46 protein-coding genes and 1 pseudogene (2 of these 47 cut by a window edge) are annotated in these 57,671 nt (G+C 45.3%); 29 read left to right on the top strand and 18 right to left on the bottom strand.

All coding sequences use genetic code 11. The annotated features are described in order from the left end of the window. Positions 1 to 483, top strand: the 3' portion of a protein-coding gene (locus L865_RS22765; protein ID WP_084632429.1) for a MarR family winged helix-turn-helix transcriptional regulator. 45 nt of this gene lie to the left of the window's left edge; only the last 483 of its 528 coding nucleotides appear in the window; the start codon falls outside the window, past its left edge; its stop codon occupies positions 481 to 483. Positions 484 to 570: 87 nt separating this feature from the next. Here L865_RS22765 and L865_RS0100515 read toward each other — a convergent pair whose 3' ends face one another. Beyond that, positions 571 to 1,425: a universal stress protein gene (locus L865_RS0100515; protein WP_028771430.1), complete on the bottom strand. Its 855-nt coding sequence runs from the start codon at positions 1,423 to 1,425 to the stop codon at positions 571 to 573. Positions 1,426 to 1,542: 117 nt separating this feature from the next. On the opposite strand from L865_RS0100515, the gene L865_RS0100510 reads away from it, so the two are divergent. Continuing rightward, a complete protein-coding gene (locus L865_RS0100510; RefSeq protein ID WP_028771429.1) occupies positions 1,543 to 2,769 on the top strand; it encodes a cation:proton antiporter in 1,227 nt (408 codons plus the stop codon). Between the two features lie 127 nt (positions 2,770 to 2,896). On the opposite strand, the gene L865_RS0100505 is transcribed toward L865_RS0100510, so the two are convergent. Next, the gene (locus L865_RS0100505; RefSeq protein ID WP_028771428.1) at positions 2,897 to 4,039 is read right to left on the bottom strand and encodes a carcinine hydrolase/isopenicillin-N N-acyltransferase family protein; all 1,143 of its coding nucleotides are present in this window, start codon (positions 4,037 to 4,039) and stop codon (positions 2,897 to 2,899) included. A 122-nt stretch (positions 4,040 to 4,161) separates the two neighbouring features. Between L865_RS0100505 and L865_RS0100500 the strand changes: the two genes are divergently transcribed. The 3 genes from L865_RS0100500 to L865_RS0100490 all read left to right on the top strand — a co-directional run bounded on the left by L865_RS0100500 (position 4,162) and on the right by L865_RS0100490 (position 7,896). Beyond that, positions 4,162 to 5,031 carry a LysR family transcriptional regulator gene (locus L865_RS0100500; protein ID WP_028771427.1) on the top strand — a complete coding sequence of 290 codons (870 nt, stop codon included), beginning with the start codon at positions 4,162 to 4,164 and terminating at the stop codon, positions 5,029 to 5,031. A gap of 110 nt (positions 5,032 to 5,141) precedes the next feature. Then, positions 5,142 to 6,632 carry a hypothetical protein gene (locus L865_RS0100495; RefSeq protein WP_028771426.1) on the top strand — a complete coding sequence of 497 codons (1,491 nt, stop codon included), beginning with the start codon at positions 5,142 to 5,144 and terminating at the stop codon, positions 6,630 to 6,632. Between the two features lie 190 nt (positions 6,633 to 6,822). Further along, positions 6,823 to 7,896 (top strand): DUF3083 family protein, encoded by a 1,074-nt coding sequence (locus tag L865_RS0100490; protein ID WP_028771425.1) that lies wholly within the window; start codon positions 6,823 to 6,825, stop codon positions 7,894 to 7,896. A gap of 62 nt (positions 7,897 to 7,958) precedes the next feature. On the opposite strand, the gene L865_RS0100485 is transcribed toward L865_RS0100490, so the two are convergent. After that, complete coding sequence (locus L865_RS0100485; RefSeq protein ID WP_028771424.1) at positions 7,959 to 9,023, bottom strand: linear amide C-N hydrolase; 1,065 nt, start codon at positions 9,021 to 9,023, stop codon at positions 7,959 to 7,961. Positions 9,024 to 9,243: 220 nt separating this feature from the next. On the opposite strand from L865_RS0100485, the gene L865_RS0100480 reads away from it, so the two are divergent. The 4 genes from L865_RS0100480 (at position 9,244) to L865_RS0100465 (ending at position 17,764) form a co-directional block, all read left to right on the top strand. Then, entirely contained in the window at positions 9,244 to 10,119 is an 876-nt protein-coding gene (locus tag L865_RS0100480) for a LysR family transcriptional regulator (RefSeq protein WP_028771423.1), read from the top strand. A 40-nt stretch (positions 10,120 to 10,159) separates the two neighbouring features. After that, positions 10,160 to 10,552, top strand: coding sequence for a ribosome recycling factor family protein (locus L865_RS0100475; protein WP_028771422.1), 393 nt, complete (start codon positions 10,160 to 10,162; stop codon positions 10,550 to 10,552). Positions 10,553 to 10,756: 204 nt separating this feature from the next. After that, positions 10,757 to 16,630: a response regulator gene (locus tag L865_RS24435; protein ID WP_051484347.1), complete on the top strand. Its 5,874-nt coding sequence runs from the start codon at positions 10,757 to 10,759 to the stop codon at positions 16,628 to 16,630. Positions 16,631 to 16,675: 45 nt separating this feature from the next. Then, a complete protein-coding gene (locus L865_RS0100465) occupies positions 16,676 to 17,764 on the top strand; it encodes a response regulator (protein ID WP_028771421.1) in 1,089 nt (362 codons plus the stop codon). Between the two features lie 3 nt (positions 17,765 to 17,767). Here L865_RS0100465 and L865_RS0100460 read toward each other — a convergent pair whose 3' ends face one another. Further along, a complete protein-coding gene (locus L865_RS0100460; protein WP_028771420.1) occupies positions 17,768 to 19,300 on the bottom strand; it encodes a response regulator in 1,533 nt (510 codons plus the stop codon). Positions 19,301 to 19,491: 191 nt separating this feature from the next. After that, positions 19,492 to 19,665: a hypothetical protein gene (locus L865_RS25370; protein WP_157577368.1), complete on the bottom strand. Its 174-nt coding sequence runs from the start codon at positions 19,663 to 19,665 to the stop codon at positions 19,492 to 19,494. 537 nt (positions 19,666 to 20,202) lie between these two features. Here L865_RS25370 and L865_RS0100445 point away from each other — a divergent pair. From L865_RS0100445 to L865_RS22750, 3 genes are all read left to right on the top strand, one after another. Next, a complete protein-coding gene (locus tag L865_RS0100445; RefSeq protein ID WP_028771419.1) occupies positions 20,203 to 22,479 on the top strand; it encodes a carboxypeptidase-like regulatory domain-containing protein in 2,277 nt (758 codons plus the stop codon). Between the two features lie 766 nt (positions 22,480 to 23,245). After that, a complete protein-coding gene (locus L865_RS0100440) occupies positions 23,246 to 24,802 on the top strand; it encodes an ammonia-forming cytochrome c nitrite reductase subunit c552 (protein ID WP_028771418.1) in 1,557 nt (518 codons plus the stop codon). A gap of 233 nt (positions 24,803 to 25,035) precedes the next feature. Then, positions 25,036 to 26,151 carry a DUF1254 domain-containing protein gene (locus L865_RS22750; protein ID WP_051484345.1) on the top strand — a complete coding sequence of 372 codons (1,116 nt, stop codon included), beginning with the start codon at positions 25,036 to 25,038 and terminating at the stop codon, positions 26,149 to 26,151. Between the two features lie 32 nt (positions 26,152 to 26,183). Here the strand turns inward: L865_RS22750 and L865_RS0100430 are convergent, their stop codons facing one another. Further along, positions 26,184 to 27,095 (bottom strand): LysR family transcriptional regulator, encoded by a 912-nt coding sequence (locus L865_RS0100430; protein WP_028771417.1) that lies wholly within the window; start codon positions 27,093 to 27,095, stop codon positions 26,184 to 26,186. Between the two features lie 182 nt (positions 27,096 to 27,277). Between L865_RS0100430 and L865_RS24720 the strand changes: the two genes are divergently transcribed. The 3 genes from L865_RS24720 to L865_RS0100420 all read left to right on the top strand — a co-directional run bounded on the left by L865_RS24720 (position 27,278) and on the right by L865_RS0100420 (position 28,506). After that, complete coding sequence (locus L865_RS24720) at positions 27,278 to 27,460, top strand: DUF2256 domain-containing protein (protein WP_084632426.1); 183 nt, start codon at positions 27,278 to 27,280, stop codon at positions 27,458 to 27,460. Between the two features lie 21 nt (positions 27,461 to 27,481). Further along, positions 27,482 to 28,150 (top strand): flavin reductase family protein, encoded by a 669-nt coding sequence (locus tag L865_RS0100425; RefSeq protein ID WP_028771416.1) that lies wholly within the window; start codon positions 27,482 to 27,484, stop codon positions 28,148 to 28,150. Between the two features lie 116 nt (positions 28,151 to 28,266). Further along, entirely contained in the window at positions 28,267 to 28,506 is a 240-nt protein-coding gene (locus L865_RS0100420; protein ID WP_028771415.1) for a hypothetical protein, read from the top strand. A 28-nt stretch (positions 28,507 to 28,534) separates the two neighbouring features. On the opposite strand, the gene L865_RS0100415 is transcribed toward L865_RS0100420, so the two are convergent. Continuing rightward, positions 28,535 to 29,710: a M20 aminoacylase family protein gene (locus L865_RS0100415; RefSeq protein ID WP_028771414.1), complete on the bottom strand. Its 1,176-nt coding sequence runs from the start codon at positions 29,708 to 29,710 to the stop codon at positions 28,535 to 28,537. 316 nt (positions 29,711 to 30,026) lie between these two features. Between L865_RS0100415 and L865_RS22745 the strand changes: the two genes are divergently transcribed. The 4 genes from L865_RS22745 to L865_RS0100395 all read left to right on the top strand — a co-directional run bounded on the left by L865_RS22745 (position 30,027) and on the right by L865_RS0100395 (position 34,623). Then, complete coding sequence (locus tag L865_RS22745; RefSeq protein ID WP_051484341.1) at positions 30,027 to 31,733, top strand: sensor domain-containing diguanylate cyclase; 1,707 nt, start codon at positions 30,027 to 30,029, stop codon at positions 31,731 to 31,733. A 339-nt stretch (positions 31,734 to 32,072) separates the two neighbouring features. After that, positions 32,073 to 32,456 (top strand): lactoylglutathione lyase, encoded by a 384-nt coding sequence (gene gloA, locus L865_RS0100405; protein ID WP_028771413.1) that lies wholly within the window; start codon positions 32,073 to 32,075, stop codon positions 32,454 to 32,456. 58 nt (positions 32,457 to 32,514) lie between these two features. After that, entirely contained in the window at positions 32,515 to 33,612 is a 1,098-nt protein-coding gene (locus L865_RS0100400) for an alkene reductase (RefSeq protein ID WP_028771412.1), read from the top strand. 123 nt (positions 33,613 to 33,735) lie between these two features. Beyond that, positions 33,736 to 34,623 carry a DMT family transporter gene (locus L865_RS0100395; RefSeq protein WP_028771411.1) on the top strand — a complete coding sequence of 296 codons (888 nt, stop codon included), beginning with the start codon at positions 33,736 to 33,738 and terminating at the stop codon, positions 34,621 to 34,623. A 20-nt stretch (positions 34,624 to 34,643) separates the two neighbouring features. On the opposite strand, the gene L865_RS22740 is transcribed toward L865_RS0100395, so the two are convergent. Together L865_RS22740 and L865_RS25980 are read right to left on the bottom strand one after the other, a co-directional pair. Then, a complete protein-coding gene (locus L865_RS22740; RefSeq protein WP_281171095.1) occupies positions 34,644 to 35,237 on the bottom strand; it encodes a sporulation protein in 594 nt (197 codons plus the stop codon). A 19-nt stretch (positions 35,238 to 35,256) separates the two neighbouring features. Further along, on the bottom strand, positions 35,257 to 35,397 hold the full coding sequence (locus L865_RS25980) for a sporulation protein (RefSeq protein ID WP_281171094.1): 141 nt from the start codon (positions 35,395 to 35,397) through the stop codon (positions 35,257 to 35,259). A gap of 214 nt (positions 35,398 to 35,611) precedes the next feature. Here L865_RS25980 and L865_RS0100385 point away from each other — a divergent pair, with 214 nt between their 5' ends. Both L865_RS0100385 and L865_RS0100380 read left to right on the top strand, forming a co-directional pair. Continuing rightward, positions 35,612 to 36,610, top strand: a complete 999-nt coding sequence (locus L865_RS0100385; RefSeq protein WP_028771410.1) for a substrate-binding domain-containing protein — start codon at positions 35,612 to 35,614, stop codon at positions 36,608 to 36,610. Between the two features lie 166 nt (positions 36,611 to 36,776). Continuing rightward, the gene (locus L865_RS0100380) at positions 36,777 to 37,436 is read left to right on the top strand and encodes an NAD(P)H-dependent oxidoreductase (RefSeq protein ID WP_028771409.1); all 660 of its coding nucleotides are present in this window, start codon (positions 36,777 to 36,779) and stop codon (positions 37,434 to 37,436) included. A gap of 58 nt (positions 37,437 to 37,494) precedes the next feature. Here the strand turns inward: L865_RS0100380 and L865_RS0100375 are convergent, their stop codons facing one another. Beyond that, positions 37,495 to 37,830, bottom strand: a complete 336-nt coding sequence (locus L865_RS0100375) for a hypothetical protein (RefSeq protein ID WP_028771408.1) — start codon at positions 37,828 to 37,830, stop codon at positions 37,495 to 37,497. Between the two features lie 441 nt (positions 37,831 to 38,271). Here L865_RS0100375 and L865_RS0100365 point away from each other — a divergent pair, with 441 nt between their 5' ends. Both L865_RS0100365 and L865_RS0100360 read left to right on the top strand, forming a co-directional pair. Continuing rightward, the gene (locus L865_RS0100365; protein WP_028771407.1) at positions 38,272 to 38,520 is read left to right on the top strand and encodes a hypothetical protein; all 249 of its coding nucleotides are present in this window, start codon (positions 38,272 to 38,274) and stop codon (positions 38,518 to 38,520) included. A 105-nt stretch (positions 38,521 to 38,625) separates the two neighbouring features. Continuing rightward, positions 38,626 to 39,588 (top strand): class I SAM-dependent methyltransferase, encoded by a 963-nt coding sequence (locus L865_RS0100360; protein ID WP_028771406.1) that lies wholly within the window; start codon positions 38,626 to 38,628, stop codon positions 39,586 to 39,588. Between the two features lie 19 nt (positions 39,589 to 39,607). Here the strand turns inward: L865_RS0100360 and L865_RS25975 are convergent, their stop codons facing one another. The 4 genes and pseudogenes from L865_RS25975 to L865_RS26105 form a co-directional block, all read right to left on the bottom strand. Then, positions 39,608 to 40,102, bottom strand: a complete 495-nt coding sequence (locus L865_RS25975) for a type II secretion system protein (RefSeq protein WP_028771405.1) — start codon at positions 40,100 to 40,102, stop codon at positions 39,608 to 39,610. A gap of 304 nt (positions 40,103 to 40,406) precedes the next feature. Further along, positions 40,407 to 42,470, bottom strand: a complete 2,064-nt coding sequence (locus tag L865_RS0100350) for a M13 family metallopeptidase (protein ID WP_028771404.1) — start codon at positions 42,468 to 42,470, stop codon at positions 40,407 to 40,409. A 518-nt stretch (positions 42,471 to 42,988) separates the two neighbouring features. Then, complete coding sequence (locus L865_RS26110) at positions 42,989 to 43,369, bottom strand: CZB domain-containing protein (protein WP_245608371.1); 381 nt, start codon at positions 43,367 to 43,369, stop codon at positions 42,989 to 42,991. Between the two features lie 30 nt (positions 43,370 to 43,399). Next, positions 43,400 to 43,801, bottom strand: a pseudogene (locus L865_RS26105) (methyl-accepting chemotaxis protein); the annotation flags it as partial. Positions 43,802 to 44,445: 644 nt separating this feature from the next. On the opposite strand from L865_RS26105, the gene L865_RS0100335 reads away from it, so the two are divergent. The 5 genes from L865_RS0100335 (at position 44,446) to L865_RS0100310 (ending at position 51,817) form a co-directional block, all read left to right on the top strand. Continuing rightward, positions 44,446 to 46,548: an ATP-dependent helicase gene (locus L865_RS0100335; RefSeq protein ID WP_028771402.1), complete on the top strand. Its 2,103-nt coding sequence runs from the start codon at positions 44,446 to 44,448 to the stop codon at positions 46,546 to 46,548. A 96-nt stretch (positions 46,549 to 46,644) separates the two neighbouring features. Beyond that, positions 46,645 to 47,331: a response regulator transcription factor gene (locus L865_RS0100330; protein ID WP_028771401.1), complete on the top strand. Its 687-nt coding sequence runs from the start codon at positions 46,645 to 46,647 to the stop codon at positions 47,329 to 47,331. Further along, positions 47,328 to 48,668: a sensor histidine kinase gene (locus L865_RS0100325; RefSeq protein ID WP_028771400.1), complete on the top strand. Its 1,341-nt coding sequence runs from the start codon at positions 47,328 to 47,330 to the stop codon at positions 48,666 to 48,668. The genes L865_RS0100330 and L865_RS0100325 overlap by 4 nt, the downstream gene beginning before the upstream one ends. Positions 48,669 to 48,789: 121 nt before the next feature. Then, positions 48,790 to 50,844 carry a TonB-dependent receptor gene (locus L865_RS0100320; protein ID WP_028771399.1) on the top strand — a complete coding sequence of 685 codons (2,055 nt, stop codon included), beginning with the start codon at positions 48,790 to 48,792 and terminating at the stop codon, positions 50,842 to 50,844. Between the two features lie 253 nt (positions 50,845 to 51,097). Then, the gene (locus tag L865_RS0100310) at positions 51,098 to 51,817 is read left to right on the top strand and encodes a PilZ domain-containing protein (RefSeq protein ID WP_028771398.1); all 720 of its coding nucleotides are present in this window, start codon (positions 51,098 to 51,100) and stop codon (positions 51,815 to 51,817) included. A 123-nt stretch (positions 51,818 to 51,940) separates the two neighbouring features. Here the strand turns inward: L865_RS0100310 and L865_RS0100305 are convergent, their stop codons facing one another. Then, positions 51,941 to 52,822, bottom strand: a complete 882-nt coding sequence (locus L865_RS0100305; protein ID WP_028771397.1) for a LysR family transcriptional regulator — start codon at positions 52,820 to 52,822, stop codon at positions 51,941 to 51,943. A gap of 108 nt (positions 52,823 to 52,930) precedes the next feature. Here L865_RS0100305 and L865_RS0100300 point away from each other — a divergent pair, with 108 nt between their 5' ends. Next, positions 52,931 to 53,305 carry a YybH family protein gene (locus tag L865_RS0100300; RefSeq protein WP_028771396.1) on the top strand — a complete coding sequence of 125 codons (375 nt, stop codon included), beginning with the start codon at positions 52,931 to 52,933 and terminating at the stop codon, positions 53,303 to 53,305. Positions 53,306 to 53,361: 56 nt separating this feature from the next. Here L865_RS0100300 and L865_RS0100295 read toward each other — a convergent pair whose 3' ends face one another. The 3 genes from L865_RS0100295 to L865_RS0100285 form a co-directional block, all read right to left on the bottom strand. After that, positions 53,362 to 54,441 (bottom strand): PepSY-associated TM helix domain-containing protein, encoded by a 1,080-nt coding sequence (locus L865_RS0100295; protein WP_028771395.1) that lies wholly within the window; start codon positions 54,439 to 54,441, stop codon positions 53,362 to 53,364. Between the two features lie 320 nt (positions 54,442 to 54,761). Next, positions 54,762 to 56,126 carry a hypothetical protein gene (locus L865_RS0100290; protein WP_028771394.1) on the bottom strand — a complete coding sequence of 455 codons (1,365 nt, stop codon included), beginning with the start codon at positions 56,124 to 56,126 and terminating at the stop codon, positions 54,762 to 54,764. A gap of 374 nt (positions 56,127 to 56,500) precedes the next feature. After that, positions 56,501 to 57,671, bottom strand: the 3' portion of a protein-coding gene (locus tag L865_RS0100285; protein ID WP_028771393.1) for a Ppx/GppA phosphatase family protein. 302 nt of this gene lie beyond the right edge of the window; 1,171 of the gene's 1,473 nt are visible here — the last part of the coding sequence; its start codon lies off the right edge, out of view; its stop codon occupies positions 56,501 to 56,503.

Here is a 57,671-nt window from a genome sequence, read left to right as displayed (position 1 = left end):
GCGCAAACTTCATACCCTGCTTTGTTGCGATTGACCCAAGTGAATAATATTTTTATTCAAATTATCAGAGAGTGTGTTGAATCATACGGTATTCAAAGCTCCGATTTTAATCTACTGTCCTGTTTACGTCGTAATCCAGCCCCGCACACACTGTCACCGACAGATCTGTATCAAAGCATGTTATTTAGTTCTGGGGGGCTAACTAAGGTGCTCACTAGGCTGCAAAAACAGGGCTATATTGATAGATTGGATAACCCTGAGGATAAGCGCAGTAAACTGGTGACCCTCACTGCGGCTGGTAAGTCTTTGGTGGAAACCATAATGCCGGTGCTGCATCAGCGTGAAAAGCAGATGGTTGAAGCACTGTCTGCTGCCGATTTGCAGCAACTCGATAGTATGATGCAGCGCATTATGAAAACCATGAACAGCGGTGAGCTAGTGTATCCACACCGCGTGCAGTTTATGGGAGCGAGCCGCAGTTAGCGAATCTATCATTCAATTTAAGCCGCCTGTTGAGGCGGCTTTTTTGTTTGCATATTGATACTGAGTGTTTGGCTTAATTGCTTATGGTTAGCGGGTGCTCGGTACCACTAAAATATTGCTGCGCATACGACTGAGAATCGCCTCTGAAGTGTTGCCAATAATATGGCCAAAAATGCCTTGTTTTTTATGAATCCCCATCACTAAGTATTGGGCTTTCAAACGGCAGCTGAGTTCAAACAAACACATATCCGCGTTGCCAGCCAAAATATGCACTTGGTCGCGCGCTAGGCCCGTTTCTGCAATTGCCTGTTGGTATTTTTCGTATGCGTCTTTTATCAAGGTGCGGGTATTGACGATGTCCATATCGCGCAAAATTTTAGGCACTCGTACTACAAAGCCTAAATGAAGTTGGCAACCACTGGCTGCTTCGAGGCGTTTAGCCTGTGCGATGATGGCTTGGTTAAGTCGTTGTTTATCAGGCTTATTGGTGCCTAAGTCTACCGCCATCAATATTGATTCTGGCTTATTCAGTGGCTTGTTACTCATTAGCATTAGCGGGACTTGAGTATTGCGGATTAGTTGCCAGTCAGCCGGTAAGAATTGTTCTGACTCGTGAATGGATTTGAGCATCATGGCATAGTTCTCAGGCCTAACATGTTGGCAGGCATGTTCTGCAAGGTGTTTACACCAATTTTGAGTGATGGGGGTTTGGCAGGCATCAAGCCGATGTAGCAGATCATCTATGGCGGCTTTGTCGGCAGCCATAACCTGAGCCTGCGCCGAGTCTGCAACATCGTGATCATAGGCATCACCACTTAAAGACTCATAGCTATAGGCACCAATTTCAGGACGTAAATTTAGCTGTTGAGCTAATGCAATTCCTGAACTAACAGCATCGGTTTGCTGCTGGTCTTTTTGTGCAATGATATAGAGCTTATCCATGCATACCTCCTTCTTTTGCCTCAGTTTAAACATAACTAAATTCGCCAAGATACAGCTTGATCTTTATCACTAAATCGCACGATAATTAGGCAATACCCCTGTGCGGGCGAGGCAAAAATGGCTGTAGAACAGTTTATAATCTCGTTGTGCTTAATCCTGCTCCTCGGCAAATTACTTGCCAGCTTATTTGAAAAGTTAGGCCTACCCGCCGTCGTTGGTGAAATCACAGCTGGCTTGTTGCTGGGTCCAACTGTACTCAATTGGATATCCCCAGACCCAACCTTAGCGGTATTGGCTGAGCTTGGTGTCATCTTGTTGTTGTTCGCCATTGGCTGCGAAACATCGATTAAGCATTTAGCCCTAGCAGGAAGGCCTGCGGTCGCAATTGCCTGTGTTGGAATTGTGGCGCCTTTTATTGTGGTCGCACTCAGCAGTGTGTTGTGGTTAACCGACTCAGTTTTCACTGCTATCTATTTGGGCTGCGCCTTAACTGCCACAAGTATCGGCATTTCTTTGCGTGTACTGGCCAGTGCCGGACAGTCACAAACCCCAGTGGGACACACCATTTTGGGCGCGGCAGTCATTGATGATGTCGCGGGGGTGATCTTACTCAGCTTGCTATTTAACTTTGCCAGCCAAGGTCAATTTGATGCGATTAGCGCATTGTGGCTAATGGCTAAGTTGTTGCTATTTTTAGCCATCGCGCCGCCTTTAGCTAGAGGGCTACTTTATTTAGCCAGAGGGCTGAAGCCACTGGCTGACAAAGCGGGCTATGAGGTGATCATTACCTTATCGCTCATCTGTCTATTTGCTTGGCTTGCACATCTGTTTGGCGCGCCAGCATTGTTGGGCGGGTTTGCTGTTGGCCTTGCCTTGAGCCGTCAATTTGTGTCGCCAGTGAACCGCTATTTAGTCAATCCGTTTAAGTTTACCCATAGCATGGAGCGTTCCAGCCAATCGCTGGTGCAGGTGTTTGGTCCGATATTTTTTGTTTATGTTGGTATCCGTCTCGATTTGAGTCAATTGGATCTCAGTGCGGCAGGGGTACTTTTACTCTTGTGGCTTTCGGTGTTGGCAATAGCAAGCAAACTGGTCAGTGGCTGGTTTGCGGGTAAAGCATGGCAAGCGAAAGCGGTTGCGGGTAGTGCGATGGTACCGCGTGGTGAAGTTGGCTTAGTGTTCGCCGAATTGGGATTACAAACTGGCATTATAGATACCAAGCTATTTACTGAATTGGTGGTGATTATTGCTATCACTACCTTAGTTGGGCCCATATTGCTTAAGTGGAGTTTAACCCAGCTACATCGTCACCCAATGCTCCCAGCAGGAGACAAAAAAAGTTAACGGGGTGGGGGTTGCATGGCCGAGACGAACCCTCGCATGGTAGGTAAGTATCATTGAGCTTGAGCAGTCAGCCCAGCTGATGCTGGGCTGATAGGTAGCTTGAGCTGATAGCAGTGTCAGTGCAAAGTTACTCGAAACATACCTGAGTATATTGACCAAATTTAGGGTTATCGCCCGACACATAGGCACAACCGGCTTTAGTATCAAATACCATGGACTCAACCGTAACGAAGTCAGAATCATACTTAGTAATGTTGATTGGCTTTTGCTCCAAGATATACTGCATGCCCGCTACGTCGCGCTCTTTGGCGAAGTTAATAAAGTTATTGGCGCTATCTTCACGCGCAAAGGTATCGGCAAATACTTGGTTTGCTTCAAGCAGAGTCTTGTCCGCTAAAAAGGCTGTACGCATTTCACGGGTGTGGTTTGCACGACCAATACCGGATTCTCCTCTGATGAGCTTTGTACCTTGTGTGGTCATCTCTATTGCACCGTGATCACCACTGTCATCGGCGACGGTAAAGTTAATCGCAACTGGGGTGGTATAGCCTTTCAGCTTGCTGTAAGCCTCCTCAACGCTTTTTGAGCTGGTGATAGCAGCAAATACCGCATCGGGTGTGACAACATTAGGTGTATCGGCAGTGGCTGATGGCGCACTCGGCTCGCCCATGAAGTTTAATACTGCGCCGACATGCTTACCCATGCCTTGAAAGTGGCCGCCGTCTGTAGCAATAAAAATCCTATCATCAGTTTTTATGACTGTGGTTTCTGCAGCCATGAGGTTATCAATGTTCATATCGTTGTTCTGGCCAACGATTCCAGAGTCGGCAAAAGCCAGAGTGGTGCAACCATTCATGGACTCTGCCGCCGACTGCAGCAATGCCAAATCATCATCCGCGGCGATAAAAGGCTTGTTGATGTTCCAGTCAGCCTGGGCAATTGCTGCGTAAAGCTCGTGAACAGGAACACCCTTTATTTGTGCTTGTTGCTCCATTAATTCTGCATACTTTGGTGCGATTGCACGGTTGTTATTAACCGCATTTTGAGCAATCTCAATCACGATGGGTTCAGGGGTTAAGCGGTGTAATGTTGCTAAGTAGCCAGCCAGCTGTGGCTGTTTGTCGCCTGAGTAGTCGACAACGTTGGCGCCTAGTTGGTGGGCTGCACGTTGAGGGTTGTAGTAGTCCAGTTTATCGCCTGGTACAGATTGCGCCATAGCAGCTGAAGAAAGTAGTGCCATTGTGGTGAGAGCTAGGATAGTTTTTTTCATGGTGTGACCTCAAATCAATTGGTAGTTGTTGTGTTCGAGTTCATTATCTATAATTTTTTAGATATCATTTAATAGGTTTGCTATGGTTTTTTCATAGGGTTGCCTGAAGGAGATGAACTAAAATGATCAAGCCTGACTTACTGCAATGTTTTATTGCCGCGGCAGATACCGGATCGTTTACGGCCGCGGGTAAACGAGTAGGCAAGCATCTCGCGACCGTTAGCGGTAACATCGCCCGTCTAGAGGATGAATTGGGGGTGTTGTTGTTCGACCGAGATGGTAAATACCCGCAGTTGACAGAGGCGGGTTTAAATTTATATGACGGCGCGAAAGTGGTGGTCGATAGCGTTGAGCGCTTTAGCCGAAACGCCAGTCAGTTGTCGCTGGGTTTGCCTGCAAGTTTCACGATTGTCATCGATGAGAATATGGCGTTTGAGCCCATTGCCAAATTAGTAAGTAAAGCGCAGCAGCAATGGCCTTATATCCGTTTTTCTGTTTTCAGTAAGGGGGTGGATGATATTTTTGCAGCGGTGAGGCAAGGCAAAGTGGATCTTGCTCTGACACCGACAGTTGAGGGCAACAGTCAGTTTTATGAGTTCCAAGCTATCGGTCATTTGAACATACTGCTGGTGTGCGCAAAAAGCCACCCTTTAGCACGTAAGCGCCAGGTAAGTAATGATGAACTTATGGCGCATACTCAGATCCTTAGTCAATCATTGACGGACCAACAAGCCTTATATCAAGTGATCAAAATGTCACCTACAGTCTGTTTTGCCAATGGTTATAGCAATATGATGCAGCTTGTTGAATCTGGTGTGGGTTGGGCCATGTTGGGGTCTGTAGGTGGGCAGATGCCTTCGACGATAACCGTATTGCAGCCGGAGTTTCTCAAGACCAAAATGCAGCTACAATATGACTTGATATGGCCGAAAACCCAGCCTGAAAATGAGGTGCACCGATTTTTCCAGCAGGGTATTGAACAGTGGTTCTAAGCTGACAATGGCACAATCGCTAAACACGCTTTCCCCTAGTTGGTTGCTGGCGGTTAACTATTTGTTTATTATTTGTAATCTAGGCGGTTGTCTGATTCTTTGGGGATACAATGAATAAACTTTTTCAGTTGCTCACGAGCTGCGCAGCCCTGCTATTAACTGCTTGCAGTACTAGCGTTCCCATTGACCAAAGAGATGCAGTCACTCGCTCAATCGATCAGCAATCCCAGCAGCTAATTGATAATCTCGGTCGCACTTATCCCAATCTTAGCGAAAAAGTGACTCATTCCTACGGATATGCAACCGTTTTCATGTCTCGGCTAAAGGTGCCTTTAATTGGCGGCGGAAGCGGGATAGGCGCCATATACAATAATCAGGATGGTTCGGTTATTTACATTGATGTAAATCGATATGATTTAGGCGCAGGCCTAGCGTATGGCAACTATCAAACAGTAACGATATTTGAGTCAAAAGCGAGCTTAGAGCAGTTTGCTAATGGTGGTTACCGTGGTGCTTTCGCCAAAGAATCTAATTGGAGCGATGGTAGCAGTGATGTATTGAATCACTATTTTATCGGTGAAAACAGCGATTACCCTACCTATGTGTATTATGAGTCCGATACTAACCTTGTTGGTAGCCTGCAATTACAAACCATATCAGTAAATCATTCATTGACCGACACTGGCCTTGGCGATGCACGGGTTGCCAATAAAGAGCAAGAAATTGAAAGAACTGCGCCAGCGAAATGGAATCGAGCGTTGCCATTTTTCGCCCAAGATGTGATTGATAAAGGATATACCTTGCCCAAACCATATGGGGTGAGCTTGATATATGCTGAGACTAAGCAAGCTATGACCATAGATGAGCTGGAAGCTGGTTTTAGTTTTTGGGATAAAGGCCGCGTGCCGATGAAGTTTGTCACTTTCGATAATAATTACTCGCACTCTGAGTCGCCGCAGTTAAAGCTTGATGCGTGGTTATTTCCCTTTATGAACGTGTTTGCCAGTATAGGTAAAGTCAATGGTATGGCGCATATTGAGTTTGAACTCGACGGCAACGACTTGATAGACCAAATCGGGCTAGACTGTTCAGGCTTTCCACCTAAGCCTGTCTGTCAAAAAGTCTACGATGCGCTCAAAGATAATTCACTCTATGTACCATTAGATGTTGATCTTGATGGATATAATTACACGGTAGGGACGATTTTAGCTGCCGGTTGGCGCGACTACTTTGTGACTGTTCCCATTTCATTTAGCTACATTGATATGAAAAATGCTAAGGCGGAAGAGCTGGTGGTGAATATCTCACCGCGGGTGGGTAAGCAGATAGCAACCTATTTAGATCAAAGTGTCGATGTTTATGTTGGTGCCAGTTATTTAGACAGTGATCTGACCATTATTGGCCAGCACGAAATTCCGCTGCCTGGTGATGGGGCCGCAGAGTACATTGATTACAAAATTCGCCAGGAAAATATCGATAAGTGGTCATTCATCGCTGGTGCCAACTATAATTTCAATCGCACTTGGTCATTGTCGATGGAGTATGGACAAAAAGGCAGTGACAAACACCAGTTTGTATCAGCGCTAAATTATCGTTTTTAGGGATGTTGTTTAGCCCCTTTGTGCTTGAAAAGTATTCACTCATGGTTATTTTTTAAGTAATAAATCATATTCAGCCCTTATGATGTTGTCAGCAGGTAAAAAAGTGTGTGCCACCGCAGCATTTTTGTCAGATTTTATCGTTATCATCTGCACCAGGCTACATATGGTTAACTTATCACAAGGAGTATCTATGTCCCTTAGCCATCAGCAAAAAGTGTACATACCCAAGGACGTTCGCAGCAATCAGTACATTACTGCAGAAATTAAAGTAACGGATGCTTTATTAGCGCACTATCCTGATTACAAAACGTGTTACCAAACACTGAGCCAAGCTATTTTTGCGCTAGCAGATCAAGAAGAAATTCGTAATTTGCATGTCATCACCAATGATAAACTTCCGGTGGTGCGTTTTCACACTGAAGCCTACTGTTTCCCAACGGCCGAGCAGATCATCTTTTTCTACAACCCTGAATATCATGAGTCGCAAACACTGCATAGCCAAGATGATTACCGTGCCCGTAAAATTCGCATTGTGTTCTTAGCTACCGGTAATGACATTCGCAGTAACTCGGCCACTTTCCATGCCAAAGTACAAGATTTTGTAGCCAAACTTATGCCGCAATTACCCGAGCAGAATTTGGTTTTGAAAGTGCGTGATCATCAGCATCTGTCCTACGATTTGTTTGCTAAATCCAAAGGTAATAAAGAAACCCACGCCTACAAGCTTCGCGCTATCGATCGTCGCTATAAAGCACGTAACTGTCCGTTACCTGAAGGTCATGGTTCAATTTGCTATGTAACCGTTAAACTGCCGCTGAGCCGTATGCTAAAGCAGGCTATTTTGCCTGCCAATACTGAAGATTTTGCACCGCTCTACCAAAAGCTGGAACAGAGTTTTGTCGATGCGGCAGCATCGAAGCAACTTAAGCGTATTGCTATGGTGGCCAATGGATTAACCCCATTGGTGCGTAACAGTAAGTACGACCAAGTTGATGGTACCGATGAAGTGCAGATGTTAGGTTTCGATCCTAACATTGAAGAGCAGCAGTTTATTCGTCACTGGGATGCTGAAAGGTTAGTTGAAATGGTGAGCTTTACCATAGTGGCAGGCGAAAAAGACAGTAAAGATGCGGGTTACGGCCGCTTTATGAACAATGTCGAAGAAGCGTTAAAGCGCTTTACTGCGCAATTGGAATTGGACAAGTCTCGTCAAGATTTGATTGTGCGCTTCCATCAGCATATTAGCTACAATCAGGCTAGCTAGTACGCTACAAGCCTAAATTAAAGCCCTTTTACTGCAATTCAGTGAAAGGGCTTTTTATTTCCTTACTTACAAGTCCCCCAAGTGACCTGTGTTTCGCCTGCGTTAGCTTGTTCAAGCGTATTGGCGCAGCGTGTTTCGGTAAATGACAAGGTGTCATTAAAGTTATAGCCAATTTGCATGCGAGTATCATAATCGGTCAGCAAGAAGTCACCATTTTGATGGTTGTAAACAAACTGAGTCCAAGTGGCATACGTTTCGCCATTGACTGGGTCAATCAGGTCTTGCGGTACCAAGTTACCTGCATTATAGGTGCTTAGCAGCTTGCCACGAGTTTGCGCCCAACTTTTGTTGCCATCAAATTTAACGTGACTGGTATTGAACAGGCCGCGTAAGTTTCTGTCTAGCGATGAGATTGACGAAGGTACTGACTTGGCTTCTAAATTGTTCAAGTCGACCTGATTAACATATTCGCGGTGGTGTTGTTGCAAAGGCGCATTAGCCATCACACGCATATCTGATTGTACATCGCCACGATGCACGACGACTTTGCCACCTTCATTTAGCTGGAACAGTGCAATGTCGCCAGACCTGTCATGTACAGAGAAATGCAAACCATGTTGTACGCCGTGTAATCCGTCGGCCCAGGCCACTTGGAACTCGTTGGCCTCAAAGGCGTTGACGACTTCGTCGACATTGGCATAGGTTTCATTGATGTATGAGACTAAGTCAAGGAAGCTGACGGCCGGGGCGCCATTGTCTTTATAGTCCTTAATGTAGGGGGCTGAGTCAGCCATGTACAATAATGAAGTGCCTAAGCCCTGTGAGTTAATCGCATCAGATGCGACGCCGTGAAACACATCCCATTCCATTTGAGCAATGGAATGGTATTTGGTGGTCCACTGCATTGCGCGCTTATAGCTAGGTGCCTGCGTGCTGCGTTCGATACCGACAGGATTCACCTGACTGATATTGCCTAACTGTGTCCCCCAGTCTAGTGAACGCACTGTAGAAACCCCGTGCGGAGTATCTAAGGTGATACGAGAACATGCTTGAGCCTGTGATAGTCCAGCGACTGAAGCGAGGGCAATAACTAGTGCGGAGATTTTCTTCAAGTTAGCGTTTTTCATAATAAGACCTCGTCGATAATGATATGAATAAAGCAAAATAGCTGAGTTGTTGGTTTTGCTTTGTTGGTTGCATTATGACGCTAAAACTCTATTCTCAAAGTGGCTGAGACTAGGTAAAACCCCTCTTAACGTGTATGCTAGCAATCCATATACGAGTGCGTGAATCTATTGGCGTCTTGTTATGGGTACCCGGTTATTTCTAAAGAAATGGAGCAAGGAAGTGGCTGTATCATTAGAGCAATTACATGCCTTTGTGGCCGTTGTTGAACAAGGCGGCGTGGCTCAGGCTGCGCGCAGCATTGGCAAGCATGTATCGACATTGCGTGAGCAAATTAACACATTAGAGATCGATACCGGCTTAACATTATTTACTCGGCTGCCGCGTTCTTTACAGGTGACAGAGCAGGGGCTGCAACTCTACACCTATGCGCAAGCGATGTTGAAGGAATCGAGTTTATTCGATGCTAAAGTTGATAGCTTACTGCAAGGCGTACCAGATAAATTAACCATTGCGATTGATATGAGTTTAGTGGAACCGGCACTGGATGAGTTACTGGCTGAGCTACTGCTGGCTTTTCCCTTCCTGTCTTTGAAAGTGCTCAATGGCGATACACTGCAAGTTAAAGGTTGGGTGTTATCGGGTAAAGCTGACATAGGCTTGTTGTTTTCTACGCTGTCGACTGGTGCAGATTTGATGACCAGCAATGGTTATTCTTTTGAAGTGGTGCGAGTTATTCCAGTTAGCTGGCAGATTGAGTCACAGCATTTGCCTCGGGCATTGTTAGATAAACTGCAGTTATCCCTAACGTTTTTAGAAGACGTGGGTATGCGAGACAGTGATATTATCAGCCATCGCGTGCTGCAATGTAACAATGCGCCCCAGTTACTGAATTTGATTAAGGCTGGCACTGGGTGGGGCCATTTACCGCGCTTTGTTTGCCAAAGCGCGGCTGATGCGGGGGAGGTCAAGTATCTGATGGCCACGAATGAAGTCTTTGCGCGCTGGAATAGCGATCTTATCTGGCAATCTAATCGCATTATTAATCCCGCGATGCAATTTGTCATCGACGGTGTTCAGGCATTACCCGCTAAATAACTTGGTCTGTGTTGATCAACAATTAACTGAAACGAGATAAATGAGTACCGACACTAACATTGTTGTGGCTTTACCCTCATTAATCCACCGCTTGGGGGGCGAACGAGTCAAGCAGGTAAAAAGCCTGGTTGTGAACTATGGTTGCAATCTGAAACGAGTGCGCCGTTCACGCAATTGGCAGCTGGTGGGGCAAGCCGAGCATGTTCAATCATTTATGCTGCACCTGAAGACTTTGCCAATTGATGAGTGGCGTTATTTGATTGCTAAGATAGAGGCTGAGCTGCAGCTTAACCTTGATAAGTTAGAGTCACTCGAAGATAAGCTTGCACGGGTGATAGCGGCAAGTCCGAATATTACCCTTGCAGAGCTAATGCACGCGACTAACTGTACGCTTATAGAGGCCAGAACCGCGAGATTTAAAGCCGAGTTCTAGTATAAGTTCTAGTTTGGACAGGCGTGGGTTAGTCGGCCTGATTGTGATTTTCTTGCCATAATGCCACCTTGGTAGCAACAGCACAGTGGCTCAGGATTGTTTATAAATGTACCTGTTCTAAACTTGTTTAATGTCAGTGTATTGTGTAAATTCTTTATGCAGATTACTTGCGTATTTCATCGGATGAATTAAGGGGCTGAGGCCATGTCTACAGTTAGGATTAAGGCTGGCTTTAGCGGCAAAGTAATTCGTCGTTATCTATCGTTTTTTTTATTGTTGTTGACGACAATGTCGTTCACCAGTCATGCGCAAGTCCCTACTGCCCCGCAAGCCTACCAACAGCAGTTAAGTGTGGCTGAAGTTAATCAGCTCACCACTGAACTGAAGTACTTAGACGAAATCCTTACCTCTTCAGTGCTAAGTTATGCGTTTTCAGGTGATGAGAAATGGTTAAATCGCTACAACGAATATGAACCTAAACTGGCCGAGTTAATTAACCGGTTGTTGGCTAGGCAACACGCAAATGACAATCAGCTGATAGCTTTGCTTGAGCTAACCAACCAGCGCTTAGTCGAACTAGAGCTAAAAACCCTTACTGCCATCGATAGTGGCGATCGTAAGCTTGCCATGGAAATCATAAACAGCGATGAATATCATCAGCTTAAGAGCGATTATTTAACCCAGCTGATGAGTTATGCCGACAACCTAAAGTTACGCGCCACAGCTCAGCCTGACAGCTCAATGGCAGTCGACACACTGATCTCACTGACACCCGAAGAGCAGCAATGGATCAGTGACAACCGCATTCGTGTCGGTATTGATCATTGGCCGCCAATGTTATTTATGCATGAAGATGGCACAATTGGTGGGCTAGCTGGTGCTATTGTCAATAAAATTGTCTTAGCAACGGGATTACAAATAGAGATTGTTGAAGGTGATTGGGACGACAATCTCGCGGCGTTCAAGCAAGGAAAAATTGATTTACTTCCAGATGCCTATATGGAAGAAGAGCGCAAAGCTTACGGCAAGTTTACTACGCCCTATTTTTTGGTGCGCGAGTTGTTCCATGTCAGCAATACCAATGATCAGCTTAATAGCCTTGCTGATATGGCTAAGGCCAAGATAGCCGTTCCGCAAGGTTATACCTCTATCGATAAATTACGGGTGTTATATCCCGATATTACTATTGTTGAAACTACCGGAATGGACGATTCAATAGATAGAGTTCTGGCTGGCGAAGTAGATGGTTTACTTGATTCGCAGTTAGCGATACAGCACACCATGAATCAACGGAATCAACCCAACAAGCTGCGCGCAATTAACCAAGATGTGTTTCCACCGACTTCTGTCCACCTGCTGAGCCACAATCAACACCCTTTACTCCACTCTATTGTTCAAAAAGCGCTAGATTCGTTAAAACTCAGAGACTTGATGCTTACCCGTAATGATTGGCTAGAGTCTAATCAAGCAGAGGTTAGCAGCAACGAGCCCAAGTTAATTGATTCTCTATATACCATTATTTTGGCGGTGGTTGGCCTATTAATCTTAGCCACTTTGGTCAGTTCCAGAATTCTCAAAGCATCTGATAAAGAGTTGGTAAGCAAGTTTGGTTCGGCAAGCTTTAAGCGCACCATATTTATCGGCTTGACCTTTTTATCTGTAGTTTTACTCAGTGTTATTGCGATGATCATCGATGGTGCAGAGCAAAAACATCGCAGCGAGGTGGAGTACAATTTACAAACTCTGCTTAACTCGACGCACCAGCGCCTGCTGTATTGGGTAGAGTATGAATTGAACCACCTGCAACAGGTGGGTAAGAACAAACAACTTGCCGGTTTAGTTGAGCAACTATTGGTTGTTCCACGAAATACGGCGTCGTTAAAAGAAGCGCCAATCCAATCGCAAGTGCGTAAGTTCTTTCGAGACCGTGAAGGGGAGTCCGGCTCATTTGGTTTTTTTGTTATCGCCCCAGATAGCATCAGTTTGTCATCGCGCCGAGATTCCAATATTGGCAGTCTCAACTTGATAGCGCAGCAAAGGCCTGAATTACTTGCACAAGTGTTGCGTGGCGAGAGTGTGTTTATTCCGCCTATCCGCTCAGATGTGATGTTCTCTGCAAGCGCTAGCGGTGTTGATGATATGCCGTCTACGATGTTTTTTGCCGCCCCAGTGGTTAATGCAGACAATCAAGTGATCGCAATCCTCACTAAGCGAGTCAACTTTAACGGTGTGTTTTCATCGATACTTTCGGCTGGTTTCATCGGCCATAGTGGTGAAACCTACGCCGTAGATAAAACCGGTTTGTTGTTATCTAATGTCCGCTTTGAGCCACAGCTTAGGGAGGTTGGCTTAATTGGTGAAAACCAGCAAGCCTCACTGAATATTCGTGTCGCTAACCCAGGCACCAACCTCATTAATAGTGGTGCTAAAGTCTCTGCTGATGCTAACTGGCCGTTGACTGAGATGGCGGCCAGTATTGCTAACCAAGCGTCTGGTCAAAATATTGAGGGTTACAATGATTACCGGGGTGTCAAAGTGGTCGGCAGCTGGCTTTGGGATGAGAAACTCAATATGGGCTTGGCAGCAGAATTAGATGCCATTGAGTCATTTTCGTTAATTACCGTATTTAAAAATACCGTCTGGGCGACATTGTTAATCTCCCTAGCATTACTGTTAGGCAGTACCTTATTTACTTTAAGAGTGGGCACCCGCGCGACGCGGGCATTAACTCGTTCGCAGCTGAAACTTGAAGAGTTAGTGGCGGCCCGAACCGATGCGCTGCAAGTCAGTATGCAACGAACCCGTACCATTATTGATAACGCATCTGACGGCATCATTGTTGTTAATGAACAGGGAATCATTGAAGAATTTAGCCCTGCGGCAGAGAGCATTTTTGGCTATAGCGCGAACGAAGTGACGCAGGGGAATATCAGTCAATTAATTTCGCCCGCTTTTCATATCCATTACCTTGAAGATCAGGCTAAAGGCGATGAAGAACAGTCAACTTATGAGCTAACCGGGATTAAGAAAGACGGTACAGAAATTACAATCGAAGTCGCAGTGGGTGAGGCGATAATCGATAAAGTACCGATGTTCACTGGCATTGTTCGCGATACGACAGAGCGTAAAGAGGCTGAAGAAGCATTAAAGATTGCGATGGAAAAAGCCGAAGCTGCAAAGCGCTCTCTTGCTGAACAGATGAAGTTGCAGCAGTTGTTGATTGATACGGTGCCTATTCCGCTGTTTTACAAAAATGCTGAAGGGCGATACTTAGGCTTTAACAAAGCCTATGAGCAGACATTTAACGTGAAAGCTGAAGATCTGATTGGCCTGAAAGTCACTGACTTGACCTACCTAAGTGAGCAGGACCGAGAGTTATATCAGGCTGAAGACACCGAGGTTATTGCTAATCAAACTACAATTAAGAAAGAGATGCAGATTCCGTTTGCTGACGGAAAAATGCATGACACTTTATATTGGGTAACGGGCTTTAAAGACAGCCAAGACAACCCAGCAGGTTTAGTGGGTAACTTTATCGACATTACCAGTGAGAAAGAAAACGCCCGTCAGTTAGAAGAAGCGGTTAGAACTGCCGATGAGGCAACTAAGGCGAAAAGTGACTTTTTAGCCAATATGAGCCATGAAATTCGCACGCCAATGAATGCCATTATTGGCATGAGTTATCTGACCCAGCAAACTAATCTTAATCGTAAACAAGCTGATTACGTTAACAAAATTCAGAACTCGGCTGAGTCACTACTAGGTATTATCAACGATATTCTCGACTTTTCTAAAATCGAGGCAGGTAAGTTGTCGTTAGAGGTGACCCAGTTTAACCTCAATGAAAGCTTCGATAGTTTGGTTGAGCTCATCTCGCATAAGAGCCAGCAAAAAGGTTTGGAATTACTGATTGATATTGACCCGCAACTTCCGACAAATTTAGAGGGCGACCCGTTACGCCTTGGCCAAGTGCTCATTAACCTAACCAATAACTCTATCAAGTTTACCGAGCAGGGCGAAATTATTGTACGCGCTAAGTTGCTCGACCAAGACAGCGACTCAGTCATGGTTGAGTTTTGCGTTGAGGATAGCGGCATCGGCATGACTCCTGAGCAACAAAAGCGTTTGTTTCAGTCATTCAGTCAGGCGGATGCGTCAACCACACGTAAGTATGGCGGTACTGGGTTGGGGTTGACCATCTGTAAAACCCTCACCGAGATGATGGCCGGCAAGATCTGGGTTGAAAGTGAATCTGGCGTTGGCAGCCGCTTCTACTTCACTGCCAAGTTTGCAGTATCTGATGCCGTACCGACTATACGCCCTGCGTCGGCTAAGAGTTTACTTAATTTGCCCATTTTGATTGTGGATGACAGCGTCGCAGCTAGAGAAATTTTACATACTTTATCGCAGAGCTTAGGCTTTAAAGCTGATGTGGCGGAGTCTGGCCAGGCAGCGATAGCCAAGCTACAACAAGCTGACGAGCAGGGCACGCCCTATCAGCTACTATTAGCTGACTGGAAAATGCCGCAGATGGATGGCGTCGAGCTATGCCGTACCGTTCAGCAATCCTTGTCGCTATCAGTGTTACCCAAATTGGTCATAGTCACCGCGTATGATCGTGATGATATGCTTAAAAGAGCGGGTGATGTCCAGCTAGATAGTGCACTCACCAAGCCGGTGAGCGCGTCGACATTATTTGATACGGTAATGGCGGTGATGGGCCGCAGCAGTGTTATTCAGCCTAAGAATGCGCAAGGTAAGTTAAATGTTTCCGCCGCTCAAGAGATTGTCGGCGCGCATATCCTGCTGGTGGAAGACAATGATATCAACCAAGAGATTGCCATGGAGCTGCTTAATATGGCCGGATTGCAGGTTTCTGTCGCATCCAATGGGCAGCAAGCAGTCGATTGGGTCGCTAGCAATGAATGTGATGCGATATTAATGGACATTCAAATGCCGGTGATGGATGGCTATGAAGCGACACGGCAGATCCGCAAGCTTAGTGATAAACAGGCGCTGCCGATTATTGCAATGACTGCAAACGCGATGAGCGGCGATAGGGAAAAGTGCATTGAAGCTGGCATGAACGATCACATCCCTAAACCGATTAACCCGCAAGAAGTGTATAAGACGCTTGCCCGATGGGTGGGACCGACTGGTCAAGTACTGACGGTAGAGCCAGCCGATGAGCAGCTTGAGGCAGCGTTGCTATTACCGGAATTTGATACCGAAGCGGCGTTGGCTCGTATGGGAGGCAATCAAAAAGCTTATCGACGCACGTTGGCCAAAGTTGCCGCATCTGAAGCTGATGTCATCGACAGAGTTTCTCGGGCTATTGAGCAAGAGGATTTAGCTACGGCGATCATTGCAATCCATACCGTGAAAGGGGTTGCCGCCAATGTCGGTGCTATGTTTGTTGTTGAGAGTGCAGAGCAGATAGAACTGCAATTGACTGAGTACAAGCAGCAACAACAAGCGGTTGATATTGAGCTGTTGTCGCCCATGCTAGAGAACTGCCGTGGCAAAATTGCGCAGATGGTAACAACCATTGACACTGCCTTAACGCAGGCTGATAACCCGCAAGGGACTGTGAATATTAGCTTGGCTGATTTTCTAAAGCATTGTGAGCAGATTAGTGAGCAAATTGCCATGCTCGATAGTACTACGGTCGATCAACTTGAGATTGTGTTAGAACAGCTCTCTGGGGTTGCCGATTTAAGCTCGGGGCAAGCATTATTAGCCGCGCTGGCAGAATACGATTTCGATCGTGCAGAAACCTTGGTTGCGCCATTTGTTGAGCAGATCAGTCATCAATTCTCACCGGAGCAACCACGCGCTTCATCGACACCACAAGCTATGCTGAGTCATACTGAATTACTCTCTCAGCTCAATTTGATCGCGCAGCAGATTGATAACTTTGACTCAACCGTGTCAGATTCTGTGGAGTTGCTGCTAGAACAGCCATTGAGCGATGAGGTGGAGCAAGCATTAACTAAGCTACTGGCTAAGGTTAGCGAGTTTGATTTTGATGCTGGTGAGCAGCTGCTCAACAGTTTAATAGGGACATTAGATGAATAAGTATCATAGTGCGATGAGTATCCGTTTTAACTTGAGGAATAGGTCATGATAGATACCAATAAAGCCACAGTGTTGACGGTTGATGATACCGCGACAAACATTGAAGTCGTCAAAGGGGTATTGGCTGACGACTACCTTATTCAGGCTGCACTCAGTGGCAAAATGGCACTTAAGATCATCGACAAAAGAAAGCCGGACCTGATTCTCCTGGATGTGATGATGCCGGAAATGGATGGCTATGAGGTTTGCCGCATCCTTAAATCACAGCCAGAGACCAAAGATATACCGGTTATTTTCCTTACCGCCAAAGTCCAAGAGGAAGATGAAACCAAGGGGCTTGCATTAGGTGCCGTCGATTATATTACTAAGCCCATTAGCCCAGCGATACTAAAAGAGCGGGTGAAGAATCATTTGTTACTCAAGGCTTCTCGGGACTTGATGGAGCGTCAAAACGAGTTGCTAGAAGAGCGAGTGATAGAGCGAACAAAGCAGCTAGCGGAACTACAAGATGTGGCTATGGTGGCCATGGGAGCACTGGCAGAGTCTCGCGATCCGGAAACCGGCAACCATATTCGCCGAACCCAGCATTATGTTAAGGCACTCGCAAAAAAACTCGCTGAACAGAGTGAATTCGCCACAGTGTTAACTCCTGAGGTGATCACTGCGCTTTATAAATCTGCGCCATTGCATGATATTGGTAAAGTGGGTATTGCCGACAGTATTTTACTGAAACCGGGCAAACTGACAGAGGAAGAGTTTGAGATAATGAAAAAGCACACGACCTATGGTCGTGATGCCATTATTGCCGCTGAAAAAACCATGGACGCCGCTGATAACTTTCTCGTTTTTGCCAAAGAAATCGCCTATTCTCACCAAGAGAAATGGGATGGCTCTGGTTATCCAGAGGGGCTTGTTGCTGAGCAAATCCCTTTGTCGGCGCGGTTAATGGCGATTGCCGATGTTTATGATGCCTTGATTAGTAAACGGGTTTATAAGCCGGCATTCACCCACGAAAAAGCGGTGCAAATTATCTTAGAGGGCAAAGGCAGCCATTTCGACCCTAAGATGGTGGATGCCTTTAGTGAAATAACAGATGAGTTTAATGCTATTGCCCAACAGTTTGTTGATCAGTAACTATTAAGCCCGCTGTAAAGTTACGCTGAGAGTGGTGCCGTTGTCACCACTGACAAACTCAATATCCCCGCCTTGCGCCTTAGCCGATAGTTTAGCTGAGTAGGTACCTATGCCGGTCCCATTAGCCTTGCCTGCTGTGACAAATTTATCAAAAAATACTGGGCGAATATCAGCGGGTACGGCACCATCGTTATGGATGTGAATGGTGATTGACTCAGCCGACGCTGTAGTGGCTATCTGCACTTTACTGTTTGTTGGCGCTGCCTCAATGGCATTGATCAGTAAGTTATAAAGCATATTGCGGCTTAATACCGGATTGCCATGGAATGCTAAGTCTGCCGGTACTTTCGACGACAAAAACACCTGACGCTCTTTGCTCTTTTGCTTAAGTCCATACAGCACTTCATTAACGGCTTTAAATGCATTTAATATTGATAGATCCGTTTGATAACTGTCATTTTCTAACTTGTAGAGCAGCATGTGATTATCAATCATTTGCTGCATAGCGGCACTGGAACTATGCAAAATATCAATCTCATTTTCACAATCTAGCTGTTTAGCTTCTAGCATTTCAGTGGCGGCCATAATGGTAGATAACGGGCCTTTTAAATCATGGTGTATGATGCGCTCAATATCGGCTTTGAGCCGGGCATTTTCAACTAATGTATCAAGCTGCTGACTCATTGCTTTTCGCTGCTCAACTAAGCGGATATGTGTCGCAATTCGCGCTTTGGTGATCTCGGGTGATATCGGCTTGGTAATGTAATCCACAGCCCCCAAAGAGAGTCCTTTAATCACATCTTGGTCCTGGGATAAAGCCGAGATAAATATGATTGGAATATGCTCAGTGAGTGGATCAGATTTTAGCTGACTACATACTGCTAATCCGTCCATATCTGGCATCATGATATCCAGTAAGATCAAATCTGGCTTGGGCTCTTGCTGACAAATATCAAGTGCTTTTTGTCCCGATAAACTGGCTTTAAGTCGGTAGTCATTTTTCAATAATTCAGTTAACACCGTGACATTGTTGGGGTTGTCATCAACAATCAGCAGAGTCGATTTTGAGATTTGCTTAGCGGGTGTGGGTTCACTTGCCGTCGAAGCAATGCTGCTGACTTGGGTTCTTACTGGTGTAATCAGGGCAGTGGCAATTTTGTCTTTTAAGGTATTTTGATTGAAGGGCTTTATTAGGTATTCAGACACGCCCAAATCAATTGCTTGTCTCACATCGTCTTGATTGACGTTGGCAGTGAGCATCATAAAAGGAATGTGTTGGTAGCCCAAGTCACTCATTCTTACTGCCTTGAGCAACTCCACACCATTCATTTTTGGCATGTTCCAGTCTGAAACGATGAGGTCAACTTGCTCTTCAGCCAATATCAATAGTGCTTCTTTACCATTAGCCGCTTTAAAGACATGTTTAAAGCCGATAGCAGTCAGCATGCTGCCAACAGTTTTTAGCATAGCTGGAAAGTCATCGACAACCAGCGCAGTCAGATCAGAATACTTATTGGAAAGGTTGAAATGCGGCATCGATACACTCCTTGAGATTGCAGCCTCAACCATACTAGCTTGCTTACTGAAATAAATCACCTGAGTGACATTTGATTGCTAATTAACAAATCAATCAGATTTGAAAATAAGATGCGCTAACACTCTACGCTGTAATGCCAAGTAAATCAGGGAGTCATTGCTAAAAATGACTCCCTGCTAAAGATGACAACTTACTGCTTTGATTGACCTAGTGCAGTGCAATACAAACGGCCACCGTATTGATCGAAACTAATACGGTGTTGCACGGTAGTGACATCAGAGTATTGTGCGCGCAACTGGTTTTCAGCATTGGCACAGAGCTGATTGTGATCGGCAGGTACACTTTGCGACAATGTCACTGACACTGTGCGCCACTAGTCGCCGGCAGAGGCTAATCCTGCAAATAACATTGAAGCGCTAAGTATACAGGTGGCGACCATTGAAGATTTTTTCATTCTATATTCCTTTATTTATTATGATTTTCAAGCTTAGGCTTGAGTAGCCTAGTATTTTCGGTAGTACTCCTTTATCTACCGACTAGTTAACCTACAGCTAATATGACAGCGCTGTCAATGCTGCGCAGGGTTATCTTGGTTTTCACTTGGGGCGGATTAGAAAGTAACTCAATTGAGTGTTGCTGTACTTAGTTTATGCGCTAAGGCCCTAGGGTATTAGCTATAACCGACAGCGAGATATCAGTGCTGTTAGATTCTTCTTTGCTATCAGTTTTGTAGACCAAATGGCTGATTTTCCCTGTTATAAACTAGCCAAATGGACGGATTGTACTAGCTTTATGCGCATGCCAATGACCTTTAGTTAATCGTTGGTACTCAACAGGAGCTTAGCGTTTGCCTGCAATGGGTGACGCAATAAAAACAATTTGGAAATTAGGGAAGATAGAGATGCAGTATAAAATATTAACGTCGCTAGGTCTGATAGCGGCTTTCACCACCCCCAACACAATGGCTGAATCAGCCCAAATTAAATACGCAAAATATCAGCAAAACAGTCAAGTACTGTCAGTTCGAGGCAGTATAGAACGAGAACCCGGCATGCCTAACTCTCGTCGTGAAAATAAACTTGTTGAAATCGTTGATGCGGCTAATCCGACTACCGTGCTAGCGAGTACCTATGCAAAACGTGCTTTTCGCGCACGGATAAAGCAAGCAGATCTCGCCTACATACCCTGTGAGGTTGGTGTCGTTATCGAAGGAGAGTTAAACGACATTGTGTATGAGTCTGTCACGAATGCCCCAGAGTTATGTGGCGGCTATACGACAACATTGACCGGGCTAATTACCGATGAACCTATTCCTTACGCAAGCGTGAGTGTCACTATTGGTGGACAAACTTACACCACTACCGCTGACGTAAATGGGGCATACAGCTTAGATATCGTTAGCGCAAATTTGCAAGAGCTATTGGTGATTGAATCGTCAGCGATCAACGAAGCAACTGGTGATGAAATTAACTTTGTTAATATGGTGGGGAGCTTCTCCCGGGTATTATCAGACCCCGATCCGGTAAACGTCACCAATGTCACAACAGCCAGTTATGCGCTTGTTGTTGAGGCAAATGGCGGTGCTGCGCCGACCACAGCAGAAGAATTGGCAACCGCTGAGACTGCCGTAGATGCCACAGAGCTATTTGAGCTCGCGGCTGTGATTAAACTCATTGTCGATAACCCTGACTATAGCTTGCCTGATGGTTACGATAGTGTGTTGGACTTAGTCAGTGATGAAGCAGCCGTTGATGCTTATATTGCCGCAACCCCAGCAGAGGACCTCAATGCCGCAGTTGAAGATATTTTATCTGATAGCGATCTTGTTGCCGGCTTTGATGCTGAAGACATACCTTCTCTCTATTATGCCATTGCAGTGACAACGCCGGGGTATATCGCTCGGTCAGGTTCAGCGCTAGAATTTGATAGTGTTAATGGCAGTGGCAGTGCTCTTAGCTTCAATGCGCCGTCAGGCCAACCGTTAAACCAGGCATTTAACTGGCAGTTGAATAATGGCCGAATTGAAGTGATTTACAGTGCACCTGATACTATCGAAGAACTGGTTGCAGAAATTGAATATGTGACAGATGACCCGCAAGAAATTGCCGCTTTTTATGCCGGTGGAGGGGTAGATGATAATTTCTTCACCCAGCGCACCACTACCCAACGCGCATATACACGCGTTGTAGATGGCAACTTGGTTGATGTTGTTTCAGTGGAGGTTCGCAGTACGTTAGTAACGGCACCGATCACTTTGGCCGACGGTAGCGTACTCACTATTGCTGCTCCAAAGTTAATCATCGGCAATGAAAATGAGACATTTCGTTCTAGCTTAGATATCACGCCGATAGCGTTTGATGCACAGTGCAGCGATGGTTCGACTTGTGTACAGGGTGATTGGGGAGGGGTATATCATTACTCTGAAGGTCCACGTACTTATGATGACTTTGTTTTTCCTGAATCGGCTTATGCTGAATTAATTACTTTTGCAGCTGACAATGTAACAGAGGGGGAGATATCTGGTGTGAGTGCGACCTGGTCGGTTGATGGTGATGGCCGGTTAGTGATCGCTTATGCAAACGGGATGGTACAGACTAGTCAGATACTCGATCAAAATGCGTTGGAGTTTGGGGTATTTTCAAGTTTCGAGAACGGAGATGAGCGATTTGCAAGTTATGACATTTGGGTTAGAGCTGATAACAGTTTTAGTTTAGACACAAATTACTTATTACCTGGCGAATCGACAAGGTTTTGGGCTGGCGAGGTCAATACTTGGATACCCGGTTCGATAGAATCTAGCGGCCTAGTGATCCCATCAAGGCTATGGGGCTGGGCATTTTCTAGTATCGATGTTAGCAATACCTTTGCAACACAATGGAGCGAGCCTGATAGCAACGGTGAAAGTAGTTTAGCGTTTGTATCACAACCGCCAGTGAGCTTTATTGAGAATGCCAATTCTGTGGTCATTAATCGCTTTGATTTTGCAAAGCGTTATTGGTACCCGATTACCGATACCGTCATCGACGGCGAACGGGTGTTTTATGTGATTGAACGTGAAGAGCGGGATGCAGAGCTTTGGTATGGCGGTGAGCCAGGGTTTAAGACTTACATTCCTGCACGCATGAATATAGAGCGCGAGCGAGATAAAGCAGACTACCAAGGTGTTGTTCGTGACTAACACATCACTGTGTAGGCTATAGCATTTCAGTCTACAGATTATCATCAAGCCCTCAAATTCGTTTGGGGGTTTTTTATTGGTGTTGATTTAATTTAGTTATGGTTGGTTTTCATGTCTTTGTTGCGATTTATTATTGATTTTTTTTCATGGTTTTATTTTCTGTGGTTTATTTTTATTTGTTTTAATTTCTCTCTGAGAATTTAATTTGTTAATTTATTAAGTGCTTCTTAATTTTGATTTAAGGTTGATTTAATATTTGTGTTTTTTCTAAATTTAACAATAAAGTTTTTGTTTTTTTAGATGTTTGAAAGATGTGATTTACTTCAAATAAATACGTTTAATATTTAAACGATTTTTAATTGATTACTGAATTAGTGGGCTGTAAATTAGCCTTGGTTCTTATTTGGGTAATTTAGTATAAGGTGCTTATTTTGAAGGCTTTATATCCATTAGTTTAATGCCTGCCAAATTTGGTAATACTATATCTACAAGTTAATATTCCCTATGGTTATATGAGAGGTTGATAAACTAATCGTTAAACAACCAATAATTTACCCCTAAGGGGGTAGGTGTTTATTTTACTTTTATGATCGGCAGCAAACTTGCTTGTTGCGGTTAGGGTTGGATCACACTGGTTAGGTATTTTTCTGAGTTGGGTTAGTGGCTGTGATATTAATTTAATTACTTTAAAGCGGCTTTTTAAAGTTTTAGTGATCAAATTGAATAGTTGCTAAATATAAAAACAAATCCCATCGAGGAGTGATGTATGAAGTTAAATAAACTTACCGCTGCAATCATTGTATCCGCTATATTTACCGGCAATGCGGTTGCTAAAGATAAAGAAGTTGATCTTTATAATAGTGACAACTGGAAATCAAGTTACCCATCGCAATATGAAACTTGGGCAGAAACAGAGCAAAGTAACCCTGCATCAGGCAAACCTGACGATCTACTTGAAGCCAATCCTAACTTAGTATCAGCATGGGCTGGTTATGGCTTTGCTAAGGATTACAACCGTGCTCGTGGCCACCACTTCGCATTGACAGATATTATTGAAACACTGAGAACGGGTCATCCTACAGTTGCCCATGGCGAGGTAGTGGGCGAAGCAATGCCGGCAAGTTGCTGGTCTTGTAAAACCCCAGACGTTGCGCGCATGTACGACAAAGTCGGCGAAGCTAATTTCTCTGATAACAGTTGGTCTACTTGGGGCCATGAGATGTCTAACACCATAGGTTGTGCTGATTGCCATGAGCTTGGCAGTGAAGAACTGCGCTTAAGCCGTCCTTATACAGAGCGAGCCATGAAAGCCATAGGTCTAGACTTCGATAAGCAGGATGCTGACATGCAAGCCAGCCAAACCTGTGCTCAGTGTCACGTCGAGTATTACTTTGACGTTAAAGACAGCAAGAAAGTTCGCTTCCCATGGGATCATTGGGTTCCAGGTGTTAATACAGACTACAAACAGATTGTCGGTTACAAAGGTAATGACGGGCTTTATCAAGGTTTCGCCGCCGAAGCGCAGTTAGCCTATTACGACTTAATTAAGTTTAATGACTGGACCAACGCTATTTCAGGTGCACCGATGTTGAAAGCACAGCATCCTGAATTTGAGAACATGCTAGATCGCACTTCCCACGAAATGGACAGCCACATGAAATTTAGCTGCACCACTTGTCATATGCCAAAGGCAAAGAATGACAAAGGGGCGAAGTATTCGAATCACAAAGTCACATTTGAAGCTGAGCAGCTACCGAAAACCTGTATTGGTTGCCATGATGCCGGCGATTTCAAAGAGATTTTGAGCGAGCGTAAAGCTGAGATCAATAAACTAAGATTCGAGCCAAATGGTACCGATCCTCGTCTTACTGAAGTTCACTTTAAAGCCCAAGCTATTTGGTCTGCTAACGGTGTTAAAGGTTTAGACGCTGGTAAGAATATTGCTCAAGCAAAAGCAAACTATGAAGCTGCGCTTAAAGCGAAAACACCATTGGCAAATGAGATGAATAGCCTGCTGGTTAAGGTGCGTAATGCGCAGTGGTTCTGGGACAGTGCAACCGCTTCACATGGTATTCACGCTCATAACCCAGCTGAAGCGATTCGCTTGCTCGAGAAATCTAACACTATCCTTGATGCGGCGTTAAAAGAAGCCGACGCATTACTGGCGAAATACGCACCTAACTATAAGTATGATGCGAGTAAATACGATACCAAAGCTAAACTGCAACCGTTAGCTGGTCTTAACCTAGAAGGTATGGAAAAGTCTAAGCAAAACTTCATCGAGCAACGCGTAGAGAAGGAGTGGCCTGCCGACCTGAAATAGTCACTCTATAGCATTACCCAACATCCCACCTCCATGTAAAAGTGCCAGCCAACTCAGTTGACTGGCACTTTTTATGTTGCTGCCAGAATTAATCAAGCAATCTTATTTGAATTAATATCAGGCTCATTTATGAGTCTGTAGTTTGTCAGAAATGTCTGTTTGGCTGCTTTATCCTGTACTCAATCGCTTAGCTAATAAGCTCACTTTTAGATTGACACATTGAGGATATCACCATGAAAAACATGACTCTTATCGCTACCATTATCGCGACTAGTTTGTTTGTTCAACCTGTAATCGCCCACGAGCTAGGCGACCACCTACCAAAGAAAGGTCAACCAACTGCTGTACAGTTACAGTTTGGTGGAGACATTGCGGTCACTAAAGACAATTTCATTGCTGCTGAGTCAGATAAGTACTTCTTTGAGCAGCAACAAAAATCAGGCATAAACCACTTCACTCACGATCGCGTTTTGCTCACTATGGATACACAAACTGTGGTAAGGCAGAACCGTGATACCTTGTACTCAAAGTCAATTTGGGATACTCAAGGTGGATTGACATTTACCTTACCTGTCCTAGACAGCTATCAGTCGCTGCAAGTGATTGATGAGAATCACCGCACAGTGGCGGTTTTGTATGCCCAGCATGGCAAGAACCAAATCACTATCACGCCAGATATGCTGAGCCATGGTCAACATGTGTGGGTTGTGGCTAGAACGCAGGTGGCTTCAGATACGGCGGCAGCCATTGCTGAAGGTAACCGCAAACAGGACTTGATAAAGGCTGATGCCAGCTCGGCGACCCTGTATCAAGCAAAAGGGTTCAATCAATACCAACGTGAGCAGGTACGTTTAAGCTTAGAAAACGACGTATTGTCACTGGACTTCACCAAAGCGATGGGCGCCCCAGAAGGTAAACCTATTGTGGCGGCACAAAACGTCGAACCACGCCAAATTACCCAGTTTCATGCCCGTGGGCTTACGGCAATGGGCTTTGGTGGCTTGCCCAGTGAGCATGCTTACTACAAGGTGTTGCTAGCAGAAAACCGAGATGGCCAGTGCCAAAAAATGAACTTTGATGCGCCACCATTGCAAGATAATGGTTTCTTCTCAATTACCACCTACGGGGAAGATGCCTACGTGCATACAGATAACTTTGCGCTATCTAGCCGCCAGGGCGAACTTGAAGCCAATACAGATGGCAGTTATACGGTGCACTTCAACTGCGGTGACAATGCGATAAACAACATTGATGTTGAACCGAATTGGACAGGGATTTTACGCATGTATAAGCCCGTCAGCGAAGCGGAGATTGTTGATTACGCTAAAGGGGTTGCACTACCTCACTAGCATTCTGTGCTAACGGCGAGTAAGGCTAAGCCTTACTCGCTTTTTTGTAAGCTTTGAATGATGACTTTCTCTATCGTTTTAATTAGTGGGTGTTGATACACCAAGCGGTGATGATGAATGCCAACATCATATGTAAGAGGGTTAGCATTGGCATAAAGCGGTTTAGCGGTAATACCCGCAGGGATATCTTGGTCGGCAATTTTGGTGCAAACAAACAAATATTGATGGGCTAGCACACAGGCTAATGCTGAGTTAATCGTCGATACGGTAAGCTTTTGCTGCAGATCACATCCGGTTTGTTTACGCACTTGCTCGAAGTAAGCACTGCCGTCATGTGCACCAAGCGAAATTCGCACCATTTGATAGTCGACCATGTCAAAAATATTGATATGGCTTGCCACGTTAAGTTGATGAGTTTCAGGTAGGTACACATACAGCGGAACGGTGGTGATTTTTCTTTCAACTAAATGTTCACTGAACTGGTTGGGGTATCCGGCGATACCTATTGCCAACGCGCCAACTTCTGGCTGCTCGACACCGTTAAGCGACCAATCGACAAAAGTTAAACGGCAATGCTGATCTTGGGTTGATAACTCGCTGACCAGTGGCAGGGTAAGTGCACTGCTTAATGGGCTAATGATATTGATGGTGCATTCAATATCACGGTGCTCATTGGTAAACAGTTTGGCAGCATGATGGCTTTGTTCTAGTACAGATAAAGGCTCATCAATGTACTGTGCAAGTTGCGTCATCAACAAGGTCGGCGTATAGCTGCCGTTGGTGACGACAAATAGTTCGTTATTAAATAGCTCACGGCAACTGGCTAGGTGGCGATTAAACGTTGCGCGGCTGATATCGAGTTCATGACAAGTTTTACTTAAGGTTTTCAGCTTAACCAGACAAATCATAAATCGATATAAATTTAGATCGACACGGTTTTTCAATCGCACCTCAGATAATTTCGCTATTAATCAGATACGTTACTAAAAAATGTGTGCGATGACCATTGGCTGGTGAAGCTGTCGACATTTCGGTTCCGTCAAGAGAAGTGAACCGAAATGTACTTTGGTGCGTACTGACTGGTAGTTGCCAGCATAGCCAGTGACACTCAATTAGAGGCCTACTTATGAATAAATCATCATTACCATGGAAACTCTGCCCTGTTTGCGTGCGCCCTTTTACCTGGCGCAAGAAGTGGCGCAAAGACTGGGATGAGGTTAAGTATTGCTCTAAGCGTTGTGCTGGGCACAGACATGTTGCCAGTGAGATGAATGTACACAATCAACACTGTGGTGATGTGGCGGGATAAATAACTAACGATGAAATCAATATGAACAAACATTTTACCCAAGCTGATTTCGAAGCAATGGAGCAGCGTTATCGTGCTCGCTTTATCAATAGCCTATCTGGGTTTAAAAGTGCCAATTTGGTTGGCAGCATTGATAGTAGCGGCAATAGCAACTTGGCGATCGTCAGCTCCGTGTTCCATATCGGTGCAGATCCTGCGCTGATGGGGATGATCATTCGTCCTGACAGTGTGCCAAGGGATACCCTTACAAATATCAAAGCGACGCAGTGCTATACGTTAAATCAGGTTAACTCGGCCAATTTTAGGCGAGCACATCAGACTTCTGCTCGCTATCTTTCATCGGTATCAGAGTTCACCCAGGTTGGACTCACTGAGCAGTTTATTGCCGGATTTACTGCGCCATTTGTTGCTGAAAGCGAGCTTAAAGTGGCATTAGCGGTTCGAGAAATATCACCACTGTCTTTGAATGACACGCTTTTAGTGATTGGAGAAGTGCAGCATGTGATAGTGCCCGATTGCGCCCTTAAGCAAGATGGCTACATAGACATTGAAGCACTAGAGGCGGTAGCGGTCACAGGGCTAGACAGCTATCACCGCGGCCAACGCTTAGCGAGACTAAGCTACGCTAAGCCTGACACATTACCGATTCATTTGTCAGTGGCTGGAGAGTCAGAGTTTGAGTCGGATTAAAAATACCTAAATCAACAGCGCAGAGACAAACATATTAGCTTGATCTGAATCAACGCGTGCTGGCTAATATTTAGTCATGATTGATGCAGGTTTAATACAACTCAATATTGGACATCATGTCAGATGCAAAACTTATCCGGCTACTGAAATCATGCATAGTCTTGGGAATTTGCCTGATTTTAACCGGTATCTACTTTCATAACTTTAGCCCCAGTGTTGAGGCCATGGGGGTCAAAGGTATCATTCTCAGTGCGGTGTGTGTGGCCGTGGGGATGGCGCTGTCACTGCCAACCAAGATGTACCTGACATTTATTTTGGTCAAGCGTGAAGCCGAGCAGCAAGATAGTCAGCACTAACTTATTGCGCAAACTATTCAGTATGTTTTTACTTAAGTTCTGCCGTGACAAGCGAGCAGAATAGCGCCGCTCCCACTGGGATGATGTCATCATTAAAATCATAATGTGGGTTATGTACACACACGCCACCTTTCTCGCCGCTCAAGCCATTACCTAACAGCAAATAACAGCCTGCCACTTTATTGAGCATAAAGGAGAAGTCTTCACTGCCTGATAGCGGGTCACAGTGAGTATTTACCCGTTCTTTGCCAAGCAATTGCTCGGCGATGTTTGCGGCAAACTCATAGGATTGTTGCTCATTGACTGTTGCAGGGTAACTGCCAGGTTGTATTGTTAAATTCGCCGTTGCACCATACAGTTTTGCTGTTTGCTCAACCACTTGTTGTAAGCGCTCAAGGGCTTGTTGTCGTACTTGCGGATTAAAAGTACGCAAGCAACCCTTTAATTGAGCGCTATCGGGCACCACGTTGTATGTCCCTTCACCACTGTGGATATCGGTAAATGAGATGACACAGGTGTCGAGCGGTGATGTATTACGACTAACAATTGTTTGCGCGCTAAGAATGATATTGCTCATCACTAAAGAGGGGTCAATCAGGTGCTGCGGCATTGCTGCATGGCCTCCTTTAGCCTCAATGGCAATATCAAAGCGATCAGCACTCGCCATCAGTGGGCCGGGCTTGAGCCAGATATGCGACTGCGGAATACCCGGCATATTGTGTAGCGCATAAATCCTGTCATATTTAAAGCGTTCGAATAGCCCGTCATCAATCATAGCCTGTGCGCCACCAAGCCCCTCTTCAGCAGGTTGGAAAATAAAATAAACCGTACCGCTGAAGTTACGATTTTGCGCTAAATACCAGGCGCTTGCTAATAAAATGGCGGTATGGCCATCGTGGCCACAGGCATGCATTTTGCCGGCAATATGCGATGCATGACTAAAATCGTTAGCTTCATCTAATGCTAGCGCATCCATATCAGCCCGCAGCCCAATAGCGCGGCTATTGGGTGATTGGCCTCTTAACACCCCCACGACTCCTGTAGTCGCTATGCCAGTATGCACTTCATCTAGGCCCCATTGGCGTAACTTGTTGGCGACAAAGTCAGCGGTTTGCTGTTCTTCAAAACCTAATTCAGGGTGTTGATGAATGGCTTTGCGCCATTGAGTGAACATTTCATTGTGCTGTTTAAGTTCGTTGATCATCTATCGTCTCGGTATCGGCTAATGGAGTATTGTTAGAGGCAAAGTGGTTTTCATGGCGTTGGTTACAGGCTATCGAATGGTGAGTTTGTGGGCAAGTAAGCTGTGGTGATGATTTGTATCTCCCACTCCAATAGTGATACCAGCATGACAAAAACCTTAACTTAGCTCCTGCCTTGATATCTGTTTGTCACACACTGGGCTAGGTCACGTCCATTAATCATCGGCTCGGTTGGTGAAAAGCGGATATTTCTGCTTTACTTATAGCGATGGCCATTGCCATCGATTTTAAATCGATTCTTTGCAAAGGATGGCGCCCATGTCGATGTTATTTGACAAGAAATGGCAGTATTTACCGCTAGTGATGTTGCTGATTTCTATCTTAGGCGGCTTATTTTTTCTTAATTCAAGTTTAGATAAGTGGGTGACAAAAACGATAAAAAGTCACCTTTCTGGGCTAACTAAAGATGTTGTCGTCCATATCACCAATGATCAGCAATACCTCGCTACTCTCTCTTCAGCAGCACGACATAATTATTTTAGTAACCTTTCTCAAGCGACTAAAGACAAGCGTATTACACTGATTGACGCAGAAGGCGTGGTATTAGCCGATACTTCGTTGAGCTACTTAGAGATGATAGCAATGGATAATCATCTGTTACGGGAGGAAATTGCCAGTGCGTTCAAGGTTGGCGTTGGCGAAAATATTCATTTTAGCAGTGCACTTAAAGTAGACATGCTCTACGTTGCCCAAAGAGTGATTTTGGACAATGAACCTTATGTTGTCAGGATGGCAATGCCAATGGATGAGTTGAAAACCATGTCCGATGAATTAATGTGGATTTTCATTGTATTGTTATCAATTTCTGCAGCGGCAATGGCAGGAAGTAGCATGCTTAGTGCTTATCAGGTGAATCACCGGGTAGCTAAAGAACGTGAGCAGCAAGAAGAGCGTATTATGCATCGAACTAAAGAGATTGAGTTGTTGCATCGATTAGCGAATATGCTAGCGGCGTGTACTTCGATAGCTGAAACGCAAAAGGTCGTCGAGGATATTGTTCCGCGTATTTTGGGGGAGATCAACGGCAGCGTAGCCATGATGCGCGCATCGCGTAATCAACTCGAAGTTAAACTGGATTGGGGCAAGCCTTGGCCTGCGACTCAGGTCTATTCGCCAAATGATTGTTGGGCGTTACGTAAAGGAAAATATCATCTCTCCAATGACGACTATCACTGTCTTCCATGCTCGCATATGGCTGAACTTGGTAGTGACCAAACCCTTTGTATCCCGCTAACCGCCCATGGCAATACAATCGGTATGCTGCATTTATATTTTGGGGCATCATCTGTAGTCGTTGACCCGGCAACCTTGCGGTTGGCTTTTACCGTGGCTGAGCACTTGGGTCTGGCGTTGGCTAATTTAAGCTTACAGGACAAACTGCGCTCGCAGGCGCTAAGTGATCCGCTGACGGGGCTGTATAACCGCCGTCATTTTGAGCAGTCGTTTGACACATTGCTACTAGAAGCCAAAAACAGCCAACAAACCATGACGTTAATGATGCTAGATTTAGATCATTTCAAACGTTTCAATGATAATTTTGGACATGATGCAGGAGACTATGTGCTTAAAGAGGTCAGTACCTTAATCGTTCAGATGATCAGCGCTGACGACGTTGCTTGTCGATTAGGGGGAGAGGAGTTAGCGGTTATCGTGCCAAATCGATCAGTGGAAAGTGCATTTGAGTTGGCCAATCGTATCCGTAAACAAATTGCCGAATTGCACCTTGAGCTCAAAGGGTTGTCTCTAGGAAAAGTCACCGTTTCTATCGGTGTGGTGAATTACCCTAAAGTGCAAGGCGATAGAGACCAATTAGTTAAGTTTGCTGATATGGCGCTGTATCGCGCTAAGGAGCAAGGACGGGATCAAGTTCTGGCCTATCAAGCCAGTACAGCCGAATATAGTTGTGAGGAAGCTAAGGACAAAAAGGAGCTGGGAAATAAGGTAGTGACGCCACTATTGAAATAGCGCCTCTCTTTTCATTTTATACCGGCTCGTTGCCTGTGTTAATCAATGTGGGCCGTTTAAAGCCGCAGTCAATTGGCTTTGCTTTGCGCTTTTAGCGTATATAAAGCGGCTATTACCCCCAGCGCTTTTTATTAACCGATTTTTTAGCTTGCTTAGCAAAATTGCTAAAACTCCTCTGTGTTATCCATTCATGTTAGTCACTACATCTATAAATAATATTTATCAAATTAAGAAGAATTGATAATTAGTTTGTTATTTGTATTGTCCGTATGATGTCGGTATTCGCTACAACGAGTATTGCTCGTTGGGCCATCACATTGCACAAAGCTTGAGGTCTATATGAAATTCTTACATACCATGTTACGCGTTGCTGACTTAGAGAAATCAATCGCGTTTTATACCCAAGTGCTGGGCATGAAGGAGTTGCAAAGAGCCGATAACCAGCAGTATCGATATACATTGGTGTTTGTTGGCTATGACAATGGTCCTGACAGCGCCACGATTGAACTGACTCACAACTGGGATACCCATGAGTACGAAATGGGCAATGCGTTTGGGCATGTTGCGCTCGGTGTTGAAGATATCTACCTTGCGTGCGAAAAAATTGCCCAGTTAGGAGGCAATGTGACCCGTGCACCAGGGCCGGTAAAAGGTGGCGAGACGCATATCGCTTTCATTACCGATCCCGATGGATATCAAATCGAATTGATTCAGCTGGACTAAAACCGACAGATTATCGCGCAGCTGCCAAGATGCGGCTGTATTGCATGAGGATGATATTATGACAAACCCATTATTTAACCCAGTTCAGCTGGGTGAGCACAGTCTTAAAAACCGCATTGTTATGCCACCAATGACGCGCTCGCGTGCCAGCCAACCAGGCAATAGCGCCAATGCCATTATGGCGCAATATTATGCTCAGCGTGCACAAGCAGGCCTGATTGTGGCTGAAGGTACTCAGATATCAGCCATGGGGCAAGGTTACGCTTGGACCCCTGGTATTTATACCGCCGAGCAAATCGCTGGCTGGAAATTAACAACTGATGCCGTACACCAAAAAGGCGGGGTTATTTTTGCGCAATTGTGGCATGTCGGTCGAGTGACTCATCCAGATAATATTGGCGGACAGCAGCCGATTTCATCTTCTGCGATTAAAGCCGAAAGCGTTAAAGTATTTATTGATAATGGTACGGATGAGCCCGGATTTGTTGATGTGGTTGAGCCTCGTGCTATGACCAAAGACGACATTAATCTTGTTATTGAGCAATATCGTCAAGCCGCACTCAATGCCATTGAAGCGGGCTTTGATGGTGTTGAGCTACATGCGGCTAATGGTTACTTGATTAACCAGTTTATTGATTCAGAAGCGAATAGTCGCACTGATGAATACGGTGGAAGTGTGGAGAATCGGCTACGCTTTTTAAGTGAAGTTGTGGCGGCAATGGTTGAAGCCATTGGTGCAGAACGTGTGGGTGTACGTCTAGCGCCTTTCACATCGCTAAATGGTACGGTTGACGCTAACCCAGAGGAAACTTATACCGCAGCAGCAGCCATGTTGAATCAGCATAAAATTGTCTATCTGCATATCGCTGAAGTTGACTGGGATGATGCGCCAGATACGCCAGCCTCATTCAAGCAAGCTGTCCGTGAAGCGTACGAGGGTGTGCTAATTTACGCTGGAAAATACGACGCGCAAAAAGCGGCGACGGTACTGGAAGCCGGTTTAGCCGATATGGTTGGCTTTGGTCGCCCGTTTGTGGCTAACCCAGATTTACCTAACCGAATTAAATACGGTTATCCATTAGCCAGTCATGATCCTGCTACATTGTTTGGTGGTGCAGAGAAAGGTTTAACCGATTATTGTGAGTACGGCCAGTAGTTTGCTTAATCACTAATAGGTTAAAATCGGCTTTGTTCCTGTCAATAGCAACTCAAATGAGTTGCTATTTGTTTTTCTAACCTTGTAGCTTTGCTGCAAGCAAAGCGGCTTAGAGTGGTATTAATGCGCGGTATCATTTACTTATTGATTGCAACCTTACTTGCTGCGATGGGCTGGGTGGCGTCAAAGTTTGTTGTTAGCCATATGCCTGGCGACCTGTTTTTGGGGGTACGCTTTGTTTTGGCCAGTCTGATACTGCTGCCTTTTTGCTATCAGCGTTTAGCTAAGCTGGATCTCAAGCAAATTCTAACTGTCCTTGGGGTTGGCGTATTTTTAGGGCTCGCACTGCAAGTATGGGTGCATGCGGTCACCATTAGCGATAGTTTATCTGAAGGGGCGTTTATTATGAGTCTCGCGATGATTATCGCCCCACTTGTCTCTTGGTCATTGTTTCAGATTAAGCCCAATCGTTCATTTTGGCTGGCCTTGCCGGTCAGCATGATGGGCATGGCGCTGCTGACACTCGGCAGTGGTTGGCATCTTGAAAGTAGCCAGTTGTATTTTTTAATGGCGTCGGCGCTGCTGTCGATTCATTTTGTGCTTAACAAAAACATAGGTAGTCGTTTACCCCCCTTGTTATCAATCTGCTTGCAGCTTTTTGCCGTCGGTGTCGTTGGACTTATTACCGCGTCATTGAGTGAACCGGCTGTGGTTGATTACTCGTGGAATTTGCTTTGGTGGTTTGTTATCTCCACCGTATTTGCAACGTCGGTGCGCTATTTACTGCAAACTATGGGGCAATATAAAGTTAAATTAGAGACGGCGGCTTTGATTATGATTTTGGAGCCCGTTTGGACCATGTTACTTAGCATTACGCTATTGCAAGAGCAGCTAGCTTGGCAAAAATTAGTCGGCGCCGGTTTGATTATGTTATCACTGATAGCTTACATTAAGCTGTCTCGTCGAGAAGCAAAATTGAAACAATTGCAGCAAGCCAGTACCGGTAATTAACCAGTACTGGTCGGAGCTGATTAGCTTAGTAATCGTTCAATATACGGCTTGACTGATTCAACACTATCACAGTGGTTAGGGATTGAGATGCTACGATAACCGTCACCGACAAAGGCCCGGTCAATTTCGATAAGTACCCCAGTTTCTGCGCCATTGTCGACAAATGTTACTTCAAGTTCTCGCGCGCCAAAGAATGAGCGAGATTGAGGTTTAAATTCGTATTCTTGGTAACAGGGCAGGTGAGAGCTAAATTCGCGTGTTCTTATGCCACCGGCTTCAATATCGGTTTTGTATAACCGATAACCGCTGTTTTCAATCATCTCTAGCACTGCCAATTGTGTATTAGAAGGTTCGATTACGAGTGGATCTTTATCACTCCCATCAATACCGTTTTTAATGTCTAGCCCAGTTTGTAGCCACACCTTGGCTATCTGCTGCCCAAATAGACGTGTTGCAGGGGCTTCTGGATGCAAATTGAGTTTAAACTGGCGGCTGAGAGTCTCGTTAGCCCCAATCGTTTGATTAAGCATCGGCTTCCAACTTTGAAGCACGACACTCTTATTGTATTTGACCTCTTCATCGCCCAGTTTTTGTTCGGTTTTGGCCTGCGCCATAATGGCAAACTCTAATCCATTAAGCTTGTTGTTCTACGTCGCCACCTTTAATAATAACTTCGACGCTGAAATCTTCTCCGGCTTTGAGCTGAGGGCTTAACAGTAGGGTATCGACTGTTGCTTTGCCGATGCCAACACTAGCAAGAATTTTCTTCAACATTATGCTTTCCTTAGTCTTATTTGTTTCTTTGACTAGACCCTAGCATTGACGTTAAAACGATTCAATTGCCAGTTTGTAACCGAATGCGAGGCTCGCTGACCGGGCGGCGATATCTGCGCCTGCATGCTGATTTTGGCTAATACTTTCCTATATAACCGCCCATACCTATACTTATTAACAGCATCGTTTGCCGAACGGAAAGTGAGGACTGCATATGCGATTGAGCTGGTTAGGTCTGATAGCGAGTTTATGTTTTGCAACGCCTGCATTTGCCAAAACATGGCGCCTTGCTATGGTTCCCAAAGAAACCGATAACCCGTTCTTTATGGCGACCGCAGAAGGGTGCCGTGTTGCCGCCGCTGAACTGGGCAATGTCGAGTGTATTTTTAGAGGCAACAAACATATTGATGTCAGGCTGCAAGATAAAATTATATCTGAGCTGCTTGATCAAGGTGTCGATGGCATTGCCATTGCCGTGACACAGTCAGAATTTTTGGCCGCTCACAGTGTGGCAAAAGCTGCGCGTTTAGGCATTCCACTTATTACTTATGATGCAGATTTTAGTGCAGCAACCCTACAAACCAACCCCAATATTCGCAAGGCCTACGTTGGCTCAGACAACCTTGCAATAGGCCAAGGCTTAGGCATGCAGCTGCAGCGTCTTAGACCTGATGGTGGGGTATTGATAATACAAAGTGGCCGCCCAGATTCGCCTAATCTCAATCAACGGGTGATGGGTATTCGTATGGCACTATCAGGAAAAACCTACACTAAGCCCCCAGGTGAAAGGTTGCAAGGAGAGAACGGTTGGCGAGAGTTTCGGCCACCAATGCACAACTTTGGCCACAATGTAGATGCACTCCAAGATTTGCAAACTGTTTTAAAACTCTACAATGACGATCTGGTCGATGCTTTTGTTGCGGTAGGGGGGTGGGTGCAATTTTCAGACACTTTTCGACTCACCGTTGAACCTTACCGGGAGGCACTACAATCGCAGCAAATGGTACTGGTTATTGGCGATACTGCCCGGCAGCAGATGACTTACTTGGCAGAGGGGGTGGTAGCAGCAAATGTGGGTCAAAACCCATTTGAAATGGGTAAGCAGGCCATTAAAACCTTGTATCAAATCGTCAATCAGCAGTCGTATCAACATACCGTAGAGATCCCGCTACGCTTTTGCGATCAGATCAACTACAAGACCTGTTTGGATTGAGGGACAAGGTAGCGTTTAGGTGGCATTAAGCGATGGCTAAGATGATAAGTGGTATGTCTTATTGTGGATACTTTTATCCATAATGATTGGTTTTAATTCCCATTTATTGGGTAGGTTTATGGACGTAATATGGCGCCATTAACATTACTTAGTAAGGAAATCCGCCATGTCTCATCCTATTATCCGTGACCTAAATCGCCGCTACACCGTTAAAAAGTATGATGCCAGCAAACGTGTTGCTGCTGATGATATGGCGGTATTGACAGAAGCTATGCGTTTATCAGCCTCTTCAATAAACTCTCAACCTTGGAAGTTTATCGTGCTAGAAACGGCCGAGGCTAAGCAACGCTTTCACAATACTTTTGCCAAAATGCATCAGTTCAATCAGCCTCACGCTAAAGAAGCATCACACATTATCTTATTTGCTCACAACCCATATTTCAGCAAAGATGATTATCGCAAACGTGTTGATGTCGAAGTGAGTTCAGGACATTTACCTGCTGAAATGTACGACAACATGTTAAATGGTGGCTTTACCTTCGCCGAGTCGAACACCGACGAGTCAGGGTTTAACGGTCACTGGACCAAGGCACAGACTTATATCGCACTGGGCAATACTCTGCATGTGTTAGCCCGTTTAGGGATTGACTCCACGCCAATGGAAGGGGTCGATGCTACGTTAATTGGTGAAGCTTTTGATGCAGAACTAGACGGTTATGTGTGTGAGTTTGCGCTGGCTATTGGCTATCATCTTGATGGCGATGACTATAACCATGGTTTGCCTAAAGCGCGTCTAGCTGCAGAAGATGTGATTGCAGTGCTATAAACTTAAGTAGGCTTAATTGCATTATACAGGCTAGTCATCGACTAGCCTGTTTGGCTAGTTAACCGGCAAAACGGCTGGTGCGTGCAAACTCGATGGCTTGGTCACAAATTTGAAAGCGTTGCTCTTTACTGGATGCTTTGAAATTGTCCATGTAAGCCTCAAGCTTTTCGCTGGTCTGTTCACTGACTATCATTTGATCTATTCCCGCCTTCATATGGGCAGTGGCGGCTGAGCCGACAATTGTCCCCTCAACTTGCATATTATTTTCACTGTAGAAAGTACTACAAACCATTAGACCTGCCATCCCAACCGCGATATCAGGATCGAGGTTTTCTGCCACTGCAGAGGTTGATAAAACGCAAGTTAACAAACTTAAGTAGAGTGTTTTTTTCATATGGATAAACCTATTTATCATGAAAGCCTATGATGCGAACAAAGAGTTAAAACGGCCACACAAATACACAGAGTGCATCTGCTAGCGGGCATGAACACACCTTACCATGTGGTTCTGACGGCAAAATGTTAACTGCAACCACTTGGTTTACGTAGGCAAACTAATTGTGCAGTAGGTCACTTTTTCTATTTGATTTTATGTGGTTTTTTATTGTTTTTTATATCTAAAAAAACCAAACCCACTCAAAGTCCAACGATTTCAAGTGGCTAATTGCTGGTAAAGTGACCCCGGCTCTTGCAAGCCGCCGTTGACAGCATGGACGTTAGTTGAAAAAATCGGCCCATCAAACTTAACCTTCATCAGCCAAGACCGCGGCGCCTCCCAAAAAGGTATTTGCTGAACTGTCTTTGGCAACCAAACCATCAAGAGTGCTTATGAACAATGAACAATGAACAAGATGTAATCGATAATCTCGCCGACCTAGAAAGCTTTTTATTAGCGGTTGAGAGTGGTGGCTTAGGGTTAGAGAATGTCGCTGGTGTGGGGATGGCGACCAATAATGCAGATGGTCGCCATTTTGTCGCGGTGTTTGATAATAACCACAAGCTATTGCATGCCCGCTGGATAACCGATGAAGTTTTTAACAGCGGTAAATCGCTGGTACAAAATGGCGTCAAAAATAAACATTAACATAGTTTAGTTGATTGCTATGAGTCACCACTTTGACCTAGTATTGAAGACCAATTAATAAGTCGTCGCCTCTCCCATTCTAACGACAACAATAAGAGCTTAAGCATGACAACACCGAATCAGCATTGGAGCAATTACTGGCAACAAGGGCATATCACGTCATTTGGTCAGAGTTTTTCAGGTAACTATACCGGCGTATTAAAAGAGGTATGGCAAGATATAATCGTTAATTTACCAGATAACTTTGCTGTGCTGGATTTAGCAACGGGTAATGGCGCTATTCCGCAGCTGATTGCAGACCACTTCGCTGAAGATAAAAAGTATGGTCAGGTAATAGGAGTGGACCTTGCCACTGTTAATGATTACCGCCCTAAGAATTCGGAGTACCTAGCCGTCGAACTAATCGGTGGCGTGGATTGCGCGAAACTGAGTTTTCCTGATGATCATTTTGATATTGTTACTTCTCAATTTGGAATAGAATACTCTGATTTAAATAAATCGCTTGTTGAAGCAATAAGAGTCCTGAAGCCAGGTGGCAAATTAGTCATTATTGGGCACCATGAAGATTCACTAATTATCAATCGCAATCGTGACATTTTGCAGGTCATTAGTCATCCAAAAGCCGCTCAAGTCATCGACTGCTTGGCAGGTCTAGCGAATGCCATGATTCAAGTACGTACGCAACAAGACCTTGAAGTGATTAAAACCAGTAAGGAGTGCGAATCCTTGCGTATTTCGCTCAATGAGGCACTGTCGATATTGGCACAAATTAGCCAGCAAGGGCTTGAAGATAGCGAGTTGCTTACATATGTATCCCAGTATTTTAAGCAGGGTTTAGGCTGGCCATTAGATAAGCGCCAGAGCTTTATTAATCATTGCTCGGAACAGCAACTTGCATTAAAAACCCGCTTGGGTGAATTAATTGCCGCTGCTCAATCTCAGGAGACGTTGTTAGCGACACTGCAGCCTTGTTTGACAAATAAAGTAACCCTAGCCAGCCTAGATAGTTTAGTGAGTGACGACAAACAAATACTTGCATGGCGACTACAGGTTAACAAAAGCAGTTAATTAGCTGTTTTTGTTAACCTTAGCAGTCATCGGTGTACAGTGTGGTTTTAGCCGGATAGACGTTACCTAGCACGTCAGTCCATTGATGACTGTATTGTACAAAGCAGTTCCCCGCACCAGCACCGATAGTAGCGTGTCCAGCAGGATGGATGCGCATATTAACGGTGCCGTTTGGCTCGAGTGTCCAAGCTTCGGTATCATCTAGCCCCTCAACAAATAGGGTTAAAGTGGTCTCATCCGCTTGCATCTTGCCGTAGACTAACGTCCCGCCAACATATTCATCACCGATGCTAGATGCATCAATGGATTCGACGTTTTCAACACCGTTGATGGCGGCTTTCGAATACACTAAATTATTGGCACTGAGCAAAGCACCCGACATGCCTTGTAAGGTTGACTCATAAGCGTCACTTTGTAAGTTAATGAATTTAGGTGCTGCGGTGACCGCTAGAATACCGAGCACAATAATCACTACAACTAATTCGATTAGGGTAAAACCTTGATTACCTTTCATAGATAATGCCTCCTCAATAATTGTTGGGCATTATCTAGGAGTTGAAGGCGGATTAGTTATCTTTTGGCGCCATGCCAGTATAGAAATGATAGTCAGTTGGCTGAGGTGGTGTAACAGAGTGCAGAGGCCTATCGTTAGGTATGTCAGCGTGCTGTATCGCTTAAGGTATTAATGTTATGTCCAGTAATTTCAATACCATTGATGGTTAGAACTGAGCTTATTGTGGTTCTTTTTTAGCGGCATGTTCAATAAAAAACGCCAGTCATTGACTGGCGTTTTGTTTTAGTAATAAATCAGCTAATGATTACCAAATACGAACACGTTCTTCTTCAGAAAGGTACAGTTTATCACCTGGCTTAACATCAAAGGCTTTGTACCATGCATCGTGGTTACGCGGTGCTAGGGCGCGGTAGCGACCTGGCGCGTGGGTACCAGCGCGCAGCTGATTAAGCATGCTTTGTTCAGTACGCTTTTCTTTCCAAACTTGTGCCCAAGCAAGGAAGAAGCGTTGATCACCTGTTACCCCATCAATGACAGGGGCTTCTTTGCCGTTGAGGCTAAGCTTGTAAGCGTGGTAAGCCATCGCCAGTCCGCCGACATCACCAATGTTCTCGCCAAGGCTGTTACGGCCATTAACAAAGTTGTCTGGAATTGGCTCGTACTGACTGTATTGCGCGGCAAGCTGATCAGCTTTGGCTTCAAAAGCTGCGCGGTCAGCATCTGTCCACCAGTTACGCTGAATACCGTTGGCATCCGATTTAGAACCTTGGTCATCAAACCCGTGTCCCATTTCGTGGCCAATAACGGCACCAATCCCGCCATAGTTGACTGCAGGGTCGGCATTAGGATCGAAAAACGGTGGTTGCAGAATAGCCGCTGGGAATACAATCTCATTGAACGAACTATTGTAGTAGGCGTTCACGCGCTGTGGTGTCATGCCCCAGCGGTTGCGATCGGTTTTCTTGAGCTCTTTTGCGACACTGTCTTCGCGGAAGAATTGGCGCAGGTTCTGTACATTAGTCAGTAGGTTGTCCTTGGTTAACGCTAGGCCATCAAACTCTTGCCATACATCTGGATAACCAATCTTAGGGTTGAATGCGGCGAGTTTAGCGTGCGCATTGACTTTAGTTTCTGCCCCCATCCAATCTAAGCCATCGATACGTTGGCCCATAGCGGTGCGCAGGTTTTCAACCAACTCTGCCATCTGCTTCTTAGAAGATTCTGGGAAGTAGCGGGCAACGTAGACTTTACCGATGGCAAAACCTAGCGACTGAGTGCCAGACATTTCTGACACGGCACGTTTCCAACGTGGACGAGGCTCTTCTTGACCGCGCAGTATTTTGCCGTAAAACGCAAAACTGGTGTTGTAGATATCTTCAGCCAGTAAGTCTGCATTGTTGCTGATGGTATGGAAGGTCAAGTAGTCTTGCCATACATTAAGAGGCTGTTCATTCACCAAGGTAATCATGGCGTTGACAGGATCAGGCTGTGAAATATTCAGCTCAGGTACTTGGTAGCCGGTTTGCTTGAAGTAGAGATCCCAGTCAAAGCCGGGGTAACTCTTAGCAAGATCAGCACGGGCGATTTGATTCAGGGTTAGGTCACGATTACGGCGTTTTTCACGAGGCCACTGGCCTTCTGCCATTTTTGTTTCCAGCGCTAAAATGGCTTCTGCACGTGCTTGTCCATCTTCAATGCCTGCATACGCGAGCATTTCAGCAATGTGGGCGACATAAGCGCTGCGAATATTGGCGAAGCGCTCGCTGTCTTCAAGATAGTAAGAACGATCCGGCAAGCCAAGACCGCTGGCACCAATCGACATTTGATACTGGTTGGGGTCTAACCGGTTAAACCACATACCACCTGCAATAGGTGATGCTGCGCCAGTGAGCCACGCTTGACCAAAAACTTTGGTCAAATCATCAGTATTTTGGATCGCGCTGATTTGCTCAAGAGTGGGTTTAATTGGGGTAATGCCTTGCTTGTTTATGGTGTCGGTGTCCATATAAGCGTTGTAGAAGTCAGCGATTAACTGCTCTTCGGCATTGAGGTCTTTACGACTGGCGATGTCATCGATGATCTCTTTTACCTGCTTTTCGCTGCGCTCAGCAAGACCGGTAAATGCACCAAAGCGAGTTTTGTCTGCAGGCATGACATAGTTGTCATACCAAGTACCACTGGCGTACATAAAGAAATCATCACCCGGTTTAACTGCTTCATTTTGTGCGGTTAAATCAACCCCAAAGCTACCTAGCTCTGCTTTGGCGGCGGGAGCGGTGGCGCTAGTACTATTAGTGTTTACCTCTGAGGTACCACAAGCGGTCAATAAGCTTGTGGCTAATGCGATTGCGACTAAGGACTTTTTCATTGTTTTCTTAATTCCTTCAAGAGTGCGGTAGTGCTGTCAATTTTATTTTTTATTAAACCGCTCTATCTTGTAAGAATCGCGTCAGAAGTCAATCGAATAAATGTTAGCAAAATTTATCGGCTCCATTTAGTCGATGCAAACGCAATCATACTGACTGAGAAAATGTGATCGCTATGGAAGTATTTTACAAGGGAAGGGATCCAGTTGTTCGTGTGACTATGCACTTGTGTAGTTTGCCGTTAAGCTAGCGGCCAAATAGGGCTAGCAAATCTTGCCCTATTTGACTGAGATAGTGTTTGGCATTCCTGTTGAGAGCCAGGGATACCAGCACATTTGAGTATGCTTTACCGCTAGGTAGTTTATTAACCTTGTTATGTTATGGATAACAGTCGCTAACGAACAGTGGCTTTAATTAGCACTTTCATTTTATGGCGAGTTGATTTCAGGCTGCCACCTACTTGGTGGCAGTGCATCGATAAGGTCATGGATGACCGCTTTTTTTGTTCAACAAAGCAGTGCTAGCGTTGAGTTATCACTTCTTGTAATAAGCTGTCAATCGCCGCAACCACCTGCTCACTGGCATCTTCCATATTGTTGATCTGTGCGATGATGTCTTGATAATTTTGCTTGAGTCCAGCTGCCAACGCCTGTTTGCCCGATTCGTGTACGCTCTTGTGCGGTGGATCGATAAGATTAAAACTCGGCAAGTGACGGTAAAGTTGCGCCCCTTGACCTTCAAAGTACCATTTTCCTAGTCGGCACTCTGTGTGGGTGTTAACCGGTGTAGAGAATTGGTTTTGCTCTATCTGTTGATAGATATTATTTTTCCAGACTGCATGATCCAATTTCACCGTATCTAAAAACGTTTGCGCTGTCGCGATGCGGATAACCTCCTGCATGTGTGCTGATTTGTTGAGGACGCTGCGCACTACTGCATCGATTTGCTCAGATGAGGCAGACACTTCCATGGCACATTGTTGATTATCGCTGATGGTGGTTCTGATGCTTTGAGTTTGCTTCATCACTTGATTGACCAGAGTTTCAATTTTGCCACTGGCCTGATGTGCCTTGGCTGCCAAATTACGCACTTCGTCAGCAACGACTGCAAAACCTCGACCAGCACTCCCTGCTCGTGCTGCTTCAATCGCTGCATTGAGTGCCAACAGGTTTGTTTGATCGGATATTTCCTGTATCGATTGAACTAAACCGCCAATTGAGCTGGCAGTTCGATTCAGCTCTTCAGTTGCATGCATGCTCTTGTCGGCTTGGCCAACAATATTAGTTGCTCTAGAAGACAAGCGATTCAATGCTGTATGGGTTTGATTGAACATCTCATCGAGCACCTTTAGCTCATCATTTTCATGGACCAAGTTGTCTGCGCTGTGGGCCAATCCGGAACGAATGGCTGTGAGCATTTCGCCGCCTCGTAAATGGCTCAGCATTAATGCAGCATCCAGCTCTTGGCTGGCGGTGAGGTTAGCCAAGAGTTGGTCTTTTTCCAGCAATTGTTGTTTTAATGATTCAACCTGTTGCTGATACTCAGCGGTCAGTGTTTCGAGTTGCTGCTGTAAAGCTTGATTTTGTTGTTTTAGCTTAGTACTAAATAGCATCGAACGCTCCTTGGTGTAACTGTGAACCCCGCTATAGCCTTGCCTAGTGAAGGAAAGACCGATGGTTTAACTTATCAAATAGCGGCCTTAGATTGGTGGGGAAAACGTCATACTGTGACGTTAGACAGGAGGTTAAATCTCATTGCTTTGAAATGTTACTAAACAGGTGGGAGAGGGGATACATCTGTGGTTTTTTCTAGGTTTTATTAGTCCGAACTGCCATTTTTATTATCAATCAATGCTGTCGAAACTCGGCATGCCGTTACCATTTGCTAGCAAAAAAGTTACTATACAACACAGAGAAAACTGAGCTGCGTGGTAACCCTATATTGTTGTAGGCAGCTCCTTTGTTGAGCGATCAATAAATGGCAGTGAAAATAGAGCTTAATCAACAGCAACGCCAAGCCGTTGAGTTTGGAATATCCGATGCTGGCATCGATGCATCATGCCCGCTGCTAGTGATTGCAGGCGCGGGCACCGGCAAAACTAATACCTTGGCCCATCGTGCAGCTGAGCTAATGCTTAATGGTGCTCAGCCAGAGCGGATTTTGTTGATGACCTTCGCGCGCCGAGCCGCCGCAGAGCTGGCCTCTAGAGCCTCGCGTATTGTTGAGCAGCAATGGCTGCAGGCCAATGACTCAGGGCTCGCGGCAAACTCCGCTAAAAGCGCAACCGATATGGCCGTGTCACTGCCTTGGATGGGAACATTTCATTCTATTGCTGTCCGTTTATTGCGTGAATATGCTTTGAGCATAGGTTTAGAGCGCGACTTTACTGTGATGGATCGCAATGATGCCGCCGATATGCTCGACATCATTCGTCATGAGCTTGGCTTTAGCCATACCGATAAACGCTTTCCGAAAAAGAAAACCTGTTTAGAAATATACTCACGTTGTGTCAACGCGCAGCAACCTCTCGATGAAGTGGTGGATAGCCATTTTCCCCATTGCAGTGACTGGCATGATGAGCTAAAACAGCTTTTTGGCGCATATGCGCACGCTAAAGCAGAGCAGTTTTGCTTAGACTATGATGATCTGTTGCTGTACTGCTATCACATGGCTGCTGTTGAGGAGATTGCAGCGCTAATCCGAGCCCAGTTTGACTATATTTTAGTGGATGAATACCAAGACACGAATGTGCTGCAAGCTGGCATATTGACGCGGCTGTTTCCGACGGGAAAGGGAGTCACGGTCGTTGGCGATGACGCCCAATCTATTTACGGTTTTCGCTGTGCAACAGTAGACAACATTCTTAACTTTTCCCAGCAGTTTAGTTCACCGGCTACCATCATTTCTCTCAAGCAAAATTATCGCTCGCACCAAGCTATTCTTGACCTGTCTAATACGTTATTAAGTGAAGGCAGCGAAGGGTATAAAGTCGAACTATTTAGCGATAAAAAGCAGGGGCCTGCACCTAAGTTAGTGTCGGTAGATGATGATGTTAAACAGGCTGAATATATTGTTGAGCAGGTGCTCGCAGCACGAGAAGCTGGTACGGAACTAAAACAGCAGGCGGTATTATTTCGCTCCAGTTACCACAGCGATCGTCTTGAGCTTGAGCTAACCCGTCGCAATATACCTTATGTGAAGTATGGGGGGCTTAAGTTCTTAGAAGCATCTCATGTCAAAGATCTGCTGGCATTGATGCGCTGGGCCGATAACCCCAAACATAGAATGTCTGCATTTAGGGTGTTAAAGCTACTGCCGGGTGTCGGTCCTAAAATTGCCGAAAAAGCGATTTTACATGTGCTTGAGAATCAGCTCGATATTGGCAGTTTAGCAAGTTTCAGTTTCCCGAGTGCGGCGCAAGATGAATCGCAATTGTTAGTCAGTGCACTGGTAGGCATCAACAGCAACACTGTGGCTTGGCCTGCACAAACTCAGTTGGCAGCCAATGCCTATCAAGGTTTGCTTGAGAGAAATTACGAAGATGGTTTTGTTCGTTGGGGTGATATAGAGCAACTCATCCAGCTGGCTGGGCAATATTCATCTCGGCAGCGATTTTTAACCGAGTTAACTTTAGACCCGCCACAGTCAAGCGGCGACCTGGCCGGTGACCCACACATTGATGACGATTTCTTGATCTTATCGACGGTGCATAGCGCGAAAGGCCAAGAGTGGCATAGTGTATTTTTACTGAATATGGCCGATGGTAATTTTCCCAATGAGTATGCCGCTGGTGATGCGCGGCAAATCGAGGAGGAGCGGCGTTTGCTCAATGTGGCAATCACCCGGGCAAAAGAGGAGTTACACCTTATTCAACCGTTAAAGTACTGGGTGCCAGAACAGCAAAGTTGGGGGGATAAGCATGTTTATGGTGGTAAAAGCCGCTTCATTACTGACGCAGTCAGTAAGCTATTGGTTAAATCCCACTATCCAAAAACTCGTCCCGATGCACAAGAGCTAAAAGCGGGTCGCAGTGCCATTACTGATATACGTAAATCTGTATTGGGCATGTGGGATAAGTGATCGGGCCAATCTTTACATTGTCTACAGCGGATAAAGATAGGCCTATAGGTGGGGATTGATTACACTGTGATGCTTCACTTTTAAGCAGATGAAGTCATGGATGCGACAAATATTTTAGTGATTGAGGATGATGTTATTCTCAATCAACACCTTGTAGAACTACTCACAGAAAACGGCTTTGCGGTTACCAGTTGCTTTGATGGTGAAAGCGGCTTACTGCAAGCAACATCGGCAAATTATCAACTTATTTTACTTGATGTAATGCTGCCCGAAAGGGACGGCTTCTCTCTGTTAAATATTCTGCGTAAGTCCTGCCTAACGCCGGTGATAATGGTGACGGCTAAAGGGGCCGAGCAAGAACGCATTCAAGGTTTTAGTCAAGGTGCTGATGATTATGTCGCCAAGCCCTTTAGCTCAGTTGAACTGCTGTTACGTATCGAAGCACTGCTTAGACGCAGCCAGCCTGCTAACACCGCACTCAGTCAACAAACTCTGCATCTTGATACACTGCGTGCCGATCATCAGTTACAGTCGGTTTGGGTCGCTGAACAACAATTAGATTTTACGCCGATTCAATTTAAATTACTGTGGGAGTTGATGGCGAACCAAGGTGAGGTGCTAAGCAAAGCGTACCTATACCAACGTGTACTCAACCGCACCATTGGCGCTTATGATCGTAGTTTAGATATGCATTTGAGCCGTGTTAGGCGCAAGCTTAACGATGCTCATTGGCGCGGTGATCGCTTGCAAACTTGCCATGGTAAAGGTTATTGCTTGCTATGAATCGAAAACTATTCTGGAAGCTATGCTTGCTGGTCGCCACAGGAGTGGTCGCCTTGTTTTACATGATAAGTATATTAACCTCACGCACCGAAGAGGGAATGAGCTTTCTTGCAAATGAACATCGCGCGCAACTCACTCAGTGGGGCAAAGAGGCGGAGCGTCTATATCTCGCTGGAGATAAACAGGTATTGCAGCAGTGGTTACTTCAGTTAGGTGAGCAAGAAAGTACCTGGTTAGCTGTGGCTAAGTTTGACGTGCAGCAACTGGCAGGCGATCCGCTTAAAGCTCGGTTTTTTAGCGGTTACAATCTAGGTCGCAGTGTCGATTGGAAAGTGCACCTGTATTTTGCTGACAATCCGGTGATGGAGTTACCCTTTGATGAGCAGCGAGTGAGCTTTTTGATCCAATTGCCCGAGCGGATGCGACCGGGAGTTTATTGGCGTCATGTTGAGGTGATTTTTCAAATTGTGCTGCCAACCATTTTGCTGGCGCTGCTAGCGCTTGTGTTGTACCGGCACATAATGAAACCCTTATTGCAACTGCAGATGACCACGAGTCGTTTTAGTAGCGGCAATTATGATGTGCGTGCGCAAACGGTGATGGGCAACCGCAATGATGAGTTCTCAGAGCTTGCGCGCGTATTTGATCACATGGCCACCCGTATTAGTGGGCAGATCTATAATCAACGTCAGCTTATCGCGGACTTGTCCCATGAATTACGTACTCCATTGACCCGCCTTGATATTGCAGTACAGGCCCTGCAGCCTTGCCATTATGACCCTCATCCTGTGGAAAGAATTGAGCGTGAATCTAAGCAGATTCGCCAGTTAGTTGAAGATACGTTAACGTTAGCCTGGTTAGAGAATGAGCAGCCGCAGTTACAGCAGGAAGAGGTTGAGATTATCGACCTACTTGATGTGTTGATAGATGATGCAAGATTTGAGTTTCCAGACAGGCATATAGATTGCCAAATGCCCGATAACCTGACTATTTATCACTCTAGCCATCGTGCAGCCGGTCAAGCGTTAGAAAACATTTTACGCAATGCTCTACGTCATACACCTGTTGGCGGCAAAGTGAGTATTGTTGTAATACTTACCGGAAAATGGGTACAGATCTCAATTGAAGATGAGGGCCCAGGTGTTCCCATAAAGCACCTAGAAAATATATTTAAGCCTTTCTTTAGGTTAGATAAATCACGTGCTGCTCAAGGTAATAGCTTTGGCCTTGGCCTAGCGCTGGCGCGTAGGCAATTGGCGACCATTCGCGCCAAAATAACAGCGAACAATCGCCCTCAAGGTGGGTTGCAAATGCAGGTAGATATTCCGCTCAACTAGCCCATTATTCATAGGGCTATCAAGTGTAAAGAATGTAACAATTGTAAAACTACTGTCAATTTCTGTCGTAATGATAATAATTCGCATTTATATTTTGTGAATTATTAGGGGCTTTAAATTGATGACTTCTCCAATCTCCAACAGGCTTTCTGCATTAGCAGTGGCGATTTCGCTGGCGATTTTTCCCGTTGCCGCACAAAGCGCAGAGGCAGATAAGACTCAGCTTGATACCGAGCTACCACCCATAGAGTCGATCGTGGTTGTGGGCCATACCACGAACACCGAGATTACGCCGGCAGAGTTGGAGAAGTATCAAGCCAATGACTTAGCTGACATTTTTCGCTTTGTTCCATCTGTATCTGTGGGTGGGTCGTTAGGCATCGCTCAAAAGGTATATATTCGTGGTCTTGAAGATACGTTGTTTAACGTCACGGTTGATGGTGCCCCGCAAACGGGAACACTATTTCATCATATTGGTCGTGTGGCAATTGACCCTGAATTACTTAAACAAGTTGAGGTTCAAGCAGGCGCGGGTGAGGCAACAAGTGGTGCAGGGGCTATCGGCGGCGCGATTCGCTTTAAGACTAAAAATGTTGATGATTTGCTTGATAGCGACGAGCAGTTTGGTGGCACAGTCAAGGCTGGGTATTTTAGCAATGATGGTTACAAAGCCAGCGCTACTTTATATGGCAACCTGAGTGAAAATTGGGGGGTATTAGGTTCTTATATTTATGTCGACCGTGACAATATGCAAGATGGCGACGGCAATGAACTCTTTGGTACCGCGGCCGAACAGGCTTTAGGGTTTATTAAGATCAACGGCGAGCTAACAGCTAACCAAAACCTTAGCTTAAGTTATGAAAATCGCCAAGAGAAAGGGGATTTTGGTGCCCGTCCAAACTGGCCCACATTAGAGGGTGACACGCTGTTTCCTATGGATGGGAGTCGCGAAACGTTTGTCGCTAATCATCTTTGGAATGCCAATCAGTGGCTTAATTTAGAAACCACGCTTTACCATACGGCATCGTCAGTTGAGCAGAATCGATTTGACCGCTGGGGTGCCTACGGTGCTGAAATGAAAAGCTATGGCTTTGACCTACGTAATATGAGTGTTTTTGGAAATCATACCCTCACTTACGGAGTTGAATATCGCAAAGACGAAGTTAGCAGTGAATACTTAGCTTCAGCAGATGTGTGGCAGCAATGGGCTTGGGATCCAACTGTGGGTAAGTTCAAAGAGACGGGCACGGTACAAGGGGTTTATGTTCAAGACCATTGGCAAGTGACTCGCGATTTACTGTTGAGTTTCGGTGTGCGCTACGATCAGTACGATGTCAAACAAGAGACTTATGGTCATAGCATAGACAGTGATGGTGTTAGCCCGAATGTGGGGCTTAAATATGATATTAACCAACACTGGCAAGTAACAGCGGGTTATGCTCAAGCTATGCGTGGTAAAGAAGTTGGTGATGCTTTCACGCTCGAACAGGCACCTGACTGGCAGTCTATCGACCCGAACTTGCAAGCCGAAGAGGTTGATAATACTGAGCTAGGACTCACTTACCAAGATGACAGTTGGCAGTTGACGGCTTCGGTTTATCGCTCTGATATTGATAATGTTATTTTAGACCAGCTCGGTAGAGGTGTGCTTTATGAAAACATTGGCACGCTTGAAACCAAGGGCTTTGAACTGCGTGGTGTCTATTGGTATGACGATTGGCGTGTAGCAGCAAGTTATGCCAATAACGATGCTGAATTAAACGGTAATACAGTTGAAGGCTACGAGCATATCGGTTTAGCAAATGCCCGCGGCGATACCTTGGGGCTCAATGTGAATTATATGCTGTCAGATGAGTTTGAACTGGGTTGGAATATGAACTACGTATTTGCCTTAGATGATATCGAAGTGCTTCAGCGTGGTGTCGAACTTGGCTGGATTGAACAGACGCAAACCATTGATAAACCGAGCTACCAAGTACACGATATCTATGTGCAATGGCAGCCATTGACCGATGGCTCATTGACGCTCAATTTGGCGGTGCAAAATTTATTTGATGAGCAATATCGTGATCATTCAAGTGTTGGCGATTACAACCATATTGCTGGTTGGGAAGGCGTCGCAGGTTTGTATGAAGCCGGACGAGATATCCGTTTATCCTTAGGTTATCAATTTTAGTTTCCCCCGGTTCTTCTAGTTTAAAGCGACCTCAACCAATGAGGTCGCTTTTTGCTATCTAGCAAATAAAGCCCACAACACCATTGTTATCGACATCACTAAATGGATTTGGGCGGATTGCGCCATGCCAGCAAGTAGATGATGCCACTGGCGCGAAATGATCAATTGTCTTTGCCATGCTTGGCTAATATTCCCCGTAAATCGACTTTGACCCTTGGTGGGCCTTGCCTATTTATCATGGAGTATCAGCATAGTGAGCAACAAACGCGTACAACTTGTTACTGAGCCAGAGCAAATTAACCATACTTTGGATTTGCTTAAGGCCGATAGCCATATTGATATAGAGTTTGCTTTCTTTAGTAATGAGCGCCTCAAAGGCCGGGTTGTTGGTTCGCAGAGCGGCAAGTACTTTTTGTTGGCATTGCCTAAAACCGCATTTACTGCCCATGAAACCATGTTGGCTGAAGGCCAAAGTGTGGTTGTTAGAGCCATTATCGAGGGGGATACCGGAGCATGTGTGGCTTTTAAAGTGCGTATTCAATCGGTAAGCAGAGTACCTTATTACTTATTATTTGTTGATTATCCTAGCAAGCTAGAGCTGTTCCATTTGCGTCAGCAGGCTAGATTGGCAACCCAGCTGCCTGCCAGCATAAGCCTGCAAAAAGCCAGTTCAGATCAATATACCCAGGTTCTGACCGGCACTCTTCATGATATTTCAGTCTCCGGTTGCCGATTTAAGGCCAATAGTCCGGCTAGGGTATTAAATCATCTGGACAGAATGATAACGCTAGATATTGGTTTAGATACTCAGGCGGCACCGCTGAAAATCAAAGCTAAGGTGACTAACAGTAATGCTGCACGTAATGGTGTGTTGTCGTTGGGCATAGAGTTCATTGCCGAGCAGATGAGCCAAGAGGACAAACACCTAATCGCTCAGTTTGTGCAATACCAGTTGCTACCGAAAGCTGGCTAATTTCTGCTTCTGTTTTGCTGGTATGTCAGCCACAGAGGCTCAAGGAGGGGTAAGCCCAAGAGCCTCTGTTTTTTTGCTTTTCTCCATTGTCTGTTTGTAGCCGAAATCCTTTTCGCTTGGTTGTCACCGCCTGCATCGATGTAGTGCTAACTGTTGCTCGATACTCTCTATACAGACTTGCACAGATAAAGGCAGGTACTGCGAATAGGAGTGGACGACATAAACGGCATTAGCTGGTAGTTGGTGCTGGGCAAACACAGCTTGTAGTGCAAAGGAGCTTAAGCTTGGATGAAACTCGGGTACCAGCCCAATGCCAGCACTGGCTTTGATCAGTGCTAAACAACTATGAAATGAATTGCTGCTGCAGTGTGCGGTAGCACGATATTCAAAGCCTTGCACACTATCATCACAGGGGAGAAATTGATGGCAGATCTGCTCGCCTTGCCAATCATTGGCGATGTAACGCGCCTGCTCGATTGGCGTGGTTGATAGGTAATCTTGTTGCCCGCAAAGAATGTCACGAAACTCACCAATGCGTCGCTGTTTGTCACTGCTATTTGCTGAGCGGCCGACACGAATCGCCAGATCTATATTGTGTTTGGCTAGGTCCAATTGCTGGTCACTGCTGATGAGTTGTGGCTGTAATCGAGGGTATTGGCGTAATAAATTAGCGATTACTGGGGTGACTAATGTTTCCATCAGCGCATTTGGCGCGGTGATACGCACTTTCCCGTGGGGCACGGCTTGTGCTGTTTGAGCGTGCTCCCAAGCGCCGTCAGCGACCTGGTTGATGGCCTTACATTGTCGATAAAAATTTTCACCGGCCGCTGTTAACCATTGCTTACGTGTTGTGCGCTTTAGTAACGCCACACCTAAGTCAGATTCAAGAGATTTAAGGTGTTGGCTGACAACGGACTTAGATAATTGCAGTTTGTCGGCGGCTTTAGTGATTGAACCACAATCAACAATATGGGCAAAGACGGACATGTAACGCAAACGGTGCATGTTAATTGTTCGGTTTAGTTAAACAGTTGGTTTTAATATAGCGGTTTTTCTAGTTAATAGGTAGAGGTAGTATCTTTATCAATCTTTACCCGTTAATAGGAAATTGTTATGTCACCTGAACAAGTTTTGGCTGCATGTCAGCAGGGAATTGCCGCTTGGCAGCAAGCGTTTAATAATCAAGACGCTGCGGGGTGCGCTGCCCAGTATCATGATGACTGCATCATGGAAGCTAAGCCATTTGGCCGCTTTGAAGGTCGTGCCGCTATTGAAGTGTTTTGGCAAGGAATCATTGAACAAGGCTTTTGCGATGTTGACTATACGGATGTCAGCTGGCGGGCTCATCCCGATGAAGGTTATATATTGACGTCAAAGTGGACCATGAACAAAGCCTATGGCGTGGTACACCGCGAACACTGGACGCTAGATAACAATGGCCGTGCCCGTTTGATTAGCGATGAGTTTGAAGTGCTGGGCGAGCGATAATTCGCGCTATATACGGCACTGCCTATGGTAGACAGCGCCGAGTATAGATAGCCGTGTTATGCAGGCTGTGACTTAGCTTTAACTGTGGTCTTTGCAAAAGTGCGACGATAAAAGGTCAAGGCTGTAAAAAGGAGAATAATACAACCCACTGCTGACACAGAGGTGATGAATAGCACGTAGCTAAAAGGCATATTCAATGCATCATGTAACGGCCTAACAAAGCTGGCTATCTTACCCGATAAAGGTCTGTCGCTATGCTTAAGTGCTGAGAGCATGGTTCCGGTTTCATAACGAATGGTAATGCTGTCAGCTTGACGTAACCACACACCACTATGCTCATCAAATCGAACACTATAGTCTAACGTTTCAGCTGGTTTAGCACCGCGACGTTGTCTAGGTTTATTCACTGCGACTATTTCTGAGTCGGGCCACAGTGCTTGTGCGCTGGCGAGTTGAGCATGCCAGTTATTGGGCTGACTTTGTGGCAGTTGAACTTGCGGGTCCGGTGTATGTTGTAAGGCACCGGTCCATAAGCCTTTGTAGGTGATTAAAAAGCCTGAAAGGCACAAGATAAATAAAGGCACCGAGATAAAAAGCCCAAGTTGAATATGGCTTTTTAGTAGGCTACTCGATTTAGTGTTGCTGGGAATACTCTGTTTTAATCTAAAGCCCTTGCGTACTCGCCACCACAAATAAATACCAACCAAGGTCACCGCTGCGCCGAGCAGTGAGGCCCATGCATTAAGATATTTGCCAAAATCGGCCATTAGGAAGTTACGATGTAGCCAGAAAATCGTGCTGTACATCGGTATTTCAGAAACTAGTCGGGTGTCGATCTCATTGAGTTGATGATCGAAAGCGATGGTTTTGCCACGGGCGCTTGCATGAATATAGGGAGTATACTCCGTAGGGAAGCGCACAGAACTCATGTCTGGATATTGCTCAAAGATAGCTGCGGTGATCTCTGCCTTGCGCTCAGTTGACAATGCTACATACTGCTGGCCTTTGTTGTCTGCTCGTTTAAGCATATCCATAGCGCCCAAATAGACACCGGTACTTAGTACGATCAGCATGGTTATGCTGATGACAAACCCAATCCAATTATGGAACCACTTTAAGCTTGGAACTAGTTTCATACTACCATTCTCACTGTTGCTAACTTTCAACTACAAGCACTGTGCTGTATTGATTATTTAGCTTGTTGTTTTAGTGTGCTGGCTCGGTAACAATTGACCAATTGTCTATTGCGAGTTGCAGCGATTGCGAATGGTAATTAATCTCAGTTCCACCTTCAATTGCAGTAAAGGGAAAAACCTATAATTTATATGGTTTTGCTATCAAGGTCACAATAGTCAGGCCGAAAGCCCTCGGGAAAGGGGGAGTTGGTATGAGTTTGCTGGGTTACATTGAGGCGGCCAAACTCAAAGGCAAGCCTCTAAGAGGGAGCCTATTTTTGTTACTCCATGAACTTAAATTGTGCTTGATATAACATCGCTTGGTCATCACTAGAATCAAACTTAGCAGTGAGTTGATAAATCGCCGTGTTGATTTCTACTGTATCGAAATAATCTTCCGCATCTTGATTGCTGTTTATTAAACTGTCTTTTTGAGCCGCTAAGCCCATTTTTGCCAAGAAACTGTGTACATCGTCAATAGTACTGTGTGTGGCGAGATCAGATGAAAATGTAATTGCGGTTAAGTCCTGGCCCTTAAAGTGAAGCTCGGTGAAATGACCTGTAATATAAATTCGCCGGTCATTTGTTAGGGAAATCGTTGCATTTTCAGGAAATTTAGCTCTAGCTTCTGTATAGGTTAAAGGGCCTGCTGACTCGATGATGTTGAGTAGTTCATTAATGTTCTGTGTAGATAAGGTGGTAATTTTAGCTGCCGATATACCGTTATTGGCAGCGGCTAATGAGAAATGTTTTAGCTTGTAAACATCTTGCTCTTTACTAACTGGATTGAAGGCGTCAAAACTTAAGGTTAAGGTACCGGCATTGGCACTTAATTCAATTTGATTGTTGTTAACCCTTTTAGCGTCGGGAAGTGCTTGCAGCGCCGTTGCAAGTTCAGTATCGCTAGTTACACGATTGTTGACTGTCCAAACTAGGTCATCAAAATGTGCTCTGTACTCAATCAAGTTTGTTGTATAAGCAGAAAAATAAGGGGCTTTCGAGGTGACTTCAATCACGCTGCCTTGCTTGAAAGCTATCCATAAATTTCGCCCATAGCTCCACCAAACAGTTGGGCTATCAACAGGAGTTGATAGATTCGGCGTGCCCAAAATAGTAGTAACCTGTTGTTGACTCATGCCTAGCTCGATACCGAACGCCTGTTGATTAGAAACAATCGGAACCACCTCTTTTTCCGGCTCGGAGGTCGGGGTTGGTAGAGTATAAGCGAAGGTTTGCTCCGCCATTCGGTAACCGTCGGAGGCAAATCTTAGCCTAGCATCTGAGAAAGATTTATCATCTTCACACAGCTTAACTGGTTGACTTACAATCTTAATGTTTAATTTGGTAGTTTGTTTTTTAACGCGGTTAATATGGGTAATATTTTTCTCTACATCTTCAAGTATCAGATACTCGGCCTGTTTCGGTACGGGGAGTTGCTTAAGTAACTCAAGCGTCTGGCTAAACTCGCTTGTCTCTAATACGGGGTCAGCAAAGCCGAAAGGCATGATGAACTCTTTGCTGACTTCAATCGCTGCATATTTTTGTGCAATACAGTTGGGTTTATAATCTAATATTTCCAGTGCAAGGCTGGGAGATGAAACACAAAGGAGCGGTAATATCACAAAGCTGCGTAGTTTGATGTGCATTGACTTGTCCTTGTCCAGTTGCTTTTTTAAGGTGACGATTCAGATATCGCTATAAAACACCCTTTACAGCAACTTGCCATGAACAAAACCCTAAGTCAATGTTGTATAGGCTTTTTTAGTCAAAGTGGCAATGCTATCTGGACAGATTCAGCAATAAGCCAATCACGTAAGAATTATAGTTGGCTATAACCCACTATGACGATAAGCAGTAGAGAAAATGCAAAAACCAACAGGGTATTAATCATCATGGCAGCCATAATTTTACCTCAACATAATCAATTAAACTCAGCGTACTCTTGGGACGATTTAACTGTAACAAATCTGTCTTAATACTGGCTGAATCCTAATCAATTTTTGTGGCTAGAACTGCAAAATTATGCCGATTTTCTCGAGTTTTTTTGTTCGCTACTCAGATCTTTATGAAGCAACTGATTTGGGTCGTCAAACCCTGAGGGTAAGGCCAAAATTAGCTTATTATCCACCACTTTTAAGGTGATAGCTTTAGTCGCGGTTTGAATACGCCCTAGGTTCAATACCACGGCTAAACGAAAGATAACCAGTAATCGAGTTAGTCGCAGCTGCTCATCACTGTCTAGCTGCTGCAGCTGATTGAGGTTAACCCGTTTACGGTGGTTCGCAACCAACATAGCCAATGCCGTTTGTTGTTGCTGACTAAATCCTGGCAGGTCGCTATTGTCGATGATGTAACCACCATGTTTATGATGGGAACGAGAGTTAATATGGATGCCAATTTCATGCAGTTGTGCGGCGGCTTGTAATAACCAGCGACAATCAGTGAGCTGCCAATCTTTGGCAACTTGGACAAATAGTTGCTCTGCCGATAGCTGTACACTATCGGCCTGTTGAGGATCGGCATGGTATAGCTGTGCCAAGCTCATTACAGTGCGTTGCTTTAAGCCTTTGGCTGGGTCGATGTCCGACAGCTCATACAATACACCTTCTCGTAAAGCACCTTGGGCGACTTGCATCTCTTCAATCGCTAAGCGTTTAAAAAAGCTAATTAATATGGCTAATCCAGCGGCAAGGAGAGGAATACGTTTGGGGTCTAAGTTTGGGAGGTCAATGTGGTCGACATGACCAAGTTCGATCAGGTACTGGCGCAGTTTTTTTAAGCCTGACATGGTGATGGGTTGTGGTGTGTCACTATCACCATTAAGTGCTTCATTCACGGCTTTAGCACTACCCGAACTGCCCAGCACCAAGGGCCAGCTGCCTTTAAAATAGGCGTTTGGCAGCAACGAAAACTGTTTATCAGCCGCGGCTTGCGCAGCTTTGAATGCAGCTTTATCTAGCACTCCATCGGCAAAGTAGCGTTGATTGTAACTCACGCAACCGCACTTTAAACTGGCTAAGTTGGTGGCTTTGGTGCGCTTGCCAATCACCACTTCAGTAGAGCCGCCACCAATATCTATGACTAAGTTACGCTCAGTTAGGGTTTGGCTGTTGACGATGCCACTATAAATCAGTCGAGCTTCTTCGTGACCTGAGACTATTTCGATGGGGTAACCGATCACCTTGCGCGCG

Origin of the sequence: Shewanella waksmanii ATCC BAA-643 (assembly GCF_000518805.1) — a bacterium.
GTDB lineage: Bacteria > Pseudomonadota > Gammaproteobacteria > Enterobacterales > Shewanellaceae > Shewanella > Shewanella waksmanii.
Note: the sequence above shows the minus strand (reverse complement) of the source record. Positions and strands in the feature narration are given on the sequence as shown.

Coding starts and splice junctions, on each gene's coding strand:
- L865_RS0100515 (WP_028771430.1), bottom strand. CDS start 1,425: ATGGATAAGCTCTATATCATTGCACAAAAAGACCAGCAGCAAACCGAT.
- L865_RS0100510 (WP_028771429.1), top strand. CDS start 1,543: ATGGCTGTAGAACAGTTTATAATCTCGTTGTGCTTAATCCTGCTCCTC.
- L865_RS0100505 (WP_028771428.1), bottom strand. CDS start 4,039: ATGAAAAAAACTATCCTAGCTCTCACCACAATGGCACTACTTTCTTCA.
- L865_RS0100500 (WP_028771427.1), top strand. CDS start 4,162: ATGATCAAGCCTGACTTACTGCAATGTTTTATTGCCGCGGCAGATACC.
- L865_RS0100495 (WP_028771426.1), top strand. CDS start 5,142: ATGAATAAACTTTTTCAGTTGCTCACGAGCTGCGCAGCCCTGCTATTA.
- L865_RS0100490 (WP_028771425.1), top strand. CDS start 6,823: ATGTCCCTTAGCCATCAGCAAAAAGTGTACATACCCAAGGACGTTCGC.
- L865_RS0100485 (WP_028771424.1), bottom strand. CDS start 9,023: ATGAAAAACGCTAACTTGAAGAAAATCTCCGCACTAGTTATTGCCCTC.
- L865_RS0100475 (WP_028771422.1), top strand. CDS start 10,160: ATGAGTACCGACACTAACATTGTTGTGGCTTTACCCTCATTAATCCAC.
- L865_RS24435 (WP_051484347.1), top strand. CDS start 10,757: ATGTCTACAGTTAGGATTAAGGCTGGCTTTAGCGGCAAAGTAATTCGT.
- L865_RS0100465 (WP_028771421.1), top strand. CDS start 16,676: ATGATAGATACCAATAAAGCCACAGTGTTGACGGTTGATGATACCGCG.
- L865_RS0100460 (WP_028771420.1), bottom strand. CDS start 19,300: ATGCCGCATTTCAACCTTTCCAATAAGTATTCTGATCTGACTGCGCTG.
- L865_RS0100445 (WP_028771419.1), top strand. CDS start 20,203: ATGCAGTATAAAATATTAACGTCGCTAGGTCTGATAGCGGCTTTCACC.
- L865_RS0100440 (WP_028771418.1), top strand. CDS start 23,246: ATGAAGTTAAATAAACTTACCGCTGCAATCATTGTATCCGCTATATTT.
- L865_RS22750 (WP_051484345.1), top strand. CDS start 25,036: ATGAAAAACATGACTCTTATCGCTACCATTATCGCGACTAGTTTGTTT.
- L865_RS24720 (WP_084632426.1), top strand. CDS start 27,278: ATGAATAAATCATCATTACCATGGAAACTCTGCCCTGTTTGCGTGCGC.
- L865_RS0100425 (WP_028771416.1), top strand. CDS start 27,482: ATGAACAAACATTTTACCCAAGCTGATTTCGAAGCAATGGAGCAGCGT.
- L865_RS0100420 (WP_028771415.1), top strand. CDS start 28,267: ATGTCAGATGCAAAACTTATCCGGCTACTGAAATCATGCATAGTCTTG.
- L865_RS0100415 (WP_028771414.1), bottom strand. CDS start 29,710: ATGATCAACGAACTTAAACAGCACAATGAAATGTTCACTCAATGGCGC.
- L865_RS22745 (WP_051484341.1), top strand. CDS start 30,027: ATGTCGATGTTATTTGACAAGAAATGGCAGTATTTACCGCTAGTGATG.
- gloA (WP_028771413.1), top strand. CDS start 32,073: ATGAAATTCTTACATACCATGTTACGCGTTGCTGACTTAGAGAAATCA.
- L865_RS0100400 (WP_028771412.1), top strand. CDS start 32,515: ATGACAAACCCATTATTTAACCCAGTTCAGCTGGGTGAGCACAGTCTT.
- L865_RS0100395 (WP_028771411.1), top strand. CDS start 33,736: ATGCGCGGTATCATTTACTTATTGATTGCAACCTTACTTGCTGCGATG.
- L865_RS22740 (WP_281171095.1), bottom strand. CDS start 35,237: ATGGCGCAGGCCAAAACCGAACAAAAACTGGGCGATGAAGAGGTCAAA.
- L865_RS25980 (WP_281171094.1), bottom strand. CDS start 35,397: ATGTTGAAGAAAATTCTTGCTAGTGTTGGCATCGGCAAAGCAACAGTC.
- L865_RS0100385 (WP_028771410.1), top strand. CDS start 35,612: ATGCGATTGAGCTGGTTAGGTCTGATAGCGAGTTTATGTTTTGCAACG.
- L865_RS0100380 (WP_028771409.1), top strand. CDS start 36,777: ATGTCTCATCCTATTATCCGTGACCTAAATCGCCGCTACACCGTTAAA.
- L865_RS0100375 (WP_028771408.1), bottom strand. CDS start 37,830: ATGAAAAAAACACTCTACTTAAGTTTGTTAACTTGCGTTTTATCAACC.
- L865_RS0100365 (WP_028771407.1), top strand. CDS start 38,272: ATGAACAATGAACAAGATGTAATCGATAATCTCGCCGACCTAGAAAGC.
- L865_RS0100360 (WP_028771406.1), top strand. CDS start 38,626: ATGACAACACCGAATCAGCATTGGAGCAATTACTGGCAACAAGGGCAT.
- L865_RS25975 (WP_028771405.1), bottom strand. CDS start 40,102: ATGAAAGGTAATCAAGGTTTTACCCTAATCGAATTAGTTGTAGTGATT.
- L865_RS0100350 (WP_028771404.1), bottom strand. CDS start 42,470: ATGAAAAAGTCCTTAGTCGCAATCGCATTAGCCACAAGCTTATTGACC.
- L865_RS26110 (WP_245608371.1), bottom strand. CDS start 43,369: ATGCAGGAGGTTATCCGCATCGCGACAGCGCAAACGTTTTTAGATACG.
- L865_RS0100335 (WP_028771402.1), top strand. CDS start 44,446: ATGGCAGTGAAAATAGAGCTTAATCAACAGCAACGCCAAGCCGTTGAG.
- L865_RS0100330 (WP_028771401.1), top strand. CDS start 46,645: ATGGATGCGACAAATATTTTAGTGATTGAGGATGATGTTATTCTCAAT.
- L865_RS0100325 (WP_028771400.1), top strand. CDS start 47,328: ATGAATCGAAAACTATTCTGGAAGCTATGCTTGCTGGTCGCCACAGGA.
- L865_RS0100320 (WP_028771399.1), top strand. CDS start 48,790: ATGACTTCTCCAATCTCCAACAGGCTTTCTGCATTAGCAGTGGCGATT.
- L865_RS0100305 (WP_028771397.1), bottom strand. CDS start 52,822: ATGCACCGTTTGCGTTACATGTCCGTCTTTGCCCATATTGTTGATTGT.
- L865_RS0100300 (WP_028771396.1), top strand. CDS start 52,931: ATGTCACCTGAACAAGTTTTGGCTGCATGTCAGCAGGGAATTGCCGCT.
- L865_RS0100295 (WP_028771395.1), bottom strand. CDS start 54,441: ATGAAACTAGTTCCAAGCTTAAAGTGGTTCCATAATTGGATTGGGTTT.
- L865_RS0100290 (WP_028771394.1), bottom strand. CDS start 56,126: ATGCACATCAAACTACGCAGCTTTGTGATATTACCGCTCCTTTGTGTT.